The sequence below is a fragment of the Candidatus Accumulibacter sp. ACC003 genome (assembly GCF_907163085.1).
GTDB lineage: Bacteria > Pseudomonadota > Gammaproteobacteria > Burkholderiales > Rhodocyclaceae > Accumulibacter.
The window spans coordinates 228,484-284,804 of the sequence record NZ_CAJQTX010000002.1 but is presented as its reverse complement, the minus strand read 5'-3'; the positions used below and the strand labels follow the sequence as shown (position 1 = coordinate 284,804).

The 56,321-nt window shown below is 64.3% G+C and carries 53 protein-coding genes and 1 pseudogene (2 of these 54 only partly in view); 18 read left to right on the top strand and 36 right to left on the bottom strand.

Going from position 1 to position 56,321, the window contains the following annotated elements; genetic code table 11:
- The 5 genes in view from nadD to QZ656_RS05000 are tightly spaced (at most 37 nt apart) and all read right to left on the bottom strand, a layout consistent with a single transcriptional unit that may run on beyond the window.
- Window positions 1–121 carry the start of a nicotinate-nucleotide adenylyltransferase gene (gene nadD / locus QZ656_RS05020; protein WP_291992355.1) on the bottom strand. It extends 554 nt beyond the left edge of the window, so only the first 121 of its 675 coding nucleotides appear in the window; the start codon lies at window positions 119–121; its stop codon lies off the left edge, out of view.
- Entirely contained in the window at window positions 114–887 is a 774-nt protein-coding gene (locus tag QZ656_RS05015; RefSeq protein ID WP_291992354.1) for a BPSS1780 family membrane protein, read from the bottom strand. The genes nadD and QZ656_RS05015 overlap by 8 nt, the downstream gene beginning before the upstream one ends.
- 17 nt (window positions 888–904) lie before the next feature.
- Window positions 905–1,642 carry a BPSS1780 family membrane protein gene (locus tag QZ656_RS05010; protein WP_291992353.1) on the bottom strand — a complete coding sequence of 246 codons (738 nt, stop codon included), beginning with the start codon at window positions 1,640–1,642 and terminating at the stop codon, window positions 905–907.
- 37 nt (window positions 1,643–1,679) lie between these two features.
- Window positions 1,680–1,874, bottom strand: coding sequence for a hypothetical protein (locus QZ656_RS05005; RefSeq protein ID WP_291992352.1), 195 nt, complete (start codon window positions 1,872–1,874; stop codon window positions 1,680–1,682).
- Window positions 1,871–2,080: a hypothetical protein gene (locus QZ656_RS05000; RefSeq protein ID WP_291992351.1), complete on the bottom strand. Its 210-nt coding sequence runs from the start codon at window positions 2,078–2,080 to the stop codon at window positions 1,871–1,873. The genes QZ656_RS05005 and QZ656_RS05000 overlap by 4 nt, the downstream gene beginning before the upstream one ends.
- 250 nt (window positions 2,081–2,330) lie before the next feature.
- On the opposite strand from QZ656_RS05000, the gene QZ656_RS04995 reads away from it, so the two are divergent.
- A complete protein-coding gene (locus QZ656_RS04995) occupies window positions 2,331–2,996 on the top strand; it encodes a PEP-CTERM sorting domain-containing protein (protein ID WP_291992350.1) in 666 nt (221 codons plus the stop codon).
- A 293-nt stretch (window positions 2,997–3,289) separates the two neighbouring features.
- Here QZ656_RS04995 and QZ656_RS04990 read toward each other — a convergent pair whose 3' ends face one another.
- The 8 genes and pseudogenes from QZ656_RS04990 to QZ656_RS04955 all read right to left on the bottom strand — a co-directional run bounded on the left by QZ656_RS04990 (window position 3,290) and on the right by QZ656_RS04955 (window position 9,435).
- Window positions 3,290–3,421 carry a hypothetical protein gene (locus QZ656_RS04990; RefSeq protein ID WP_291992349.1) on the bottom strand — a complete coding sequence of 44 codons (132 nt, stop codon included), beginning with the start codon at window positions 3,419–3,421 and terminating at the stop codon, window positions 3,290–3,292.
- 854 nt (window positions 3,422–4,275) lie between these two features.
- Window positions 4,276–4,590 (bottom strand): annotated as a pseudogene (locus QZ656_RS04985) (phosphotransferase); the annotation flags it as partial.
- A complete protein-coding gene (locus QZ656_RS04980) occupies window positions 4,581–4,823 on the bottom strand; it encodes a hypothetical protein (RefSeq protein WP_291992348.1) in 243 nt (80 codons plus the stop codon). The pseudogene QZ656_RS04985 and the gene QZ656_RS04980, both read right to left, overlap by 10 nt.
- Window positions 4,771–5,913, bottom strand: coding sequence for a DUF2235 domain-containing protein (locus QZ656_RS04975; protein ID WP_291992347.1), 1,143 nt, complete (start codon window positions 5,911–5,913; stop codon window positions 4,771–4,773). The genes QZ656_RS04980 and QZ656_RS04975 overlap by 53 nt, the downstream gene beginning before the upstream one ends.
- A 127-nt stretch (window positions 5,914–6,040) precedes the next feature.
- Entirely contained in the window at window positions 6,041–6,997 is a 957-nt protein-coding gene (locus QZ656_RS04970) for a hypothetical protein (protein WP_291992346.1), read from the bottom strand.
- Between the two features lie 156 nt (window positions 6,998–7,153).
- The gene (locus QZ656_RS04965) at window positions 7,154–7,774 is read right to left on the bottom strand and encodes a hypothetical protein (protein ID WP_291992345.1); all 621 of its coding nucleotides are present in this window, start codon (window positions 7,772–7,774) and stop codon (window positions 7,154–7,156) included.
- 292 nt (window positions 7,775–8,066) lie between these two features.
- The gene (locus tag QZ656_RS04960) at window positions 8,067–9,014 is read right to left on the bottom strand and encodes a homoserine kinase (RefSeq protein ID WP_291992344.1); all 948 of its coding nucleotides are present in this window, start codon (window positions 9,012–9,014) and stop codon (window positions 8,067–8,069) included.
- 76 nt (window positions 9,015–9,090) lie between these two features.
- The gene (locus tag QZ656_RS04955) at window positions 9,091–9,435 is read right to left on the bottom strand and encodes a DUF2782 domain-containing protein (RefSeq protein WP_291992343.1); all 345 of its coding nucleotides are present in this window, start codon (window positions 9,433–9,435) and stop codon (window positions 9,091–9,093) included.
- A 341-nt stretch (window positions 9,436–9,776) separates the two neighbouring features.
- Between QZ656_RS04955 and polA the strand changes: the two genes are divergently transcribed.
- From polA to QZ656_RS04910, 9 genes are all read left to right on the top strand, one after another.
- The gene (polA, locus tag QZ656_RS04950) at window positions 9,777–12,545 is read left to right on the top strand and encodes a DNA polymerase I (protein ID WP_291992342.1); all 2,769 of its coding nucleotides are present in this window, start codon (window positions 9,777–9,779) and stop codon (window positions 12,543–12,545) included.
- A gap of 64 nt (window positions 12,546–12,609) precedes the next feature.
- The gene (locus tag QZ656_RS04945; RefSeq protein ID WP_291992341.1) at window positions 12,610–14,007 is read left to right on the top strand and encodes a glutamate decarboxylase; all 1,398 of its coding nucleotides are present in this window, start codon (window positions 12,610–12,612) and stop codon (window positions 14,005–14,007) included.
- Between the two features lie 74 nt (window positions 14,008–14,081).
- Window positions 14,082–14,762 (top strand): glutathione S-transferase family protein, encoded by a 681-nt coding sequence (locus tag QZ656_RS04940; RefSeq protein ID WP_291992633.1) that lies wholly within the window; start codon window positions 14,082–14,084, stop codon window positions 14,760–14,762.
- 120 nt (window positions 14,763–14,882) lie between these two features.
- Window positions 14,883–15,467 carry a DUF2242 domain-containing protein gene (locus QZ656_RS04935; RefSeq protein ID WP_291992340.1) on the top strand — a complete coding sequence of 195 codons (585 nt, stop codon included), beginning with the start codon at window positions 14,883–14,885 and terminating at the stop codon, window positions 15,465–15,467.
- Between the two features lie 94 nt (window positions 15,468–15,561).
- A complete protein-coding gene (locus QZ656_RS04930; RefSeq protein WP_291992339.1) occupies window positions 15,562–16,686 on the top strand; it encodes an AI-2E family transporter in 1,125 nt (374 codons plus the stop codon).
- Between the two features lie 12 nt (window positions 16,687–16,698).
- A complete protein-coding gene (locus QZ656_RS04925; protein ID WP_291992338.1) occupies window positions 16,699–18,270 on the top strand; it encodes an efflux transporter outer membrane subunit in 1,572 nt (523 codons plus the stop codon).
- Complete coding sequence (locus tag QZ656_RS04920) at window positions 18,267–19,409, top strand: HlyD family secretion protein (RefSeq protein WP_291992337.1); 1,143 nt, start codon at window positions 18,267–18,269, stop codon at window positions 19,407–19,409. The genes QZ656_RS04925 and QZ656_RS04920 overlap by 4 nt, the downstream gene beginning before the upstream one ends.
- Before the next feature lie 10 nt (window positions 19,410–19,419).
- Window positions 19,420–20,448: a DUF2955 domain-containing protein gene (locus tag QZ656_RS04915; protein ID WP_291992336.1), complete on the top strand. Its 1,029-nt coding sequence runs from the start codon at window positions 19,420–19,422 to the stop codon at window positions 20,446–20,448.
- Between the two features lie 23 nt (window positions 20,449–20,471).
- Entirely contained in the window at window positions 20,472–20,909 is a 438-nt protein-coding gene (locus QZ656_RS04910) for an ion channel (protein WP_291992632.1), read from the top strand.
- A 147-nt stretch (window positions 20,910–21,056) separates the two neighbouring features.
- Here QZ656_RS04910 and accC read toward each other — a convergent pair whose 3' ends face one another.
- The 4 genes from accC to scpA form a co-directional block, all read right to left on the bottom strand.
- Window positions 21,057–23,045 (bottom strand): acetyl-CoA carboxylase biotin carboxylase subunit, encoded by a 1,989-nt coding sequence (gene accC, locus QZ656_RS04905; protein WP_291992335.1) that lies wholly within the window; start codon window positions 23,043–23,045, stop codon window positions 21,057–21,059.
- Window positions 23,046–23,064: 19 nt separating this feature from the next.
- The gene (locus QZ656_RS04900; protein ID WP_291992334.1) at window positions 23,065–24,597 is read right to left on the bottom strand and encodes an acyl-CoA carboxylase subunit beta; all 1,533 of its coding nucleotides are present in this window, start codon (window positions 24,595–24,597) and stop codon (window positions 23,065–23,067) included.
- A 75-nt stretch (window positions 24,598–24,672) separates the two neighbouring features.
- Window positions 24,673–25,674 carry a methylmalonyl Co-A mutase-associated GTPase MeaB gene (meaB, locus tag QZ656_RS04895; protein ID WP_291992631.1) on the bottom strand — a complete coding sequence of 334 codons (1,002 nt, stop codon included), beginning with the start codon at window positions 25,672–25,674 and terminating at the stop codon, window positions 24,673–24,675.
- 31 nt (window positions 25,675–25,705) lie between these two features.
- Complete coding sequence (scpA, locus tag QZ656_RS04890; protein ID WP_291992333.1) at window positions 25,706–27,877, bottom strand: methylmalonyl-CoA mutase; 2,172 nt, start codon at window positions 27,875–27,877, stop codon at window positions 25,706–25,708.
- A 200-nt stretch (window positions 27,878–28,077) separates the two neighbouring features.
- Here scpA and QZ656_RS04885 point away from each other — a divergent pair, with 200 nt between their 5' ends.
- Window positions 28,078–28,749: a GntR family transcriptional regulator gene (locus QZ656_RS04885; protein WP_291992332.1), complete on the top strand. Its 672-nt coding sequence runs from the start codon at window positions 28,078–28,080 to the stop codon at window positions 28,747–28,749.
- Complete coding sequence (locus tag QZ656_RS04880) at window positions 28,746–29,525, top strand: enoyl-CoA hydratase-related protein (RefSeq protein ID WP_291992331.1); 780 nt, start codon at window positions 28,746–28,748, stop codon at window positions 29,523–29,525. The genes QZ656_RS04885 and QZ656_RS04880 overlap by 4 nt, the downstream gene beginning before the upstream one ends.
- 9 nt (window positions 29,526–29,534) lie before the next feature.
- Here the strand turns inward: QZ656_RS04880 and QZ656_RS04875 are convergent, their stop codons facing one another.
- The 4 genes from QZ656_RS04875 to QZ656_RS04860 form a co-directional block, all read right to left on the bottom strand.
- Window positions 29,535–30,335 (bottom strand): sulfite exporter TauE/SafE family protein, encoded by an 801-nt coding sequence (locus QZ656_RS04875; RefSeq protein WP_291992330.1) that lies wholly within the window; start codon window positions 30,333–30,335, stop codon window positions 29,535–29,537.
- 126 nt (window positions 30,336–30,461) lie between these two features.
- The gene (rfbD, locus tag QZ656_RS04870) at window positions 30,462–31,358 is read right to left on the bottom strand and encodes a dTDP-4-dehydrorhamnose reductase (protein ID WP_291992329.1); all 897 of its coding nucleotides are present in this window, start codon (window positions 31,356–31,358) and stop codon (window positions 30,462–30,464) included.
- Window positions 31,355–32,422: a dTDP-glucose 4,6-dehydratase gene (gene rfbB, locus QZ656_RS04865; RefSeq protein WP_291992328.1), complete on the bottom strand. Its 1,068-nt coding sequence runs from the start codon at window positions 32,420–32,422 to the stop codon at window positions 31,355–31,357. Before rfbB ends, rfbD begins: the two co-directional genes overlap by 4 nt.
- An 84-nt stretch (window positions 32,423–32,506) precedes the next feature.
- Window positions 32,507–33,928, bottom strand: coding sequence for a mannose-1-phosphate guanylyltransferase/mannose-6-phosphate isomerase (locus QZ656_RS04860; RefSeq protein ID WP_291992327.1), 1,422 nt, complete (start codon window positions 33,926–33,928; stop codon window positions 32,507–32,509).
- Between the two features lie 222 nt (window positions 33,929–34,150).
- On the opposite strand from QZ656_RS04860, the gene waaC reads away from it, so the two are divergent.
- Together waaC and waaA are read left to right on the top strand one after the other, a co-directional pair.
- Window positions 34,151–35,104: a lipopolysaccharide heptosyltransferase I gene (waaC, locus tag QZ656_RS04855; protein WP_291992326.1), complete on the top strand. Its 954-nt coding sequence runs from the start codon at window positions 34,151–34,153 to the stop codon at window positions 35,102–35,104.
- Window positions 35,104–36,378, top strand: coding sequence for a lipid IV(A) 3-deoxy-D-manno-octulosonic acid transferase (gene waaA / locus QZ656_RS04850; RefSeq protein WP_291992325.1), 1,275 nt, complete (start codon window positions 35,104–35,106; stop codon window positions 36,376–36,378). Before waaC ends, waaA begins: the two co-directional genes overlap by 1 nt.
- Here waaA and QZ656_RS04845 read toward each other — a convergent pair.
- From QZ656_RS04845 to rpe, 13 genes are all read right to left on the bottom strand, one after another.
- Entirely contained in the window at window positions 36,353–37,660 is a 1,308-nt protein-coding gene (locus tag QZ656_RS04845; RefSeq protein WP_366522103.1) for a TolC family outer membrane protein, read from the bottom strand. The genes waaA and QZ656_RS04845 overlap by 26 nt on opposite strands.
- Before the next feature lie 51 nt (window positions 37,661–37,711).
- Complete coding sequence (locus tag QZ656_RS04840) at window positions 37,712–38,065, bottom strand: rhodanese-like domain-containing protein (protein WP_291992323.1); 354 nt, start codon at window positions 38,063–38,065, stop codon at window positions 37,712–37,714.
- Between the two features lie 15 nt (window positions 38,066–38,080).
- Complete coding sequence (locus QZ656_RS04835; RefSeq protein WP_291992630.1) at window positions 38,081–38,734, bottom strand: protein-L-isoaspartate O-methyltransferase; 654 nt, start codon at window positions 38,732–38,734, stop codon at window positions 38,081–38,083.
- A 258-nt stretch (window positions 38,735–38,992) separates the two neighbouring features.
- Window positions 38,993–39,259, bottom strand: a complete 267-nt coding sequence (gene rpsT, locus QZ656_RS04830) for a 30S ribosomal protein S20 (RefSeq protein WP_291992322.1) — start codon at window positions 39,257–39,259, stop codon at window positions 38,993–38,995.
- A gap of 180 nt (window positions 39,260–39,439) precedes the next feature.
- Complete coding sequence (locus tag QZ656_RS04825) at window positions 39,440–40,621, bottom strand: porin (RefSeq protein WP_291992321.1); 1,182 nt, start codon at window positions 40,619–40,621, stop codon at window positions 39,440–39,442.
- 362 nt (window positions 40,622–40,983) lie between these two features.
- Window positions 40,984–42,198: a porin gene (locus QZ656_RS04820; RefSeq protein WP_291992320.1), complete on the bottom strand. Its 1,215-nt coding sequence runs from the start codon at window positions 42,196–42,198 to the stop codon at window positions 40,984–40,986.
- Window positions 42,199–42,623: 425 nt separating this feature from the next.
- Window positions 42,624–43,412 (bottom strand): indole-3-glycerol phosphate synthase TrpC, encoded by a 789-nt coding sequence (gene trpC, locus QZ656_RS04815; protein ID WP_291992319.1) that lies wholly within the window; start codon window positions 43,410–43,412, stop codon window positions 42,624–42,626.
- Window positions 43,409–44,011: a Uma2 family endonuclease gene (locus QZ656_RS04810; protein WP_291992318.1), complete on the bottom strand. Its 603-nt coding sequence runs from the start codon at window positions 44,009–44,011 to the stop codon at window positions 43,409–43,411. The genes trpC and QZ656_RS04810 overlap by 4 nt, the downstream gene beginning before the upstream one ends.
- Before the next feature lie 27 nt (window positions 44,012–44,038).
- Window positions 44,039–45,064, bottom strand: a complete 1,026-nt coding sequence (gene trpD / locus QZ656_RS04805) for an anthranilate phosphoribosyltransferase (RefSeq protein ID WP_291992317.1) — start codon at window positions 45,062–45,064, stop codon at window positions 44,039–44,041.
- Window positions 45,061–45,633, bottom strand: coding sequence for an aminodeoxychorismate/anthranilate synthase component II (locus tag QZ656_RS04800; RefSeq protein ID WP_291992316.1), 573 nt, complete (start codon window positions 45,631–45,633; stop codon window positions 45,061–45,063). The genes trpD and QZ656_RS04800 overlap by 4 nt, the downstream gene beginning before the upstream one ends.
- A 246-nt stretch (window positions 45,634–45,879) precedes the next feature.
- The gene (gene trpE, locus QZ656_RS04795) at window positions 45,880–47,352 is read right to left on the bottom strand and encodes an anthranilate synthase component I (RefSeq protein ID WP_291992315.1); all 1,473 of its coding nucleotides are present in this window, start codon (window positions 47,350–47,352) and stop codon (window positions 45,880–45,882) included.
- Between the two features lie 156 nt (window positions 47,353–47,508).
- Entirely contained in the window at window positions 47,509–48,192 is a 684-nt protein-coding gene (locus tag QZ656_RS04790) for a phosphoglycolate phosphatase (RefSeq protein ID WP_291992314.1), read from the bottom strand.
- The gene (gene rpe, locus QZ656_RS04785) at window positions 48,192–48,881 is read right to left on the bottom strand and encodes a ribulose-phosphate 3-epimerase (RefSeq protein WP_291992313.1); all 690 of its coding nucleotides are present in this window, start codon (window positions 48,879–48,881) and stop codon (window positions 48,192–48,194) included. Before rpe ends, QZ656_RS04790 begins: the two co-directional genes overlap by 1 nt.
- A 168-nt stretch (window positions 48,882–49,049) precedes the next feature.
- Here rpe and apaG point away from each other — a divergent pair, with 168 nt between their 5' ends.
- Window positions 49,050–49,433 (top strand): Co2+/Mg2+ efflux protein ApaG, encoded by a 384-nt coding sequence (gene apaG, locus QZ656_RS04780; protein WP_291992629.1) that lies wholly within the window; start codon window positions 49,050–49,052, stop codon window positions 49,431–49,433.
- 26 nt (window positions 49,434–49,459) lie between these two features.
- Entirely contained in the window at window positions 49,460–50,053 is a 594-nt protein-coding gene (locus tag QZ656_RS04775; protein WP_291992312.1) for a class I SAM-dependent methyltransferase, read from the top strand.
- Here the strand turns inward: QZ656_RS04775 and argJ are convergent.
- Both argJ and secA read right to left on the bottom strand, forming a co-directional pair.
- Window positions 50,050–51,288 carry a bifunctional glutamate N-acetyltransferase/amino-acid acetyltransferase ArgJ gene (gene argJ, locus QZ656_RS04770; protein ID WP_291992311.1) on the bottom strand — a complete coding sequence of 413 codons (1,239 nt, stop codon included), beginning with the start codon at window positions 51,286–51,288 and terminating at the stop codon, window positions 50,050–50,052. The genes QZ656_RS04775 and argJ overlap by 4 nt on opposite strands.
- Before the next feature lie 115 nt (window positions 51,289–51,403).
- Entirely contained in the window at window positions 51,404–54,118 is a 2,715-nt protein-coding gene (gene secA, locus QZ656_RS04765; RefSeq protein WP_291992310.1) for a preprotein translocase subunit SecA, read from the bottom strand.
- Window positions 54,119–54,393: 275 nt separating this feature from the next.
- On the opposite strand from secA, the gene QZ656_RS04760 reads away from it, so the two are divergent.
- Window positions 54,394–54,993 (top strand): CBS domain-containing protein, encoded by a 600-nt coding sequence (locus QZ656_RS04760; protein ID WP_291992309.1) that lies wholly within the window; start codon window positions 54,394–54,396, stop codon window positions 54,991–54,993.
- A 597-nt stretch (window positions 54,994–55,590) separates the two neighbouring features.
- Window positions 55,591–56,321, top strand: the 5' portion of a protein-coding gene (locus tag QZ656_RS04755) for a cation diffusion facilitator family transporter (RefSeq protein ID WP_291992308.1). It continues 460 nt past the right edge of the window; only the first 731 of its 1,191 coding nucleotides appear in the window; it begins with the start codon at window positions 55,591–55,593; the stop codon falls past the right edge of the window.

Here is a 56,321-nt window from a genome sequence, read left to right as displayed (position 1 = left end):
GCACGCCGGCCAGGTCGAGCTGGTCGGCGGCCTCTTCGGCGAGACGCAAGTGACCGAAATGAACCGGATCGAAGGTGCCGCCAAAAATCCCCAGCGGCTTGTCGTGTAGCCGCTCAGGCATCGCCGCTGGTGCTCACGAAAACGTCCCGATAACTGACGTAGAAGCTGGCAAACAGTGTTGGCGCGAGAATCAGAATGAGCAGGATGGTCATCAGCACCGTCAGCAGCCCGGCGATGTTCGGCAGCAGCGCGGCGACGACTCCGAGCAGCAGCGGCACCAGCATCGCCGCGACCATCACCGCCAGCGAGTAGACCAGGAAGGCGCGCCAGTTGCGCAGGCAGGCGACGAAGCTGAAGAACAGCGCCTTGCCCGGCGACAGCGCGTGCCAGCCGACGAGCACCGGCGCATACCAGTAGGCCATCACCAGCGGGCACAGCAGCAGCAGCGCAATCTGCGTCGCCAGCAGCAGGTTGCCGCTGTTCAGCGCCGCCTCATCGGGTTTCTCGCCGGCCAGCATCATGCGCATCAGCGCGCCGTCGTCGGCCAGCGCCGAGATCGCCAGAATGCCGACCGTCGCCACCAGATAGATGGCGCCCAGCGAGAGCAGCGAGCGCAGGTTGTTTTCGAAACCCGAGAACAGCAGTTGCGGAGCGAGCGGGACGCCGCGATCGATGTTGCGGCAGGCGTTCATCAGGCTGACCGAGAACGCCGGGATGCACAGCGTCGTGGCGATCGTGCCGAGCACCGGGATGACGTTCACCAGCGCCATCAGCAGCCAGTAGCTGACGACCAAAAAGGTCAGCAGCAGGTGGTTCTTGCGGAACAGGCGGAAGCCGTCGTTGAGCCAGCGCCAGCCGTGCGCGGCGGGAAGAGTCAGTGCTTGCATGATTTGTCGTCGGGCGCTCAGGTGGCCAGGAAGATATCTTTGTAGGAAGCATACACGGAGCCGGCGAGTACCGGCCCAAGGACCAGAAACCCCAAGCCGACGGGCAGTGCGGCGAAAAAGCACAGCACCATGGTGAACAGACCGTAGACCGTGAACACCAGGACGTTCTTCAGGCAGGCGTTGAAGCTGGCCTTGAGCGCGTCGACCGGCTGCATGCCGTTGAAAACGACCAGCGCCGGCGCGAACCAGATGGCCATCAACAGCGGTACCGTCAGTAGCATCCCGAGCAGCATGGCCAGCAACAGGCTGCCGACGGCGATGCCGGCTGCGAGCGACTGGTTGAGCATCATGCCACCAGCGAGGCCGCCACCGGCCAGCAGCACGATGACCAGAAAGACTGCCAGCATGCCCAGCATGTACAGCACGCCGAGCGTCGCCAGCGCGCCGGTGCTGCGCTGGAAGCCGGCGAAAAGGTCGGCGATTGCCGGCGTCTGTTCGTCCGCAACCTTCTGACAGGCGATCAGCATGCCGCCGGCAAGAACCGGGGTGAGCACGTGCGCCGCCAGTTGCCCCACCAGTGGCACGATCGCCAGCCCCAGATAGATGACGATCAGAATGACCATCATCGCTATCCAGGTGCCGGGATGGGCGATGAACATGGCCCAGCCCTGCGTGAGCCAGTTCCAGGCGCTGCCGGCGTCGACGCGGCGGCTGCCGCCGGTGAACCGCGGCGCCGGTATCGGGAACGCTTGCATGACGATCCTCGTATCGAAGAGGTTGATAAATCAGATGCTAGCGGCCCGCCGCTGACGAGGCAAGGAACGCGTGCGCTGCGCCGGACGCCAGCGCTGCCAGGATTCGCGCCGGGCTGCCACGGCAGTCGTCGGCGCTGCTCCGGCGGCTCACTAGGATACGCTTGATCGGCTTGCGGATTTCGTCACGTGCTGCAAAATCGTCTTCTTCCGCCAGATCACGGTGTTCGGTCATCGTCGCCAGGGGCAGGTGCTGCCGTTGGCGATGTGCGCCCGCATGATCGCTCGGTAGGCGTCGGGGTGGTGCTCGGCGATCAGCTCGCCGGGTCGCTGCGCCTGCTGATGGGGACTTTGTCGCGCTGCAAGCGGGCGAACATGCCGCCGATGGCGGTACCGTGCGCAGAGGCGAAGGGGGCCGGTCTCGACTTTTGCCAAAGGCACGGGAAAAGACCTGCTAGCCCGCGAACAACACTACTTTTCCCCCAGTGTCAAGCGGAAGTGTCGGAATTCTTTACACCAAGGCTCCTGGCCGGGCAGGGACCACTAGGAGCGGAAGTTCCTAACCATCTGTTTCTTAGCCAATAAACGTCGAAATTTTGCTAAGTGGCACAAGTTCTGCTTTGGGATCTGCGTAGCACCATTCCGACCTTTCAGGCCGGCCACTATTTTCCTCAAGAAAGGGGTTGCACACATGAAGACCAGAACCTCACTGCTGGCAGTGGCGGCCACTATCGCCAGCCTCACTGTGGTCGCTAGCGGAGCCAACGCCTATGTACTGACTTTCGATGGTGATATTTGCGATGGCGGCTCTGCTTGCACCCAAGGGCGCCCGGTCGACCAAACTTACGGTGACGTCGTCGGCCAGCTTGACGTCCAGTACAACAACAATACCGGGATCGGCGCCAACTGGGGTATGCCCAGCGGTAGGATGCTTTGGTTTAACTCTAATTACGGTAACCTGACAAATGTCATCTACGGGGCGACCGTTGCTGCGGGTGCAGCGGGTGTCTTCCTGAAGCCACTTGCAGGATATCAAGTGACGCTGAATGGTTTCGACGGGGGTGGGTATTTCCAGAACTACACGACCGTCGTCACGATTGAGGACGGAAATAACGCGCCACTCTATAACGCTACCCTGACATTCCCACAGTCGGGGCATGTGTCTATCTCCGGGCCCTATACGTCAAGTTCCGGTATTTACATCTATTTTGGCCCCGACTCCTACGACACCGCGATCGACAACATCGATTTCACGGTCACCAAAGTCGATCCCGGTGCGGTTCCCGAGCCCGCCAGTCTTGCCCTTCTCGGTCTTGGCCTGGCCGGCCTCGGATTCGGACGCCGCAAGAAAGCGTAGTGTCGCAATTACGGCCACAGACCCCGCTTCGGCGGGGTCTTGTTTTTTCCGGATCCCGCACGACGGGGTCATACGCGCGGCGCGGTTTGTTCAAAGGGATGAGATTCGGGGACAGACCACGGTTCGGAGATTCGGGCGAGATTCGGGGACAGATCACGGTTTAGAACCGAGTTTTGGACGTCCTTAATGCGATCCTGGCTCCGGAAAACCGTGGTGCGTCCGCTGTTTCCGCCTGTTCCCCGCCTCCCCTGTGTTCGGCCATCCTGAACGCGTGCCAAATCACAGGCGCCGATCTACGCGGCAGGTTTGCTGGCGCGGGCCGGTGACTTGCGCTCGGATTTCTTCTTCAGGCCCAGCGAGGCGACCTGGTCGGAATTGGGCCCGAATTGGGCGATGACCTGGTCTTTGACGCCGATAATGCGCACAGCTTGATCCGTGCCGGCAATCTCTCCTGCCGAATCGGCCACTGGATGAGCAGGGAGGCGGCCGCAGGCATCGGGGAAGCATCGTGACGCCTCGTTGAAGCATCGTGACGCATCAGGGAAGCATCGTGACGCCTCGTTGAAGCATCGTGACGCATCCGGGGAGCATCCCGACACCTCATGGAAGCATCCCGACGCATCCGGGGAGCATCCCGACACCTCGTGGAAGTATCCCGACACCTCGTGGAAGTATCCCAACGCATCCGGGAAGCATCCCGACGCCGCGGGGAAGCTCCGATCCTTGAAAAGCATACAAAGGGGTCAGGTCTTGACTTTTGCCCAAGGCACGGCGGACAAAGACCTGACCGCGTCGTTCACCGTTTTGGTCGATTGTCGAAACGTCCAACGACGCGGTTTGGTCAAAGGGGTCGTGCGGCAGGGCACTTGGGCGCGGAGTGAAGGCAAGCGCGACGCCCAGAACCTCACCAACATTAGAATGTTCATGGCACGAGCGCAAAGAACACGCCTCGATCGCCCAGTTCGAACTCATGGCACTGCAATCCTGCCGCAGCAGCGGCCGTCGTCGTCGGACGCCTTGTCGTGAACGCGCGATTCCTCGCGCAGCTTCCGGCGAGCAGGTGGCACTGGCTTTCGCCGGCTCGGGCGCCAGGCATTCGAACGGCGCGAGTCGAGGCCTGGACGCCGTCAGGCGAGCCGTCGATCGTCGGCGGCGATTGCTTCATCGCGGCGATGAAAACTTCGCTGCGCGACGGTGATCGCTGGCTGTTTTCGATAAACGTGCAGATCGCCGCCAGCGAAGCCTGGATCGGATCGATCTGCCGCTGCATGCGCGTCGATCACGCTTCAATCTTTCTGGTCCATTCTTCATCCTTGCCGAGCCAGTGCTGATATTTTTTGATCCGGCGCTCGTACTTCCGTAGCCATCGGTGCATCGCCCGCATGGAGCGATCAATGCGCGATATGGATCGTTCCATCGTCGCCATCGATTCGTCGAGCGCGCCGCCGGGCGGCGCGCTCCAGTCATTGGCCGTGACCGCGAGGTCGAACAGCAGGTCGTCGACGCTGGCGAAATGGAAGTTGAGGACGCCGCTGAGGCGGTCGCCGGCAAACAGTGCGTTGTCGTGAAGGCGGTCAGCGTGAATCACGCCGTGCTCGGAGTCACGACGATCCTGTCGAGTTTGCCGGTGATGCGTTGCTCTTCGCGGCTGTTGCCTACGCGCTTCTTGATCGTCATCACCGGATCAACCAGGCTCTCGTCGAGCGGAGCGGTCGCCAGTGGCAGGATTCCCGGCAGCGGCGGCGGTGCGCCAGGTGGCGATGTTCCTGGCGCGTCATGGCAGGTTTGCCGGTTGATAAGGCCGGGCGGCTTCGCCGGGTTCCGCAACGACTTTGCCGGCGCCGCGACGCGCGGCAATCGATGGGTCCGCGGGCGTCCCTGGTGGAAAACTCCTCGCCCCGAGCGAGACGCCGGGAAGTGTCCACGGCCTGTGCTGCCAGGGCTGGTGGGCGGTGCCGGCCGGGTTCGGCGCAATCGGCCACGCTGGCGCGCTGGCCAGCAGAACGCCAGTCGCCTGCAGGCGGTCGAGCATCCACTGCAAGGCGCCATCCGACAGGCCACTCTCGTGATTGGCCACCGGGTAACCGCCGCCAACGTCGGCGTGAGCACCCGGGAAAAGCACCTGCGTCACATTGTCTGCCTGATCCCACAGCGTCGGCGTGAAGTCATTGCGGCGCTCGTCGAGCGAAACCGCGTGAAAACCGTGGCCTACTTTCTCGCTCAGCCTGGTATCGGCAAACTGGAAGGTGTCCACGTGCTTGCCACCCGCATAGGTCGGAATGCCCAGCGCGCCGACAGTATCCCATACGGCGACGGCCGCCAGGCGGTCGACCGGCACGCGGTCCGTCGGCGCGAGCCTGTCGCGCGAAAGGAAGGCCGGCAGATCGGCAGCGATTTCCGCTAGCCCGTGCAGACTCGACGGTTTGATGGTCGTCTTGCGGTAGCCATACCACGCCTCGGCACCCAGCCGGTAGGCTTGCTCCTTGTCTTCGGTCAGCTTTCTCGTCAGCAGCCCCTGCGATACGATCAGCCCCGCCAGCGCGCGCGCCGTGTAGGCACCCCGACTGAAGCCGGTAATGAAAATGTTCGCTCCCGGTTCGTAGTTCCGCGAAATGAACGTATAGCCTCGGACGACACGCGAAATGATGCCTGCGCCGAAAGCTCCTCCCATCAACTTCTTGATCGGATTGCGGGAATCGCCGACGCCGTGAATGTATTTGGCGACCTGCTCGATCGCGCCGCCGGTCAGGACCTTTTCCTGCTCGTCGGCCTGCCGCAAGGAGTCGCTCGACAGCGTTCCGGCCAGGCACAGGAACAGCTTGTAGACGTTCGTGGGGTCGGCGGTATGGTCGGCGTCGGCATCCTGGTCGGGGTTGTTCCACGTCCCGTCGGCACAAAAGACAATGTTCTTTGCCATCTCGAATTCCTTTCCGTGGTGGAACTGGATCTGTAGCAGAACAGTGAATTGCTGCGCTGCTCGCGAGTGACGCCATCTGGTTTTCCGGGCCGCGTCCGTGGCGTCGTCTTGCGGCGCGGCGCCGGCCCTACAATGCGCCCTTGCTCTGCAGCGCCTTGATCATCAGCGCTGTTCCGCACTGCCGCGAGCGGGCGTCCGGATTGAACTCGTGGTCGCCAACGAACTTGCCCTTGGTATACAGGTTCGAGAAACTCCACAGGTAGGGCGATGGCACCCCGAGAGGGCGGTAGCCGAAGCCGTTGTATTTCTCGAACAGGTAGAGCTGGCGCGGTAGAGTCCAGTCGCTCTCGTGGTTGTAGCCCTTGAGAATCAGCGCGTCGCGGGCGCTCTCACGCCAGCTGAAGGGTGGCATGCCGGTCGCCGGACGGCCTTTTGGCACGTGCACGGTGCGCGCGGTCAGGACGTCGCCGTTGTGCAGGTGGGTGGCGAAATCAAAGCCGCATTCCATGCCGTGCAAAATGCCGATGAAGAACCAGGGAATGCCCAGGGGAGTAGCGACGTCGCGGTAGACGTCCCTGAACTTGAGCAGCCGCGAGACGTAAAAGTCGACGTTGCCAGCGAACTCCGTGCGCATCTGGCAACGGTCGAAGAAGTCCTGGTATTCGGCACGCAGGTCGTCGAATACCTTGCTGTCGAGCGGCTTGGGCGTCGCGTCAGCGGCCGACACGGGCGCGGCGCGCGCCGGCGGTGCGGCGTCGAATTCCGCCACCGGCAGGGTCTCGACGGCGTGCATGGCCGCCTGCTCGTGCTGTAGACGCTGCATTGAGCTCTGGATGTCGGACAGGAAGGAGTCGAACGGGCCGACGCGCGCCGCGGCGACCACCGTCTCCAGTTCGTCGGTGGCATTCGCCACGATCTGCGCGGCTTCGAGCAGCGCGGCATGGTCCAGGTCCTGAAGTGACTCCGACAAGCTCTTGAGGACCTCGTTGATCACCGCTTTCTCGGCGGCGTCGGTGGTATTGCCTCGACGCGTGACGAGCACGTTCATGGCGCTCACGATCTCAGCCTTGCTTGATGTGTTCATGGCCTCTCCTTTTCTCAAAAAACCACGGCGAAAGCACTGTGCGACGGGCTGCCAGCGTGGCAGGAAATGCGCGCCACCTGGCGGTTTCGAGGCAAGGTCGCACTGTTCCGGTGGCGGGAAGTAACCGGCAAGATGCTCCTTTCTGCTTGCTCCAGACTACCTGGCCGACGTCGCCATTGCGCCGGATCGCAGGATCGAGAAGATGCGTCGAGCGGCGTCGGCGTCAGCCTTGAGCGTTGCGCTCTGCTGCACCAGGACGGTGAGCGGGATTTTGCCCGGTAGGGCATTGGCCGCGGCTACGGTGAGCTTCCAGGCGGTTTGCAGCTTGCCCAGCAGTCCGCTCACGTTATGGCTGAGGGCATCGACAGCGCCGAGTGCCGCTTCGCTGCTGTGGCCATTACTCAGTGCGGACAGCAGGTCGGCGTAGCGCTCGATGATCGTCAGAGCCGCACGCAGTTGCGCCGTCGCTGGCGGATCATCGAGGTCGGAGAAGTACGCGGCATCGTGCAGGCAGAAGCCGCGGATGATGCCGGGTTTGCCAGCCGCCCCTTGCCAGCTGATCTGGTCCCTGGGGCAGTCGTCAGCGCCGACCTGGCTCTCGCCCTTGGCGCGGCGGCTGGCGATTTGCTGCCCCTGCGTCCGTTCGGCCATCGCCAGGTCGTCGAGCAGCGCTTGGCCGACCGCGTTGACCGCCCCGAAGGCTTGCGAGAAGTACTTGATCTGGTCCACCGCCGCGGTTGTTGCGCAGGCCGCCAGGCACGAGGCCTGCAGCGGCATGAATCGCCACGTCGCTGGGCGCGGGGCGATCGACCCTCCACCTTGGCAACCGTTCATTTGCGCACCTCATCCAGCCGACGAAGAATGTGTCTAGTTATAGTGCACCGGCCTTGGTAAAGCCAGCGCTTGGCGATCGACATCGTCAGGTCCTCGCCCACCGTCGTGATTGTCGGCCAGCAGAGCCGAAGGAAAGTCCGTCAAGATTCGACGAGGTCGCTTTGGGCGGCGGTCACGGGTCGGCAAACACGGCGGCGGTAATGGCCGCCAGGACGCGCGCGGCCCGGGTTGGCGATCATGATCGCCAGGGGCAGTCACTGCCGCTGGCGATGCGCGCCCGCAGGATCGTTCGGTAGGCGTCGGGATCGCGCTCGGTGATCAGTTCGCCGGCGCGCGGCAGATGCCGATCGTGCAGGCGTGATAGCCAGAAACGCAGCGCCGCGGCGCGCAGCAGCGTCGGCCAGGCGGCGTGTTCGGCGGCGAGCAGCGGTCGCTGCGCGTGATAGGCGTCAAGCAGCGCTGCGCAGCGGCGGTCGTCGAGTGTGCCGTCGGGCCGCGCGCACCAGTCGTTGACGGTGACCGCGAGGTCGAACAACAGGTCGTCGACACCGGCGAAATAGAAGTCGAGGACGCCGCTGAGGCGGTCGCCGGTGAACAGGGCGTTGTCGCGGAAGAGGTCGGCGTGGATGACGCCGCGTGGCAGGTCGCCGGGCCGCTGCGCCTGCTGATGGGCGACTTCGTCGCGCAGCAGGCGGCCGTCGGCGTCGTCGAGCAAGGGCGCGATCTCGCTCGCGACGGTGGCGCACCAGTGGCTGTCGCGTTGATGCGGCAGTGCTTCGGGCCACGAGCCGGCGACACGGTGCAGGCGCGCGAGCATGTCGCCGATGGCCGTGCATTGGGCGACGTTCGGCGATTTCTCGGAGCGGCCGGCGAGTCGGCTGACGATCACCGCCGGCTTGCCGCCGAGAGCGCTGACGTACCGCCTGGAGCGGTCGGCGACCGGCGCCGGGCACGGCAGGCCGTGCTGCGCGAGATGCGCCAGCAGCTGGACGTAGCGCGGGACCTGCGCCGCCGGCACCTGTTCGAAGACGGTCAGCACGTAGTCGCCGTGCGTCGTGCTCAGAAAGAAGTTGGAATTCTGCACGCCTTCGCTGATCCCGGTCAGCGATTGCAGCGTTCCCAGGGAATACGACTCGAGCCAGGCGGCGACCTGCGCGGCGCTCAGCTGGGTGAATACCGACATGAGCCTCGGACCGGATGTGCCAGGCGGCGACAGGCGAGCAGCACGCCGCCCTCGGCGCCGTCAGCGATTCAGTGACTCAGAACGTTCCGATCACCCACATCGGCACGCTCAGCGTCGGCGTGCCCATCTCGACGCGGCTGAAGTTGCCTTCGCCTTCGCGGTCGATCAGCGTGTAGGGAACGCCGTGCTCGGGAGTCACGACGATCTTGTAGAGCTTGCCGTTGATGCGGTGCTCTTCTATGGTGTCGCCTTCGCGCTTCTTGATCGTCACGACGGGTTCGGCAAGGCTCTCGTCGAGAGGAGCCATTTCGGGTGGCGGTGGCGGGATGGCCGGCAGCGGTTGCAGATCGGTTGGCTGCTGCGCCAGTGCCGGTGCGGCGGCGAGGGCCAGGGCGATCAGGATGGCGTGGATGCTGCGCATGACGAGATTTCCGGATGGTTGATCAAACGATGAGCATCATCGTTCAAAGTCGATTTTAGTTCAAGGATACTGAATCAGGCGCCGCTGGCCGCGCCGGCGGCCCTAGCATCAGCCACCACCTGCCGGCGTGCCAGCGCGCTGGGCGGCTCTCGGTGGCCTCGCCGAAGTCTGCCATAATGCCCGCTAAACGCTGGCGCCCGATGCTCCGGAACGATCGGCAAGATCTCGCGCAGTGCGTCCATCGCCAGCGCTTTCGTCGCTCGCGGCGGGGCCTTGTTTTCCCTTGGCCGATGTCATTTTTCGATCTCTTTCACTGCCACCAACACTTTCGCTGCCCACTGATGCCCACCCTGCTACTGGTCGACGGATCGTCCTACCTCTACCGCGCTTTCCACGCCATGCCCGACCTGCGGACGACGCGCAGCGAGCCGACCGGCGCGCTGCACGGCGTGCTGAACATGCTGCGCCGACTCGAAAGCGACTACCAGAGCTCCGACGTCGCCTACAAGGCCTGCGTCTTCGACGCCAAGGGCAAGACCTTCCGCGACGACTGGTATCCGCAATACAAGGCCAATCGGCCGCCGATGCCCGACGACATGGTGTCGCAGATCGAGCCCCTGCACGCCGCCATCGCGGCGCTCGGCTGGCCGCTGCTGAGCGTCGAAGGCGTCGAAGCCGACGATGTCATCGGCACGCTGGTGCAGCAGGCGACGGCGCAGGGCGTTGCGGTGGTGGTGTCGACCGGCGACAAGGATCTGGCGCAGCTGGTCGGTCCGCAGGTGCAACTGGTCAACACCATGAGCAACGAGGTACTCGACGAAGCCGGCGTGCTGGCCAAATTCGGCGTGCCGGCGGCGCGTATCGTCGACTACCTGGCGCTCGTCGGCGATACCGTCGACAACGTGCCGGGTGTCGACAAGGTCGGTGCCAAGACCGCCGTCAAGTGGCTCAGCCAGTATGGCTCGCTCGACGGCGTTATTGCCGCTGCCGCTGACATCGGCGGCGTCGTTGGCCAGAACCTGCGCCGCGCGCTCGACTTCCTGCCGCTGGCGCGGCGCCTGGTGACCGTTCGCTGCGACCTCGAGTTACCGCTTTCTCTGGCCGAGCTGGCGCCACGCGCGCCTGACCGCGAGCGACTCGGTGAACTGTTCGCACACTACGAAATGCGCTCGTGGCTGCGGGAAGTCCAGGCCGCGCCGGCCGCGGCGGGCTCGCTCGACGAGCCGCCGCAGAGCGACGAGCCCGACGCCCTGGCCAGCGCGCCGCTCGAACTGCTGGCCGACGGCGCGCACCGTGCGGCTTACGAGACGATCCTTGACGAGGAGGCCCTGGTGCGTTGGCTGGCGAAGATCGACGCCAGCGCGCTGACCGCCCTGGACACCGAAACGACCAGCCTCGATCCCTTCGCGGCGCGCATCGTCGGCCTCTCGCTGGCCGTCGCCGAAGGCGAAGCGGCGTACCTGCCGCTCGCCCATCAACATCCCGGCGGGCCGCAGCAGTTGCCCTGCGAGGCAACGCTGGCGCGCCTGCAGCCGTGGCTGGAATCGACGCTGCACGCCAAGATCGGCCAGAACCTCAAATACGATCAGCACGTCCTGGCCAACCACGGCATCGCGCTGGCTGGCGTTGCGCACGACACGCTGCTGCAGTCCTACGTTCTCGAGTCTGGCAAGGACGGCGCCCGCGGTCACGATCTCGGTCGCCTGGCGATGCGCCATCTCGGACTGGCGACGATCCCCTACGAAGCGCTGTGTGGCAAGGGCGCCAAGCAGATCAGCTTCGCGCAGGTGGCGATCGAGCAGGCCGCCGAATACGCCGCCGAAGACGCCGACCTGTGCCTGCGTCTGCACGCCAGGCTCTATCCGCAGATCGCCGCCGACGCCGGCCTGACGCGGGTCTACGAAACGATCGAAATGCCGGTGCGCGACATCCTTTTCCGCATGGAGCGCAACGGTGTGCTCATCGATGCGCAGCTACTGAGCCGGCAAAGCAATGAAATCGGCAAGCGCCTGCTCGAACTCGAGGCGCAGGCGTACGCCGCGGCCGGGCAGCCGTTCAACGTCAACTCGCCGAAGCAGCTGGCCGAAATCCTCTTCGGCACGCTCGGCCTGCCGGTCAAGAAAAAAACGCCGTCGGGAGGACCGTCAACCGACGAAGAGGTGCTCTCGGAGTTGGCTCTCGACTACCCGCTGCCGAAGATCCTGCTCGAATCGCGGCAGCTCGCCAAGCTCAAGGGTACCTATACCGACAAGTTGCCGAAGATGGTCAACGCCCAGACCGGCCGCGTGCACACCAGCTACGCGCAGGCGGTGGCGGTCACCGGTCGGCTGTCGTCGAGCGACCCCAACCTGCAGAACATCCCGGTCAGGACGCCTGAAGGGCGGCGTATCCGCGCCGCTTTCATCGCCCCGGCGGGTAGCACCATCGTTTCGGCCGACTATTCGCAGATCGAACTGCGGATCATGGCGCACCTTTCGGAGGACCCGCGTCTGCTCGAAGCTTTTGCCCAGGGCGAGGACGTGCATCGGGCGACGGCGGCCGAAATCTTCGGCGTCAGCGTCGCTGACGTCGGCCCGGATCAGCGACGCGTCGCCAAGGTCATCAACTTCGGTCTGATCTACGGCATGAGCGCTTTCGGTCTCGCGCGTCAGCTCGACCTCGAACGCAGCGCTGCGCAAGCGTACAGCGAGCGCTATTTCGCGCGTTATCCCGGCGTCGCCGATTACATGGCCAGGACGCGCGAGATGGCCAGGACGCAGGGCTATGTCGACACCGTTTTCGGTCGTCGCCTGTGGCTTCCGGAAATCCGCTCGAGCCAGGCGGCGCGTCGCCAGGGCGCCGAGCGCGCGGCGATCAACGCGCCGATGCAGGGTTCGGCGGCCGACCTGATCAAGTCGGCGATGATCGCCGTGCAGGGCTGGCTCGACGCCGAGCGCCTGCAGACGCGCTTGCTGCTGCAGGTGCATGACGAGCTGATCCTCGAAGTTCCCGACGACGAACTCGAGCAGCTGCGCGCCGAGTTGCCGCGACTGATGAGCGAAGTGGCGACGTTGCGTGTGCCGCTGCTGGTCGACGTCGGCATCGGCAACAACTGGGACGAGGCGCACTGACGCTGGCGCGAGCGCTGGCGGTCGGACCCCATTTTCTTCTTTAGCCACGGAAAGGCACGAAAGCATGCCCCTACACGAGAAAGAAACCGTCCGGGAAAAACTGGATGACGAGGTGTACGCGTCGGCCGACCTGTCGGTCAGCATGCCGAAGTATCGGTTTCCCGATCTGGAGCACGATCCACGCCACGCCTACGCGGTCGTCCATGACGAGCTGATGCTCGACGGCAATGCGCGTCAGAATCTGGCGACCTTCTGCCAGACCTGGGCCGAGCCCGAAGTCCACCAGCTGATGGACGAGTGCATGGACAAGAACATGGTCGACAAGGACGAGTATCCGCAGACCGCCGAAATCGAGGCGCGCTGCGTGCACATGCTCGCCGACCTGTGGAACTCGCCGGCGGCGGCGAATACCATTGGTTGCTCGACGACCGGCTCGAGCGAAGCGGCGATGCTCGGCGGCATGGCCATGAAGCGGCGCTGGGAAGCCCGGCGAAAAGCCGCCGGAAAGCCAATCGACAAGCCCAACCTGATTACCGGTCCGGTGCAGATCTGCTGGCACAAGTTCGCCCGCTACTGGGACATCGAACTGCGCGAGATCCCGCTCGAAGGCGAGCGCTTGCTGATGACGCCCGCCGAGGTTGTCAAACGTTGCGACGAAAACACGATCGGCGTTGTGCCGACGCTGGGGGTGACTTTCACCTGCCAGTACGAGCCGGTGCAGGCGGTCGCCGACGCGCTCGACGAGTTGCAGAAAGAGCAGGGGCTGGATATCGCTATCCACGTAGACGGCGCCAGCGGTGGTTTTCTCGCACCTTTCTGCGCACCCGATCTGGTCTGGGATTTCCGTATCCCGCGCGTCAAGTCGATTAACACCTCGGGCCACAAATTCGGTCTGTCGCCGCTCGGTGTCGGCTGGATCATCTGGCGGGAAGCCGTCGACCTGCCCGAGGAAATGATTTTCTGGGTCAATTACCTGGGTGGCAACATGCGCGACATCGCCCTGAACTTCTCGCGGCCGGGCGGGCAGGTGGTCTGCCAGTATTACAACTTTCTGCGTCTCGGCAAGGAGGGTTACCGCAAGATCCACAGCGCCTGCTACGAGACCGCCGCCTACCTGGCGAGCAGGATCGCCAGGCTCGGGCCTTTCGAGATCATCTACGGCGGCGAGGTCGGCACGGGTATCCCGGCCTTATGCTGGAAGATGAAGGAGGGTATCGATCCGGGCTTCAGCCTCTACGACCTGGCCGACCGCCTGCGCAGCCGCGGCTGGCAGGTGCCCGCGTACGCGCTGCCGGCGAATCGTCAGGAGCTGGTGATCCAGCGTATCCTCGTCCGCCACGGCGTCAGTCGTGACCTGGCGACGCTGCTGGTCGAGGACATCGAGCGCGCGCTGGACCACTTCGCGAGGCACCAGCCGCCGACGCCGATGAGCGCCGAGGAAGCCGCCGGCTTCCATCACTGAGAAAAATGCGGATCGCAAGCCGTTTTGCGCAGGCTTGCCGTCCGTCGTGTTCATGAAAGGATCCTGGCATGTCGATGCAACTGCATATCGGTAACAAGAACTACTCGTCGTGGTCGATGCGCCCCTGGGTACTGCTGACGCAGGCGGGAATTCGCTTCGAAGAGGTGATGCTCCGCTTCGACGCCTTCACGCCCGAGTCGAAGTTCAAGGCCACTCTCGCCCATTTCAGTCCGGCCGGCCGCGTGCCGGTGCTGGTCGACGAGGGTTTTGCCGTCTGGGACACGCTGGCAATCGCCGAGTACCTGGCCGAGAAGTTTCCGGACCGGCAGCTGTGGCCCGTCGACGCGCAAGCGCGGGCGCGTGCGCGCAGCGTCTGCGCCGAGATGCACGCCGGCTTCGCCGCCTTGCGCAGCCATTTCCCGATGAACATCGAAGCGTCCCTGCCCGAAGTCGGGCAGCGCGTGCTGCGTGAGCAAGCGCCGGTGCGTGCCGATGTCGATCGCCTGCTGCAAATGTGGAGCGACTTGCTGGCGGCGCACGGCGGACCGATGCTGTTCGGCGAGTTCGGGATCGCCGACGCCTATTTCGCGCCGGTCGTCAAGCGCCTGGTGAGCTACGCGGTGCCGGTGCCGCCGCTGATCGCCGCGTATATCGAGCGTGTGCAGGCGCTACCCGGCGTGGTCGCCTGGAGCGAGGGCGCGCTCGCCGAGAACGACTTCCTGGACTTCGAAGAGCCGTATCGAACGCGTGCCTGATACGCTGAGACGGTGTCGCCGTGCCAGGCGTCACGATTGCGACCGCGCAGCGCTGCCGAATAGGGCCCTTTCTGCGCGCCAGCCAAGGGGAGGGCGGCGATGCCTACTGGCGACGAATCCTTGACGGAAAATAGGTGGCGCCGGCGCGCCGAGCGCCTGCTGCCGTCTGCTGTTCGCCAGGCGCTGGCCGGATTCCTGTTGCTCGGCGTGCTGGCCGCGTGCACGAGTTCGCCCGACCGCGTTGCCGTCTACCAGAGGGAAGGCTTCGAGGCCAACGAGACCTTCTCGCGCCTGTTCGACGCCAGCGTCGAGGCGACCTGCGAGGCGGCGCGGCGCGCACTACTCAGCCAGGGTTACCGGCCGACTACCGAAAAGAACGACTTCATCAGCGCCAGCAAGAGCTTCCAGCCCGAGGGCGAGGTGCACGTGCAGATCGTCTTCAACGTCGTTTGTGCGCCGGTGGGTACGGGCGGCAAGCTGGCGACTGCTTACGTGAGCGCGGTCCAGGACCGCTACGCGCTGAAAAAGAACCCGAACTCGGCGAGCTTCGGCGTCGCGGCGATCGGCTCCTTGTCGATTCCGCTGACGGCGTCCGGCGACTCGCTGGTCAAGGTGGCCAGCGAAACGATTCCCGCCGGACCTTTCTACGATCGTTTCTTCGCGCTGATGCAGCGCAACCTGCCGGCGCCGGCCGGCGAGCAGTAGGGCGCGGCCGGCGCGACAGGCGCTGGCCGCAGCGTTACTATGATCATCGCCGCTGTCGCAAATTGTCATGACCGTCTGGGAAGGGAGTCGCTTGATGAATACGCCATACAAGCCCGATCGCCAACTCGAGAAGCGCTTGTCCGACAAGCTTCTCGACGTCTTGATCAGGGCCGGCCTGGTGGTTGCCCTGGTGATGTTGTGCTACCGGATCTTTTCGCCCTTTCTGGGCTTGATGATGTGGGCGCTGATTCTGGCGATCACGCTCTATCCGCTGCATCAAAAGCTGGCCGGCAGCCTTGGTGGCAAGCAGGGGCGCGCGGCGACGCTGCTGGTCCTGGCGGGAATCGCCTTGGTCGTCGTGCCGACCGCCTTGCTGGCGAGTTCAATGGGCGATTCGATTCATCAACTGCTGGCCAGCGTCAAAGGCAATACTTTCGCCATCCCGGCGCCCCCCGAAAAAGTGGCCGATTGGCCGCTGGTCGGCGAGAAGCTTGCGGCCGTCTGGTCGATGGCGCACGCCGACCTGCCGGCGCTGCTTCAGAAGCTGCAACCGAAGATTGGTAGTCTGGCCAAAGAAGCCCTGGGCGTCGTCGCCGGCATCGCCGGCGGCATGCTGCTGTTCCTGTTCTCGTTCATCATTGCCGGCGTGATCATGGCCTTCGGCGAGTCGGGCGAGCGCGGTGCGCGGGCGATATTTGATCGCCTGGCTGGCCAGGCGCGCGGTGAAGAGTTCAACAAGCTGTCGACGGCAACGGTGCGTGCGGTCGCCATGGGCGTCATCGGCGTGGCCTGCATCCAGGCGATCATCGTCGGCCTGGCCTTGCTGGTCGCCGGCATACCGTGGGCGGGCGTGTTGTCGCTGATCATGTTGCTGCTCGGCATTGCGCAGGTTCCAGCGCTGTTGGTGACCTTGCCGGCGATCGCCTACATGTGGACCATCGGCGATTACGGAACGGTTGCCGCGGCGAGTTACAGCGTCCTGCTGATCGTTGCCGGTTCGGCCGACAACGTGCTGAAGCCCCTGATGCTCGGTCGCGGTGTCGATGCGCCGATGCCCGTGGTCTTGCTCGGGGCGCTGGGCGGCATGGCCAGCAGCGGCATCCTCGGGATGTTCGTCGGTGCCACCTTGCTGGCCCTGGGTTACCAGATCTTCATGGGCTGGGTGGACGCACGCGACGACGTGGAAGCGCTAGAGGATGATTCGCAGCCGCTCGCCTGAGGGCCGCTGCGGGTGCCGCTGAGTCGAACACGCGCGCGCCTCCTGGCCGTCAACGCGGCTTTCGTACTCAGCGCCTGCAGCACGCTGGGACCTGACTTCAAGCCGCCGCTGCTGCCTTCCTGGCTGGCCGACTGGTCCGGTGGATCGCTGAAATCGCTGGCCAAGCTGCCCGCCGAGCGGCAAGGGAGTTCCTCGGCGCTCAGTCCGGAATGGTGGCGCAGTCTCGACGATCCGGTGCTCGATGCGCTGATCGACGAAGCGCTGCGCAGCAATCCCAATGTGCGCATTGCCGGGCTGCGGATTATCGAGGCGCGCGCCAATCTCGGCATCGCCGGCAGCACGCTCTACCCGCAGCTGCAGCAGATCAGCGGCGAGGCGCTGCGCGTCGGACAGCGGCAGGATGGTGGGCCGAACAGCGCTTTCAGCAGCTATGGGCTGGGCTTCGGTATCGGCTGGGAGATCGACTTCTGGGGCAAGTTTCGGCGCAGTATCGAGGCTGCCGATGCCAGCTATTTTGCCAGCCTGGCGCAGTACGACGATGTGCAGGTGTTGATGGCGGCGCAGGTGGCGACCCTCTATGCGTCGATTCGCACCCTCGAGGTACGTTTGCAGATCGCCGGCGAGAACGCCGCCTTGCAGGCGCGTAGCCTGCAAATCACCGAGCGGCGCTTCAAGAGCGGCAATGACGCCGAGCTTGACGTGCAGCAGGCCAAGAGCCAGTACCTGAGTACGCTGGCGAGCATCCCACTGCTTGAGAGCGGCTTGCGGCAGGCGCAGAACGCGCTTGGCACGCTGCTCGTCCGCGCACCGGGGCCGCTGCCCGAAATGGCCGCCGGTCGGGGCCGTATTCCGAACGCGCAGCTCGCGCTGATTGCCGACCTGCCCGCCGATCTGCTGCGCCGCCGCCCGGACGTGCGGGCGGCCGAGATGCAACTGGCGGCGCAGTCGGCGCTGATTGGCGTTAGTGAGGCCGAGCTCTATCCGGCGATCAGTCTGCTCGGTTCGCTGGGCGTCTCGGGGACTTCCCTGAGCGGCTCGAGAAACAGCTTCGACTGGGCCATCGGCCCCAGCCTGACGTGGAACGTTTTCGACCATGGCCGCTTGAGCAATCAGGTGCTGGTCCAGGATGCCCGCTTCCAGCAGCTCTTCGAGCGCTACCAGGAAACGGTACTGAGCGCTGCCCGTGAGGTTGACGACGCCGCCGTTGCTTTTGCCAAAGGCCGTGAGCAGACGCTGTTGCTCGCCGAAGCGGTGACCGCGGCGCGGCGCTCGCTGGCGATTGCCAACATCCAGTACCGCGAAGGCCTGACCGGTTTCGAACGTGTGCTCGATTCGCAGCGCGCGCTGTTCAGCCAGCAGGAGCGCGAGGTCAGCGCGCTCGGTGATGTCGCCAAGAGCCTGATCGCGCTCTACAAGGCGATGGGTGGTGGCTGGCAGGCCGGACGCAGCCGTCCCCTGCTCGATGACGCGACGCGCGAGACGATGGGCGAGCGCAGCGACTGGCAGGAGATGTTGAGCACGCCCCTGCCGCCCGCTGCGCGTTCCTTGCCGGCCGGCGTACAAAACCTTGAGAGCGAGCAATGAGTGAACAAGCCCTAACACCCACCGAAACGCCAGCGCCCGTTGCGCCGCAGCCACCTCCCGAGAAGCCCGGCGCCGGCACGCGGATCGGCTCGCTGATCGTTATCGCGCTGATCGTCGCCAGTCTGCTCTGGTATTTTGCCGCCGATCGCCTGACGCCCTACACCTCGCAGGCGCGGGTGCAGGCTTTTGTCGTGCCGGTGGCGGCCGAGGTCGCGGGCAAGGTGCTGAGCGTGCATGTCAAGAACAACGATGACGTGCAAGCGGGCGAGCCGCTCTTCGACATCGATCCCAGCCAGTACCAGATCGCCGTGCAACGCGCGCGCTCGGACTATGAATCGGTGCGCCGCTCGGTCAATGCAGCGAGTGCGGCGGTCGAGGCGGCGCGCGCCTCGCTGCAGGCTGCGCAGGCCAATCACGTCAAGGCCGAGAAGGACGCGACGCGGCAGGAAACACTCTACGCCGAGGATCCCGGCGCGATTTCGGTGCGCCGCCTGGAGAGCGCGCAGGCGACGCGGGTGCAGGCGCGCAGTCAGGAAAAGGCGGCCGAGGCCGACCTGCGGCGGGCGCAGGAGTCAGCTGGCGAGAGCGATGAAAACAACTCGCAGTTGCTGAGCGCGAGTGCGGCGATCGAGAAGGCCGAGCTTGACTTGCTGCGCACCCGGGTGCTGGCGCCCGGCCGCGGTCTGGTCACCGATTTGCGTACCGAAGTCGGGCTGTTTGCGCAGGCTGGGGCGCCGGCAATGACCTTGATCTCGATCGACGATTTCTGGATCAATGCCGACCTCACCGAGAACAACCTCGGCCATGTCGACGCCGGCGACGAGGTCGCCATCGTGCTCGACGTGTCGCCTGGCGAAGTGTTCAAGGGCCGCGTGCGCAGTATCGGCAGCGGCGTCAGTTCGGGCAAGCAGGCCTCGCCCGGGACGCTGCCGACGATCGACAACAGCCGCGACTGGCTGCGCCAGGCGCAGCGCTTTCCGGTGGCGATCGAGTTCGACCCGGCCGAAGGCCAGCGTTTGCCGACCATACGGATCGGCGGCCAGGCCGAGGTGCTGGTCTATACCGGCGAGCATCCGCTGATGAATTTTCTCGGGGCGGGCTACATCCGGCTGCTGAGCCTGCTCTCGTATCTCTATTGAGCCGCGGCCGATGACGCGGCCCGACAAGGCGGTTCTGCGCCTGGCCAGCGGACTGTTTCTGGCGGTGCTGCTGGCCTATGGCCTGGCCTTGCCAATGCCATTCGTGGTCTGTCTGCTGGCGCTAATGATGCTCTGCAAGCCGGGGCCGCCGCTGCCGATGCTCAAGGGTTTCGTGGTCGCGCTGCTGCTCGGTTCCTTGATCGTCGGCGGTGTGCTGATGGTGCCGCTGTTGCAGCACTATGCGCTGAGTGGCGTCATGCTGACGGGCGCGGTGCTCTACGCGCTGTTCTACTTTGGCCTGCGCAGGGACAATCCGCTGACGATGATTCTGGTCGTCTCTTTCACCCTGGTGCCGGTCGCCGGCGTGGCGGCGCAGGCGTTGGTGACCGTGATCAGCGTCGCTCTGGTTGCCGGGGTGCTGGTCGGGCTGGTCGTCAATGGCCTTTCGCACGCTTTCTTTCCCGATCCTCCCGAACTCCCGGGAACGACCGCCAGGCCACCGCCAATCGGCCGCGAGGCGGCGAGCTGGATTGCCCTGCGGGCGACGCTGATCGTCGTGCCGGTTTTCGTCCTGGCGCTGAGCAATCCGTCCTTCTATCTGGCAGCGATCATGAAAACGGTCGCGCTGGCGCAGCAGGCGGGTTCTGCCCGAGCCCGGTCGGCGGGGCAGGAACTCGTCGGCTCGACGCTGATGGGCGCCTGGATGGCGCTGCTGGTCTGGTTCGGCTTGTCGCTGTGGCCCAACCTGTGGATGTTGATGCTGTGGATCACGGGCGCCGCCCTGTGGAGCGGCGCGCGTATTTTCGGGGTCAAGGCGAGTGCGTTTTCGCCCTCGTTCTGGAGCAATGCGCTGATGACCATGTTCATCGTGCTCGGGCCAGCGATCGAGGACAGCGCCAACGGCAAGGACGTCTGGCAAGCGTCGGCGAGTCGCATCGTCCTCTTCCTTGGCGTCTCTCTCTACGCCTGGGCAACGGTCTGGGCGCTCGAGCGCTGGCGCGCCTCGCGCTCGCAGGCGCTTTTCTTCAAGCGCGGCTGACTGGAGGATGTGACGTGACCTGGATGAATCTGGCAATCGGCTTGCCGACGATGTTGGCGTGCCTGGTGATGCAGGCAACGGTGACCTTCTGGAGCGTTCGCTACTATATGCGGCAGGCCGCCCGCCAGCTGTCGGCAAGTGGCCTGGTTGCCGGGGTCAGGCCGCTGCTGGTGGTGATGGTCATAATGATGGCCGGCAACCTGCTGCAGATGGCTCTCTGGGCAGGCCTGTTTATCGTGCTCGGCGAGTTCGACGCCTTTTATCCAGCGGTCTACCATTCGGCGGTCAATTACACGTCGCTGGGCTATGGCGACGTGGTGATGAGCGAGCCGTGGAAGTTACTGGGGGCCCTGGAGGCGGCCAACGGGGTATTGATGTTCGGCATCACCAGCGCGGCGCTGATGGCCGTCCTGCAGCATTTGATCAAGGTGCACCTCGTCGCCGGCGATGAGCAGCGGTGACGGCGTTCTGACAAAGCGGCGCGACGTCTGCCTGCTGGTGCTCGGCGAGTTACGCCAGGCATTCTTCGAATAGGGCGGCCACAAAACGCAAAAAGCCCGCCGGGAGGCGGGCTTCGACGCGTCGGCGAGGCGCTCGCTACGCCGGGATTACTCGAACTCGATGATCACCTGATCGACCGACAGGCTCTCGCCAGCCGTGGCGACGACTTTCTTGACCTTGCAATCGCGTTCGGCCTTGAGGACGTTCTCCATCTTCATCGCTTCGATGACGGCGAGTTTTTCGCCGGCACTGACCTGCTCGCCGGCCTTGACCGAGACTTCGCGCAGCAAGCCCGGCATCGGCGAGAGCAGGAACTTGGAGAGATCCGGTGGCACCTTCTTGGGCATCAGTGCCAGCATCCGCGCGGCATTGGCGGTCATCACCGTGGCCTTGACCTGTTTGCCGAAGTGGACGACGCGATAGAGCAGGCCAATGCGTTCGAGTTGCAGGCACAGCGGCTCGCCGTTGCAGCTGCCGTGGAAGACCAGTTCGCCAAACTTCCAGTCGGAAACGAGATCGTAGCGATCGTCGCCGTAGGTCACCGAGTAGCCGCCAGGGATCGGCGTGACGACTACCGCGTAATCCTTGCCTTCCATCTGGACGACCCACTCGCTGCCGACCTTGCGCTGGTGCCCCGGCATCTGGCCGCTGACCTTGACCGCACGGTCGATGTAGCGACGACGCCCGAAAGCGGCGACGGCGGCCAGCAGGCCCGGGTCCTCGTGGATGACGTCAGAGGCAACGAAACCGCTTGGATACTCGTCGGCCATGAACGAGGTGGTGAAGGTTCCCGAGAGAAAGCGCGTGTTTTGCATCAGCGCCGCCTGGAACGGGATGTTCGAACTGATGCCGCGAATGACGAAGGCGTTGAGCGCGTCGCGCATGCGCTCGACGGCTTGTTGGCGAGTTGCCCCGTGGCAAATCAGCTTGGCGATCATCGAGTCGTAATACATCGAGATCTCGCCGCCTTCGAAAACGCCGGTATCGACCCGGACCTGACCGTCGACGGTTTCCGGCGGACGATACTTGACCAGCCGGCCGATCGACGGCAGGAAGCCGCGGAAGGGGTCTTCGGCGTTGATCCGGCACTCGATCGCCCAGCCCTTGGCCTTGATGTCGTCCTGCACGAAGGGCAGCTTCTCGCCAGCCGCGACGCGGATCATCAACTCGACCAGGTCGACGCCGGTGATCATCTCGGTGACCGGGTGCTCGACCTGCAGGCGGGTGTTCATTTCCAGGAAGTAGAAAGACTTGTCCGAGCCGACGACGAATTCGACGGTACCGGCGCTCTGATACTTCACCGCTTTGGCCAGCGCCACCGCCTGCTCGCCCATCGCCTTGCGGATGCTGTCATCGATGAACGGCGACGGCGCTTCCTCGAGGACTTTCTGGTGCCGGCGCTGAATCGAGCATTCGCGTTCGAGCAGGTAGATGGTGTTGCCGAAGGAGTCGGCGATGAGCTGGATCTCGATGTGATGCGGTCCCTCGACGAATTTCTCGATGAACACGCGGTCGTCGCCGAAACTGTTGCGCGCTTCGTTGCGGCAGGCGTCAAAGCCTTCCGAGGCTTCCTTGTCGTCGTAGGCGACGCGCAGACCCTTGCCGCCACCACCGGCCGAGGCCTTGATCATCACCGGGTAACCGATCTTCTTGGCGATGCCGACGGCTGTGGCGGCGTCCTCGATGGCCGCGTTGTGACCGGGGATGGTGTTGACCCTGGCTTCTTCAGCGAGCTTCTTGGAGGCGATCTTGTCGCCCATGGCGGCTATCGAATGGTGCTTCGGGCCGATAAAAATGATGCCGTTTTCTTCGAGGCGACGCGAGAACTCCTCGTTTTCGGAGAGGAATCCGTAGCCCGGGTGCACGGCTTCGGCGCCGGTCTGTTTGCAGGCGTCGATGATCTTGTCGATCACCAGATACGATTCCTTGGACGCCGCCGGGCCGATACACACGCCCTCGTCGGCCATCAGCACGTGCATCGAATCCTTGTCGGCTTCGGAATAAACGGCCACCGTCGCGATGCCCATCTTCTTGGCGGTCTTCATCACGCGACAGGCGATTTCGCCTCGGTTGGCGATCAGTATTTTCTTGAACATCTCTATTTCTCCCCGTCGATCAAAGCGGAATGTTGCCGTGTTTGCGCCACGGGTTTTCCAGTTTCTTGTCTCGCAACATCGCCAGCGAGCGGCAGATTCGCTTGCGCGTCTCGTGTGGCATGATCACGTCGTCAATGAAGCCGCGTGCTCCGGCGACGAAGGGGTTGGCAAACTTGGCCTTGTATTCGGCTTCGCGCGCCGCCAGCTTGGCCGGGTCGTTCTTTTCCTCGCGGAAGATGATCTCGACCGCGCCCTTCGGGCCCATGACGGCGATTTCGGCCGACGGCCAGGCGAAGTTGACGTCGCCACGCAGGTGCTTCGAGGCCATCACGTCGTAGGCGCCACCGTAGGCCTTGCGGGTGATCACGGTGATCTTCGGGACCGTGCACTCGGCGTAGGCGTAGAGCAGCTTGGCGCCGTGCTTGATGATGCCGCCGTACTCCTGCGCGGTACCGGGCATGAAACCGGGCACATCGACGAAGGTCACCACCGGGATGTTGAAGGCATCGCAGTAGCGCACGAAGCGGGCGGCCTTGATCGAGCTCTTGATGTCCAGGCAGCCAGCGAGGACCAGCGGCTGGTTGGCGACGATACCCACGGTCGAGCCGTCCATGCGCGCGAATCCGATGACGATGTTCTTGGCGTACTCACGCTGCAGTTCGAAGAAGTCACCGTCGTCGGCGACCTTGATGATCAGTTCCTTGATGTTGTACGGCTTGTTGGTGTTGTCGGGCACCAGTGTGTCGAGCGAGAAGTCGAGACGCTCGGCGGAATCCTGCGACGGCAGGCGTGGCGGCTTTTCGCGGTTGTTCGACGGCAGGAAGCTGATGAAGCGACGCAGCATCATCAAGGCTTCGACATCGTTCTCGAAGGCCAGGTCGGCGACTCCGGACTTGCTGGTGTGGGTGACCGCACCGCCGAGTTCTTCGGCGGTGACGTCTTCGTGGGTCACCGTCTTGACCACTTCCGGGCCAGTGACGAACATGTACGACGAGTCCTTGACCATGAAGATGAAGTCGGTCATCGACGGGCTATAAACGGCGCCGCCGGCACACGGTCCCATGATCAGCGAGATCTGCGGCACGACGCCCGAGGCCAGGACGTTGCGCTGGAAGACGTCGGCGTAGCCGGCAAGCGACGCGACACCTTCCTGGATGCGCGCACCGCCCGAGTCGTTGAGGCCGATCACCGGCGCGCCGACCTTGATCGCATGATCCATCACCTTGCAGATCTTTTCAGCGTGCGCCTCGGAAAGCGAGCCGCCGAAGACCGTGAAGTCCTGCGAAAAAATGAACATCAGGCGGCCGTTGATCGTGCCGCAGCCGATCACCACGCCGTCGCCGGGGACCGACTGGTCGGCCATGCCGAAGTCGTGGCAGCGATGCTCCTTGAACATGTCCCATTCTTCGAACGAGCCACTGTCGAGCAGCAGCTCGATGCGCTCGCGGGCGGACAATTTACCCTTGCTGTGCTGGCTGTCGATACGCTTCTGGCCACCGCCCAGACGCGCCGCCGCACGCTTCTCTGCAAGCTGGCGAATGATGTCGTGCATAAGGTTTACTCCCTAACGGTCGGGTCAATCAGAACTACTCAAACAAGCCGGGCAATCCTGGCCCGACTCCTGCAATCAGTGTTTCAGAAACGCCAGCAGCCTGGCCGCGGCCGCGCCGGGCGTCGTCCGCCCTTCGGCGACATCGGCCGACAGTTCCGGCAGCGCGGCGCGCACCGCCGCATGGCTGCGGAAATCGCGGCGCAGGCCAGAGTCGATCAGGCTCCACATCCAGTCGACCGCCTGCCGGCGGCGCTTTTGCTCGAATTCGCCGCTGGTGCTCATGGTTTTCTGGTAGCGCTCGATTTCGGCCCAGAACTCGGCGATGCCGCGCTTGGCCAGCGCGCTGACGGTGAGCACCGGTGGCCGCCAGTTGGGGCTGGCGCTGCGCAGCATGGTCAGCGCCGCCTTCATCTGGCCGCGGGCAAAGGCCGCGGCGCGCTCGTCGATGTCGGCCTTGTTGAAGACCACCATGTCGGCGATCTCGACGATGCCCTTCTTGATTGCCTGCAGGTCATCGCCCTGGTTGGGCAGTTGCAACAGCACGAAGGCGTCGACCATGCCGGCGACGGTCGTTTCGGACTGACCGACGCCGACGGTCTCGACGATGATCACGTCAAAGCCGCCTGCCTCGCAAAGCAGCATCGCTTCGCGCGTCTTGTCGGCGACGCCGCCGAGCGATCCCGACGACGGGCTGGGACGGATGAAAGCCTCGTCGCGCTGGCAGAGCAACTCCATGCGCGTCTTGTCGCCGAGGATCGAGCCACCGGAAACCGACGATGAGGGGTCGACGGCAAGCACCGCCACGCGCTTGCCAGCGTCGATCAGATGGATGCCGAGTGACTCGATGAAAGTTGACTTGCCGGCGCCTGGCGCGCCGGAAATGCCGACCCGGATGGTCTGCCCGGTGTGCGGCAGCAAGGCCGTAAGCACCTGCCGAGCGCGCCGCTGGTGATCGCTGCGCGTCGACTCGACGAGGGTGATGGCTTTGGCCAGCGGCCGTCGCCGACCGGCGAGAACGCCGTCGACGAGGTGCTGGTCTGCTGGAGCCATGGCTGGGGCGGTTGATTTGTGGGTCATATCCATGCTTGACAGCTGGTCTTCGGCTTGCTCAGGCGCTGGCGGCGCGCGCTTTGCGGATTTCGGCCAGGACGGTCATCGCCGAGTCCTCGATGCGCGTTCCCGGCCCGAAAATGGCCTTGGCGCCCGACTTGAAGAGGAAGTCGTAGTCCTGCGCCGGGATGACGCCGCCGGCGAAGACGATGATGTCGTCGGCGCCCTGATCCTTGAGCGCCTTGACCAGCGCCGGCAGCAAGGTTTTGTGTCCGGCGGCGAGCGACGAGACGCCAACTGCGTGCACGTCGTTTTCAATCGCCAGACGGGCAGCTTCTTCGGGGGTCTGGAAGAGCGGACCAACGTCAATGTCGAAACCGAGGTCGGCAAAAGCGGTGGCGACGACTTTGGCGCCACGGTCGTGGCCGTCCTGGCCGAGCTTGGCGACCATGATCCGCGGCCGACGGCCTTCGTCCTCATTGAACTTGTTGATCTCGGCTTTCAGCGTTTCCCAACTCGAGATGCCGTCAAGCACGGCGCCGTAGACGCCCGAGACGGTCTGTTGCGTGGCGCGGAAACGTCCGAAGATCTTCTCCATCGCGTCGGAGACTTCGCCGACCGAAGCGCGCAGGCGCATGGCCTTGACCGTCAGGTCGAGGAGGTTGCCTTCGCCGGTTTCGGCGCAACGCGTCAGCTCAGCCAAGGCGGCGTTGACCTGCTCGCTGTCGCGGGCGTCGCGCATCGTCTTGAGACGGGCAATCTGCGAATCGCGGACGGCGTTGTTGTCGATGTCGCGGATCTCGAGGTCGTCCTGCTTGGCCAGCTTGTATTTGTTCACACCAACGATCACGTCCTTGCCGGAATCGATGCGTGCCTGCTTGTCGGCCGCGCAGGCTTCGATCTTCATTTTTGCCCAGCCGGATTCGACGGCGTGCGTCATGCCGCCCATGCTGTCGACTTCCTCGATGATCTTCCAGGCCTCGTCGGCGAGGTCCTGCGTTAGTCGCTCCATCATGTACGAGCCAGCCCACGGGTCGATGACGTTGGTGATGTGCGTTTCTTCCTGGATCACCAGCTGCGTGTTGCGCGCGATGCGCGACGAGAATTCCGTCGGCAGGGCGATTGCCTCGTCGAGAGCATTGGTGTGCAGCGACTGCGTGCCACCAAAAACCGCGGCCATTGCTTCAATGGTCGTCCGCACGACGTTGTTGTAGGGGTCCTGCTCGGTCAGCGACCACCCCGAGGTCTGGCAGTGCGTGCGCAACATGCTCGACTTGGGACTCTTCGGCTCGAACTCCTGCATCGCTTTCCACCACAGCAGGCGGGCGGCGCGCAGCTTGGCGACTTCGAGATAGAAGTTCATGCCGATGGCGAAGAAGAACGACAGTCGGCCGGCAAAGGCATCGACGTCGAGGCCGGAAGCGATTGCCGTGCGCACGTAGTCGCGACCGTCGGCAATGGTGAATGCCAGTTCGAGCGCCTGCGTCGCACCGGCTTCCTGCATGTGATAACCCGAAATCGAGATCGAGTTGAACTTCGGCATGTGCTGCGCGGTGTAGCCAATGATGTCGGAGATGATCTTCATCGACGGTTTCGGCGGGTAAATGTAGGTGTTGCGGACCATGAACTCCTTGAGGATGTCGTTCTGGATGGTCCCCGAGAGTTTGTCCTGCGGCACGCCCTGCTCTTCGGCGGCAACGATGTAGCCGGCGAGAATCGGCAGCACGGCGCCGTTCATGGTCATCGACACCGAGACCTTCTCGAGCGGGATGCTGTCGAAGAGGATTTTCATGTCTTCGACCGAGTCGATCGCCACGCCAGCCTTGCCGACGTCGCCGGTGACGCGCGGATGGTCGGAGTCGTAGCCACGGTGGGTGGCCAGATCGAAGGCTACCGAGACGCCCTGACCGCCAGCGGCCAGCGCTTTGCGATAGAAAGCGTTCGAAGCTTCAGCGGTGGAGAAGCCGGCGTACTGACGAATGGTCCATGGCCGGCCGGTGTACATCGTCGCCTGCGGACCGCGGACGAAAGGAGCAAGGCCCGGCAGGGTATCGGTGTAGGGCAGCCCATCGAGGTCCTGGCGGGTGTACAGAGGCTTGACGACGACACCTTCGGGCGTCACCCAATTCAGGCTATCGAGTTCGGCACCGCGCAGAGCTTTGGCGGCGGCTTTTTTCCAGGCATCAAGGCTGGCTGAATCGGCTGGTGCGGGATTGTTCGCGTTGGACATGACGGAGCCTTTCACGGAATCTGTGGAATGAGTTGGGGTTGTCGTCAGGGACGACGCAAGGATTATACCGACCCAGAGCGGCGTAATCGCTCAAGGGCGCTTTAAAGCTTGACACTCCTGTCAACGAATAATACTGTATCCATAATTATGAACGCAAGGTCTCGCGGGGGGCCTTGAACGAATCAGCGAAGAAGAGATCGATGGATCCGAGTCAAATAGCCCAGACTGCCCTCTACCAGGAAGTCGCTGAAAGACTACGGCAGCGAATTTTTTCGCACGAGTTGCCGCCGGGAACGCGCATCGACGAGCAGGCCTTGACGGTTGATTACGGGATCAGCCGGACGCCGCTGCGCGAAGCGCTGAAGGTTCTGGCTGGCGAGGGGCTGGTGACCTTGCGGCCACGCCGCGGCTGCTTTGTCACCGAGGTCTCGGAGCAGGATCTCGACGACATCTTCCCCTTGATGGCGATGCTCGAAGCGCGCTGTGCGCTGGAAGCGACCAGGCGTGCGCAGCCCGAGGATCTTGCTCGACTGGACGCGATCCACGCCGAGCTCGAGCACTTTGCCGGCAGCAACGAGATCAAGCGTTTCTTCGAGGCGAACCAGGAGTTTCACTTCCAGATCCAGGAGCTGTCGGGGAATCGCCGGCTCCGACAGGTGATTCAGGATTTGCGCAAGGTGCTCAAGCTGACGCGCCTGTTTTCGCTGAGCATCGACGGCCGTCTGCGGCAGTCGCTCGCCGAGCACGCGGTCATTCTGGCGGCAATCAAGGCTGGCGACGCGCTGGCTGCGCAGACGGCGATGCACGATCATATTCTGTCGGGACGGCAGGCGCTGGCCAGGAGTCACGCGCATCAGGAGTCGCTGCCGTGAGCGGTCGCGTGTTTTGCCGCCGGGAAGCGACGATCGCCACCGTGACACTATCAAATCCCGAAAAACGCAACGCCATCGACCTGGCAATGTGGCAGAGCCTGGCGGCGATCATCGCCGATCTGTCGGCCGACGAGGGCTTGCGCTGCGTGCTCGTTCGCGGTGCGGGCGAGCAGGCTTTCGCCGCTGGCGGTGACCTCGAGGAATTCGTGAGCAAACGCGCCACCCTGGAGCAGGCGATGGCCTACCACGGCCAGGCGGGGGCGGCGCTGCAGGCGCTGTTCGACTGTCGTCACCCGACCATCGCGCTGGTGCAGGGGGCGTGTATCGGCGGCGGTCTGGAGGTCGCCGCGCAGTGTGACCTGCGCATCTGCAGCGAGTCGTCGCGCTTCGGTGCGCCGATCAACAGGCTCGGCTTCTCGATGTATCCCGCAGAAATGGCTGGCCTGCTGCGTCTTGCCGGCCCGGCAACGGTACTCGAGCTGCTGCTCGAAGGCCGCATCCTCGACTCGTCCGAAGCGCTGGCCAAGGGCCTAGTCAGTCGTGTTGTCGCCGACGATGCGGTGGTCGATGAGGCTTACGCCAGTGCTCGTCGAATTTGTGCCGGCGCGCCGCTGGTCGCTCGCTGGCACAAGCAGTGGGTGCGGCGGCTGCAGGACGAGCGGCCGCTGGAGCCGCAGGAGCTACGGGCCTCCTTCGCCTTTCTCGATACCGACGACTATCGTGAGGGGCTGGCGGCCTTCCTCGAAAAGCGGCAGCCGACTTTCCACGGCCGCTGAGCGCGCTCGCTAGGCGAACAGACCCCAGGCCATCTTCGCCGCCAGCACGATCAGGATGCCGGCAAAGAGACGTTTCAGAGTGGCCACCGGCAAGCGGTGTGCCAAGCGCGCGCCGAGCGGCGCAATCAGCATGCTCGACGGCACCAACCAGAGCAGCGCCGGCAGGTAGACGTAACCGAGACTCCCCGGCGGAAGCCCGGCGTGCCCCCAACCATTGAAGATGTAACCCAGCGAGCCGCCGACGGCGATCGGAAAGCCGACCGCGGCGGAAGTCGCGATGGCATTCTGCACGCGCACGTTGCACCAGGTCAGGAAGGGGACGGTGAGTGAGCCGCCGCCGATGGCGACCAGCGCCGAGAGCGCGCCGATGCCGGTGCCGACGCCAAACACGCCGAGCGCACCGGGCAATTCGCGCGCTGGTTTGGGCTTCAGGCCGAAGATCATCTGCGCGGCAACCAGGCAGACGAAAGCGGTGAAAAACAAGGCCAGCGGTTTCGACGGAATGCTGCCGGCGAACAGCGTGCCGACCAGCGTGCCGATGAGAATTCCCGGCGTGATCTGCACGACGACCGACCACAGCACGGCGCCGTGCTGGTGGTGCGCGCGCACGCTGGCCAGCGCCGTGAAGATGATCGCCGCCATTGACGTACCGAGCGCCAGATGCAGCACCTCCGCCGCGGGAAAACCGGCCTGCGCGGCGAACATCATGGTCAATGTCGGGACCATCACCAGGCCGCCGCCGATGCCGAGCATGCCGGCGAAAAAGCCGCCAAACAAACCCAGCGCGATATATGCCAGCCACCAGACCACGATTGACTCCCTTCAGGACCTGTGCATCAGACGTCAGATGATCCCACGATTCGCCGCGTCAACGAGCGCGCGCCGATCAATCTGCGTCCATGCATGGCGGGCGCAGCGATCAGCTGATTTTCCTGCTCAGTCGTCGAGAACCTCGGTCAGCATGCGGTCGACGCCGACTTGCCATTCCGGCAGTCGCAGGTCGAAGGCTGCCTGCAGCTTGCGCGTATCCAGGCGCGAGTTATGCGGGCGCGGCGCCGGCAGGGGATAGGCGCTGCTCGGCACGGCTTCGATTGCTGCCGCTGCGACGCGGATCGGCTGCCCGGTCTGGCGGGCGAAGTCGATGACGTGCCGGGCGTAGCCGTGCCAGCTGGTTTCGCCAGCGGCGACCAGATGGTAGAGGCCGGCTAGCCCGGCTTGTCGCCGGACGCGGCGAATGGCGTGCGCGGTGACGTCGGCCAGCAGCTCGGCGCTGGTCGGTGCGCCAATCTGATCGGCGATGACCTTGAGCTGCTCGCGTTCGCTCGCCAGGCGCAGCATCGTGCGGGCGAAGTTGTTGCCACGCGCCGCGTAGACCCAACTCGTCCGAAAGATCAAATGGCGTTCGCAGCCGGCAACGGCGTGCTCGCCGGCGAGCTTGCTCCGCCCATAAACGCTGAGCGGAGCCGTCGCGTCGTCCTCGTGCCACGGTCTATCACCGCTGCCGTCGAAAACGTAATCGGTCGAGTAGTGCACCAGCCAGGCGCCGAGGCGCGCGGCTTCCGCGGCGAGGACCCCGGGCGCCAGCGCGTTGAGCGTTGTCGCCAGTTCGGGTTCCGACTCGGCGCGGTCGACCGCGGTATGCGCGGCGGCGTTGACGATGACGTCCGGCGCGACCGCGCGAACGGTCGCGGCCAGGCCGGCGAGATCGCTGAAGTCGCCGCACAGCTGGCCGTCACCTTCGTGATCGAGAGCGACGATCTGCCCGAGCGGCGCCAGGCTGCGTTGCAACTCCCAGCCGACCTGTCCGCGTTTGCCGAAAATAAGGATCTTCATTCCTGGCGCTCGCCGTAGTTCTTCTCGACCCAGTCGCGATAGTTGCCTGACTGCACGTTGCTGACCCACTGCTGGTTGTTCAGATACCAGTGTACCGTCTTGCGGATGCCGGTGGCGAAGGTCTCGGCGGGCTTCCAGCCGAGTTCCCGCTCGATCTTGCGCGCGTCGATCGCGTAGCGGCGATCGTGCCCCGGGCGGTCGGCGACGGTGGTGATCTGTTCGCTGTAGGGCTTGCCGTCGGCGCGCGGGCGAAGCTCGTCGAGCAGGCTGCAAACGGTATGCACGATGTCCAGGTTGGGCTTTTCGTTCCAGCCGCCGACGTTATACGTCTCGCCCGGCCGCCCGGCCTCAAGGACGCGCCGGATGGCGCTGCAGTGATCGGTGACGTACAGCCAGTCGCGAATCTGCTGGCCATCGCCATAGACCGGCAAAGGCTTGCCAGCGAGCGCATTGACGATCATCAGCGGAATCAACTTCTCGGGGAAATGGTAGGGTCCGTAGTTGTTCGAACAGTTGGTCGTCAGCACCGGCAGGCCGTAGGTGTGATGATAGGCGCGGACCAGATGGTCGCTGGCGGCCTTGCTTGCCGAGTAAGGGCTGTTCGGTTCGTAGGCGTGCGTTTCACTGAAAGCCGGCTCGTCGTTGCGCAGCGAACCATACACTTCGTCGGTAGACACGTGCAGAAAGCGGAAGGCCTGCCTGGCTCCGTCAGCGAGCGATCCCCAGTAGGCGCGCGCCGCTTCGAGCAGGTGAAAGCTGCCGACGATGTTGGTCTGGATGAAGTCCTCCGGACCATGGATCGAGCGATCGACGTGCGACTCGGCGGCGAAGTTTACGATCGCGCGCGGCTGGTACTGCGCCAGCACGCGGCTGCTCAGCTGGCTGTCGCCGATGTCTCCGTGAATGAAGACGTGCCGCTGGTCGTTGGCCAGCGCTGCGAGATTCTCGCGATTGCCGGCATACGTCAGTTTGTCGAGGTTGATGACTGTTTCGTCGCTTTGAGCCAGCCAGTCGAGAACGAAGTTTGCTCCGATGAAGCCGGCGCCGCCGGTAACCAGGATCATGTGCAGCCCTTTCAAGTGTCGCGGTGGGTGGTCGTGCGGGCGAGGCGATTCAGCGCCTGCGCACGGGGCTCCAAACGTCATCGACTAGCGGCCGTAGCTGTCATCCAGTCGGACGATGTCATCCTCACCGAGGTAGCTGCCGGACTGCACCTCGACCATTTCCAGGTCGATCCGGCCCGGGTTTTCCAGGCGATGAACGACGCCGAGCGGGATGTACGTCGATTGGTTCTCGGAGAGCAGCAGCGACTCGTCGCCGCGCACGATCGCCGCGGTGCCCTTGACGACGATCCAGTGTTCGGCACGATGGTGATGCTTCTGCAGGCTCAGGCTGGCGCCGGCTTTGACCACGATGCGCTTGACCTGATAGCGGGGGCCGTGCGCGACGCCTTCGTAGCTACCCCAGGGGCGGTGCACGATGTGCCGGAATTCGGTCTCGTCGCGTCCCGAGCCTTTCAGTTTCTCGACCAGCTCCTTGACCTCCTGCGCCTTTGACTTGTCGGCGACCAGCACGGCGTCGGGAGTGGCGACGACGATCAGGTTGGTGACGCCGATGGTCGCCAGCAAGCGCCCTTCGGACAACAGGATCGAGTCGCGGGTGTCGATGCTGAGCACGTCGCCGCGCTGAGTATTGCCCTGGCCATCGGCGAGACCGAGACCGGCCAGCGCGTCCCAGGCGCCGATATCGTTCCAGCCGGCGTCGAGCGGGATGACGACGCCATGCTCGGTCTTTTCCATCACGGCATAGTCGATCGATTTCGATGGGCTGGCAACGAAAGCGGCGCGATCAAGGCGTACGAAGTCGAGGTCGCAGCGCTCGCTGCTCACCGCGGCGGTGACGCACTCGCGGATAGCCGGCGCAAAGCGGTCGAGTGCCTCCAGGTAGGTGTCGGCGCGGAACAGGAACATGCCGCTGTTCCAGAAATAGTCGCCAGAATCGAGATAGGCTTGCGCGGTCTCGGCGTCGGGCTTTTCGACAAAGCGATCGAGTGCGTAGCCACCGGCGACGGTGTCGCCGCGGCGGATGTAGCCGTAGCCCGTTTCCGGGCGGTCAGCGACGACGCCAAAGGTCACCAGAGCACCCTCGCTGGCGTGCGGAATCGCCTTTCTGACGGCGTCCTGAAAAGCCGCGACGTTGGTGATGACATGGTCAGAGGGCAGCACCAGGAGCAGGGGGGGCGCTTGCTGATCGCCTGGCGGCATGCTGTGCACGGCCGCTGCAGCGACCGCCGGAGCCGTGTTGCGTGCCGCCGGTTCGAGCAGGATATCGGCCTTCAAACCGATCTCGAGCAGCTGTTCGGCGACCAGGAAACGGTGGTTTTCGTTGGCTACGGCAATCGTCACGCCGAGTCCTGCGAGGCCTTCGAGGCGCCGCACGGTATTCTGCAGCAGCGAGAAATCATCGACCAGACGGAGGAATTGCTTCGGATAATGCGTTCGCGACAGCGGCCACAAACGCGTCCCCGAGCCTCCACAGAGGATTACGGGGCGAATGACAGGGGTGTTCATCGGTGCGGTCTCCAGTCGGCGCAGCCTCGCCGCGAGCGGATTCGGGAGGCGGCATTATAGCGCTGTGACTCGCTGCCAGTCTTGACCGCGAGCGGTGGCGGGCGCGGCGGGTGCAGACGTACCGAGAGCTCTTGCCGGCGCGCGAGACAGACGGCTGCTCGTGGCATCTCCTATAATGCGTACTTGCTGCCTCTCGTTCTGCTTCCCACCATTGGTCCACCGATGCGCATCCTATTGGTAAAAACCTCGTCGCTCGGTGACGTAGTGCACAATCTGCCGGTGGTCAGCGACCTGCGCCACAATTTTCCGGAAGCGAAAATCGACTGGTGCGTCGAGGAAGTCTTTGCCGATATCCCGCGTTTGCACCCGGGCGTAGACCAGGTCATCCCGGTGGCCGTTCGCCGCTGGCGCAAGCACCTCGGCCAACTCGGCAGCTGGCGCGAACTGCGCGACTTCCGGCGACGAATCGGCGAGCAGGACTACGATGTCGTGCTCGATACGCAGGGCTTGCTGAAGAGCGCGCTGATTGCCAGGCAAGCCCGCGGCCGGCGCTGCGGCTACGCCGCCGAGGTCGCCCGCGAACCGTTCGCTGCGCGTTTCTACGATGCGACCTTCGTCATTCCGCGCAATGTGCACGCCGTACAACGCAACCGTTGGCTCGCCGCTGCCGCTTTCGACTATCACCTCGGCCTGCCACTCGATTACGGCGTCGCTTCGCCAGAGCTGGACGTCGCGGCGTGCGCCGACGGCGCGTCGGTTGTCCTGTTGACGGCCACCAGTCGTGACGACAAGCTGTGGGACGAAGAGCGCTGGTGCGCGGTCGGCCAGGCGCTGCTCGAGCGTGGACTGACGCCGGTCCTGCCGGCGGGCAGTGCGTCTGAGCGCCAGCGCGCCGAGCGAATCGCGGCGACGCTGGCGCGCGCCGTCGTGCCGCCGCCGCTGAATTTGCGGCAGTTGGCAGCGCTGCTGGCGCGTGCCAGTCTGACGATCGGTGTCGATACCGGTCTGGTGCACCTGGCGGCAGCCTTGCGGGTGCCGGTCGTCGCCCTGTACGTGGCCACCGAGCCGTCGCTGACCGGCGTCTGCGGGACTGGTTTTGCGCGCAATCTCGGCTGCAGCGGCGCGCCTCCGTCGGTCGAGGAGGTGCTGGCGGTCGCCGCGCAGGCTCTGCGCTGATGGCTCGCCTGCTCTATTCGCTGCTCTTCTACCTGGCGATGCCGCTGGTTTGGCTACGGCTGCTCTGGCGGGCTCGCCGGCAGCCCGAGTATCTGCAGCATCTGGGTGAGCGGCACGGGTTCTACCGCCAGCGTCCAGCGCGCCCGCTGATCTGGCTGCACGCTGTCTCGGTCGGCGAGACCCGCGCCGCCGAGCCGCTGATTGACGCTCTGCTGCACGCCTACCCGGCGCACGGCCTGCTGTTGACGCAGATGACGCCGACCGGCCGAGCCAGTGCGCAGGCGCTGCTGGCGAGGTTTCCGGAGCGGCTGACGCAGGTCTACCTGCCCTACGATCTGCCGGCCGCCTGCGCGCGCTTCCTCGAGCACTTCCAGCCGCAGCTCGGGCTACTGATGGAAACCGAGCTATGGCCCAACCTGATCGACGCGGCCAGGCGACGTCGCTTGCCGCTGCTGCTGATAAACGCCCGGTTGTCGGTCCGTTCGCAGCGTGGCTACGCGCGCCTGGCGAGTCTGATGCAGCCGGCACTGGCGTCGCTGAGCGCGCTTGCTGCACAGACCGCTGGCGACGCCGAGCGCTTGCAGCAGCTCGGCGCACACCAGCCGGTGGTCTGCGGGAACCTGAAGTTCGATGTCGTGCCAGCGGCCGACATGCTGCAGTTGGGTGCCAGCTGGCGGCTGGCGCTCGGTCAGCGTCCGGTGTGGCTGCTGGCCAGCAGCCGTGAAGGAGAGGAAGCGCTGGTCCTCGAGGCTTTCGCGGCGCTGCGCATCCCGGACTTGTTGTTGCTCGTGGTGCCGCGGCACCCGCAACGATTTGCCGAGCTTGCCGGGCTTGTCGCCGGGCGTCGGCTGGCTTTTTGCCGAAGAAGTTCGGGTGTGCTGCCGAGCGCCGAGACGCAGGTCTGGCTGGGCGACAGCATGGGCGAAATGGCCGCGTACTATGCGCTGGCGAATGTGGCGCTGATCGGCGGCACGCTGCTGCCCTTCGGTGGCCAGAACCTGATAGAGGCGGCGGCCTGCGGCTGCCCGGTTCTGCTCGGACCGCACACTTTCAACTTTGCGCAAGCCAGCGAAGACGCCATCACGTGCGGCGCAGCGCAGCGGGTAGCCGACGCCGCCGAGGCCGCGGCAGTGGTCGGCGAACTACTCAGGGAGCCGCGACGACTGCTGGCGATGCGCGACGCGGCGACGCATTTCAGTCAGGCGCACCGCGGCGCGACGGCGCGCACGCTGGCGTTGATCGCGTCGATCATGGCGCCTCGAAAAGCGTGTTGATCCGCTCCAGGTCGGCTTCGCCGAGCGCGCCGACAGCCGCCTTCAGCTTGAGCTGCGCGAGCAGCGTATCGAAACGCGTCTTGGCGAGGTCTCGCCGGGTCACGTAGACCTGGTTTTCGGCGTTGAGGACGTCGATGTTGATGCGCACGCCGACTTCGTAACCGAGCCGGTTCGATTCCAGTGAGCTGAGGCCAGACACCAGCGCCGCTTCCAGCGCGCGCACGCCAGCCAGGCCGTTAACCACGCCGAGGTACGACTGGCGCGCGCCGAGCGCCGAGCTGCGCTTGGCGTTGTCCAGCGCCGCCTGTTCGGCGTCACGTTTGGCTACGGCTTCGCGAGTCTTCGAGTTGACGGCGCCGCCCTGAAAAATAGGGATGTTGAGCTGCACGCCGATCTGGTTCGTCGTGTTGTCGATCGAGCCGACGCCGAACTGGCCAGGGCCGTTGTTCTGGTTGTAGTTGGCAACCAGGTCGACCGTCGGGTAATGACCCGCCTTGTTGATCTCGATGGCCTTGGCGGCCGCCTCGGTGGCGGCTTGCTGGGCCTGCACGACAAAACTGTCGCGTTCGGCGGCATCGACCCACTGCTCCATATTTGCCGGTTGCGGGGGCTCCATGACCGCCTTCGGCTTCAGACGGTTCAGTTCGCCCGGGTCCTTGCCGATCAGCACGCGCAGCGCGTAACGTTTCACTTCAAGCTCGTTCTCGGCGGCGATTTCCTGCGCTGTCGCCAGGTCGAAGCGCGACTGTGATTCGTAGGTGTCGGTAATGGTCGACACGCCGACCTCGAAGTTCTTCTTGGCTTGCGCGAGTTGTTGCGCGATTGATGCCTTGTTGGCCTGCACGGCGCGCAGGTTTTCGATCCCGAAAAGTACGTCAAAGTAAGCCTGCGCGACGCGAACTATCAGGTCCTGCCCGGCCTGCGCCAGGTTCGCCTCGGTCTGCATCACGAGCAGCTTCGACTGGTCGTACTGGACGAAATTCTGCCAGCGAAACAGGGGTTGAGTGAGGTTAACGCCGTAGCTATTGCTGTTGTACTTGTTGCTGTACGAGTCTTTGAGCGTATCGACTCTGACCTTGTAGTCGGTGTTGTTCCAGAAGCTGTTGCCCGACAGTCCGACGGTTGGCAGCAAGCCGGCGAGCGCCTGCGGCTGTTTTTCGCGTCCTGCTTCGGCGGTCGCCCGCGCGGCGGCGTATTGCGCGTCGTAGACCAGCGCGTCGCGATAGACGTGCAGCAGGTCGGCGGCGGACGCGGGCAGTGCCGAGAACGCGGTGGCCAGCACGAGAGCAAATCGTCGAGTAGCGAATTTCACAGGCATGGCTCTAGCTCACTTTCAATATTTGCGCATCGCTGGATCAACGTCGCACGCCCAGGCGTCGACACCCCCTGCGAGATTGTAGATAGCCGCGAAGCCCTGGCGTTCGAGAAAACCGGCGACTTGTTGGCTGCGTACGCCGTGATGGCAGATCACCACGATATCGGCTTCAGGATCGAGATCATGGACTCGCGCCGGCAGCGTCTGCATGGGCAGCAGCAGCGAGTCGGCGAGGTGGCATAGCTCGTATTCCCAGGGTTCTCGTACGTCAAGCAGGAGCGGTCGCCGCGGCGACGCGTCTTCGGGGGTGTCCGGCGAGCGCGCGCTGGCCGTCAGCCACTGTGCCAACTCGATTGCCGAGAGCTGGTGCATGGCGTCGACCTGCGGTCAGAAGACGAAACGCTGGTGTTGCTGGGCAGAGCGGAGTGGCGCGATGAGCGTTTCGAAAACATTGATCGAATTGAACGCCTTCTCGCCGGTGCGGGTGACGATGCGGGCGTACATCACCGGTGCTTCGCCGACGAAGGCCGCAAGTCGTCCGCCGACCTTCAATTGCTGCAGGATTTGCTCGGGCAATTCGGGCAATGAGCCCGAGAGGACGATGACGTCGAAGGGACCCTGACTGGGCCAGCCCGCGGATGCGTCGCCGGTTTCGACGGCGACGTTGGCAACGTCTGCCTGCTGCAGGTTTCGTCTGGCGTTTTCGGCGAGTAGCGGATCGATCTCGACGCTATAGACAAATTCGGCCTTCGCCGCCAGAAGCGCTGCCATGAAGCCGCTACCGGCACCGACTTCAAGGACGATATCGGTATTCTTGATCGCCAGTTCCTGGAAGATACGCGCCTCGACCTTCGGTTGCAGCATCGTCTGACCGTTGCCAATCGGTAGTTCGATGTCGGCGAACGCCAGCGCACGGTGTGCGGCCGGCACAAAGTCTTCGCGCCTGACCGTGCCAAGAAGCCTGAGCACCTCGGGATCGAGAACCTGCCAGGGGCGGATCTGCTGCTCGATCATGTTGAAGCGCGCTTGTTCCATATCCATCGTCACCACGGGCATATCGTTCCTCATCAGCAAAGTACTATCAGCACGATCCGGCAATCCAGTTTCAGCGAGAAATTATACCCTTGTATATCCGCAGCGGGTCGCGCTGGATTGTCGTGCCGCAAGCAGCCGCCCTGGCCAGGGCGGCCATCGTCTGCTGGACGGCGGCGCTTCGGAAGCTCATGACAACGGGCAAAAAAACGGCGCCTCAAAGCGCCGTTGCAGCTATCGGACCAGAGGCCGATCTTACGGGCCGGTCTAGGCGGCGAGAACTTTGATCTGCGCCGAGAGGCGGCTCTTCTGGCGAGCGGCCTTGTTCTTGTGGATGATCTTCTTGTCGGCGATACGGTCGATCACCGCGACGGACTCCTGGAAAATGCTCTGAGCCGCAGCTTTGTCGCCGGCGATAATCGCTTTTTGCACGCGCTTGACGGCGGTGCGCAGCGTGGAGCGCAGGCCGGCGTTGTGGATGCGTTGCTTGACGCCTTGGCGAGCTCGCTTGCGAGCTTGTGCGCTATTGGCCATTGATGTTTGTTCCTATGAAAAGCTGCAGGTAGGTCGAAAGGCGAGCATCTTACAGAGTCTGCTGGCCTGGCGCAAGAGCGGCGGTTGCCGAGAGGTGACTTTGTGCTGCGGAGGCAGGCGCCGACGGGAAGAAAAAACGGGCGCGACGCGCCCGTTCCTCTTGCCCTGGGGAACGCGATATCAGAAACTGTGCATCAGGCCGGCGCCGATCACGTAGTTGCTCTGGCCTGCGGCACCAATGCCACTGTTTTCAAGGGTGCCGTTGTTTGCATACGAGGCAATGGGAACAATGATCGCCTGCCCGGGAATGGAATACTTGTCGTTGTTGAAGTAGCTGTACCCAGCGTACACCGCGGTGCGCTTCGAGAGCGGGTAGGTGTAATTCGTTCCGGCGCCCCAGCTGTCGCCGTCAGGCGCATTCTTGCGGTCGAGCGACAGCTTGCCGTAGCTCAGGGCGAGAGTGCCTGGGCCTACGGGTGCGGACACGCCAAGCGTCCACAGTTTGCTGTCTTCAAGCTGGTTACCATTGTTGGCCTTGAAACCGGTGTTGTTGTCGAGGGCCTGGTAGCTGGCAAAGGCTTTCACGACCTTGAAGTCGTAGGAGCCACCGAGGTACCATTCGTTGATGCTCTTGTCGCTACCCGACGCCTTGTATGGCGGTGGGTTAGCGTTGGGGAGGACAACGTTGGTGCGTGACTGGTAGACGGCGTCGAAGTTGATCGGGCCGTTGGCGTAGTTGACGCCGATGCCCGCTTTGCCGTTGTCGTAGACGCTGGTGTTGTTGTAGCCGCCCAGGTTGCTCTCGCCGAAGCCGTAGATGGCGCTGACGGTGAGGCCCGAGTAGTTGTTGCTGGTGTAGGTGACGGAGTTATTGAAGCGAGCCGGGCTGTTCGGCGTGATGGTCATTCCCGACAGGTAGCTCAGGCTGGATTGAATCGCCATGTCGGTCGCGTCGAGAGCGTCGTTGCGTGCTGCGGCGTTGAAACCTGGGGCGTACTGGCGACCGAGCGCGACGGTGCCGAGCTTGTCGCTGGCGAGGCCAACGAACTGCTGGCGGGCGTTGAGGCCACCGGTACCGATACCGTTGTTGGTATCGATGTCCAGCCCGTATTCAAGCGTGAAAACCGCTTTCAGGCCGTTACCGAGGGCTTCTTCGCCCTTGAAGCCGAGACGGTTGCCAGCGGCGATTCCCGAGGCGATACCGCTGAAGGTGTTGGTGCCGCCGCCCTGCGCCTTGCTGGCGCTGCCCGAGCTGTAGACATAACCGGCATCGACGACGCCGTAGATGGTGACGTTGCTCTGGGCAAGCGCGGTGCCCGACGCCAGGCTGGCAACGGCCAGTGCGATGAGTTTCTTTTGCATGGTGATCTCCTGTGGGTCGTACAGTCGTTAGGTCAAAAATCGGGTCAAATCTGCTTCGGCGAAGTGGCCTCGGTGAAGCGAAGCCCTGCTGCGAAGTTGTTGAGTGAAGTTTGCCAGCCAGCCAGGGGGTGGGCAAGCTTGGCGAGCGCTATTCGCTTGTCAATCGTCGGGATTGTTGGGTTTTTGCCACAGTCGCACAGGTGTGCTGTGCAACGCTGGGGCTCGCGACAAGGTGTTTGTAGAGCCGCGCGTGCAAAGGTCGCTGTCAGGGAATGGCGCGCATCGCGCGGGGTGGGCGGCAATGAGCCAAAAAAAACGGGCGCCGAAGCGCCCGTTTTCTGAAGCAGCTGACCGTCGTCAGATTAGAACGAGTGACGCAGGCCGGCCAGGAAGGTGTTGTTGTCTTCGTTGACCGCACCGATGCCGGAGACAACGGCGTTGGCGCTGCTGTTCTTGTCGTTGGCCATCCAGACGTAACCGGCGTACGCAGTGGTGCGCTTGGACAGTGCGGTTGTCCAGGCGACGCCAGCGCTCTGGCTCTTGTTGGTCAGGCCTCCGGTGCCAAACAGACCGCGGCTGCCCATGTCCCAATCAAGCTGTGCGTAGGTGAGCATGATGTTGCTGGCGGCCATGACCGGGATGTTGGCGCCGACCTGCCAGACGCTGTTGTCAAGATTGGCCAGGTTCTTGTCGTTCTGTTGTTGCCACGAACCCATGATCTTGACCATCTTGAAGTCATACGAACCGCCAACATAGTAGCTGTTGACGTCGGCGCCCGTGCCCATGACTGACCATGCACCGCTCGAACCACCCAATGGGTTGAGCGAGGCGTAGCCCGGAATCGACGCGTAGCTATAGGTCGATTGAGCGTTTTGCAGGCTCTGGTAAACCAGGTCGATGTTCAGGCCGCCATTGGCGTAGTTACCGCCGATACCGAACTGGCCGTTGTCGCTGGTGCCGGTGTTGTTGTAGCCACCACTGCTGTTTTCGCCGAAGCTGTAGATTGCCTTGGCGGTAAAGCCGCTCCAGTTGGGCGAGGTGTAGGCGATGGCGTTGTTCCAGCGCGCGTTGCTGCCGCCCTGGATGCTGTTGCCGGCCTGGGCGCTGAGAAGCGAAACGGGCGAGAAGGTGGCGCCGGCAAAGGCGTCATTGTTGATTTGCGCTTGGTAGCCAGGGGCGTACTGACGACCGAGCGAGGCGGTACCGAGTTTGTCGCTGGAGAGGCCGACGAACTGCTGGCGGGCATTGAGGTTGCCGGTGCTGCCGACGCCGGTATTGTTGTCGATGGCCAGCGAGTACTCAAGCGTGAAAACGGCTTTCAGGCCGTTGCCCAATGCTTCTTCGCCTTTGAAACCGAGGCGCGAACCGCTCAGCATTCCCGACTGAATGCCGCTGAAGGTGTTGGTGCCGTTGATGCCAACGCCAGGGCTACCAGCGACGCCGCGGGTGTTGCCGGGATCGCCTGAGCTGTAGACGTAGGCGGCGTCAGCAATGCCGTAGATGGTGACGTTGGTCTGAGCCAGAGCAGCGCCCGAGGCCAGGCCGGCAACTGCCAGCGCGATGATTTTCTTTTGCATGGTGAATCTCCTCTAGGTTTGCGATCAATGAATCCAACTGGTGCTTCATTAAACTGGGCCTCTCGGTACGGCGAGAAGTTGGAGCGATTGTGGCAAGCGCCGAGCGGCGCGGCAAGTTCCTCGAGTGTTTTAATGGCTTGTTAGAAGGAGAGTGTTGGGTTTTTGCAACAAGCCTGCCGTTTTCTTGTGCTGACGGCTTCGGCGCGGGTTTTGTGTGCGCGTTTTCGGGTTTTATCGAAGGCAGGCTGGAACCGGTGGCGGGCATGCGGGAGTTGGCGCTCACCGATGGCCGCTTTCGACAAGTCGCCAAAGCCGCCGCCCTTCAGCCGGGTCCGCTGTCAGGGTCTCTGGGCGGCGATCGCTCGGTAGCCGGCAGCAAGGGCGGCATTGCGCAGGTCTCGGCAAACCTCCGCAGTCGAGAGAGCTCAGGAAAACATTGCCGCCAGGGCTTCGCCAGGTTCGCTGGCGCGCATGAAGGCTTCGCCGACGAGGAAGGCGTTGACGCCGTGGTCGCGCATCAGGGCGACGTCGCTGCTGCTGAGAATGCCACTTTCGGTGACCACGACGCGGCCTTCCGGGATCGACGAAAGGAGATCGAGCGTCATCTGCAGACTGACTTCGAAGCTGCGCAGGTTGCGATTGTTGATGCCGATCAGTGGCGTGCCGAGTTGTAGCGCGAGCTCGAGTTCGTGGCCGTTGTGTACCTCGACGAGGACGGCCATGCCGAGTGCCCTGGCGATGTCCTCGAAATCGCGCATGGCGGAAAGGTCGAGCGCGGCAGCGATCAGGAGGATCGCGTCGGCGCCCATCGCGCGCGCTTCGTAGATCTGGTACGCATCGACCATGAAGTCCTTGCGCAATACCGGTAGAGCGCAGGCCGAACGTGCCGCCCGCAGATACGCCGGGGTGCCCTGGAAGAACGGGCCGTCGGTCAGCACCGACAGGCACGCTGCGCCGTGCTGCTGGTAGCTGGCGGCGATCTCGGCCGGGCGGAAGTCGGCCCGCAGAACCCCCCTGGACGGGCTGGCTTTCTTGATTTCGGCGATCACCGCCGGCTGAGCGGCGGCGATCCTGGCACGTATCGTGCCGACGAAGTCACGTGCCGGGGGCTGGCTCTCGGCGCGCGCACGCAGCGTCGGCAAAGGCGTGGCGGCCTGCGCCATGGCGACCTCGTCACGCTTGACGGCAAGAATTCGCTTGAGGATGTCGCTCATCGCGGCGCCGCTGCAGCGCTTGCTGCTGCGTCTGCTACTTCGTCGGTGTCTTCGAGCAGTTCGTCAACCGGCAGCTGCAGCGCCAGCGAAGCGAACTCGACGCAGTCGCCCGGCGCATGCTCGTGGAGAACCCAGTGATTGTCGGCGTCACGGCGAAAAACCTCGACGCGCCGCGCCGCAATGTCGATCAGCGCGTACTCTTGCAGGCTTGCCAGCTTGCGATAAGCGGCAAACTTGCCGCCACGGTCGAAGGCGGCGGTGTTTTCCGATAGCACTTCGGCAAGCAGCAGCGGGTGACTGACGTAGTTCGGCGTCAGGCGGTCGCGCGGGTCGCAGGTGACCAGTACGTCGGGGTAGAAGAAACAGTCGGCCGCTTCGACCCGCGCCTTGACCGACTCGATGAAGACGCGACACGGGCTGCCCTTGAGTGCTCGGCGTAAGCTGGCATAGAGGTTGCCGGTGGCGACATTGTGCGACTGGCGGACGCCGACCATCGCGAAGACCTCGCCGGCAAGGTACTCGTGACGTTCGGCCTGGGTTTCCTCCCAGGCAAGGTAGGCGGCAGCGTCGAAGGGCTTTTCAGCTTGCGGGATGGCCATAGATTGTCTCTCTGGTGTGGCGACCGGTTAGCTCGAAAAGCCGTTGGTAAAAGCGATCAGCTCGTCGAGTCGGGTCAGTGCGGCGCCCGAGGCGATGGCCTCGAAGGCGCGGTCGACGCCGTCGGCGAGCGTCTTGGTGAGACCGCTGACGTAGATGCTCGCGCCGGCGTTGAGCGCGACGATGTCGCGCGGGGCGCCGCCCTTGTTGCGCAGCGTCGCCAGCAGCATCGCTTTCGATTCTTCGACGTTGGCGACGCGCAACACCCTGGGGTCGTGCACCGGCAGGTTGAACTGCTCGGGGTGGATGAGGTATTCGTCGATGCGGCCATTCTTCAGTTCACCGACCAGCGTTTCGCCGGAGATCGAGATTTCGTCGAGACCTTCGCGGCCGAAAACGGTCAGCGCGTGCGAACTGCCGAGTCGCTGCAGAACGCGTACCTGGATGCCGACCAGGTCGGGATGGAAGACGCCGAGCACCTGGTTGGCTGCCCCGGCCGGATTGGTCAGCGGGCCGAGGATGTTGAACAGCGTGCGGATACCGAGTTCGCGGCGTACCGGCGCGGCGTGTTTCATCGCGCTGTGGTGATTGGGAGCGAACATGAAGCCGATACCGACTTCGTCGACGCTCTGTCCGACCTGCTCGGGAGTCAGGTTGATATTCACCCCGAGTGCCTCGAGAACGTCGGCGCTGCCCGACTGCGACGACACCGAGCGGCCACCGTGCTTGGCGACGCGGGCGCCGGCCGCGGCGGCGACGAACATCGCCGCCGTCGAGATGTTGAAAGTCTGCGCGCCGTCACCACCGGTGCCGCAGGTGTCGACCAGGCGGCCACGGTCGCTGACTTTCACCTTGGTTGACAGCTCGCGCATCACCTCGGCCGCGGCGGCGATTTCGCCTATCGTTTCCTTCTTGACGCGCAGGCCGGTGACGATCGCGGCGATCATCACCGGCGTCACTTCGCCGCCCATGATCTGGCGCATCAGGGAGACCATTTCGTCGTGAAAGATTTCGCGGTGTTCGATGACCCGCGCCAGGGCGTCTTGCGGCTTCATTGGCCGTGCTCCTCGAGAAAGTTCCGCAACAGATCGTGGCCGCGCTCGGTGAGGATAGCTTCCGGGTGGAACTGGACTCCCTCGACCGCCAGGCTACGGTGACGCAAGGCCATGATCTCGCCGTCGTCGGTCCAGGCGGTGATCTCCAGGCAGTCCGGCAAGGACTCGCGCTCGATGGCCAGCGAATGATAGCGCGTGCAGGTGAGTGGATTGGGCAGGCCGCGGAAGACTCCCCGTTCGCCGTGATGGACGGCCGATACCTTGCCGTGCATCAGTTTGCGGGCGTGCACGACGCGGCCGCCGAAGGCCTCGCCGATCGCCTGGTGGCCGAGGCAGACGCCAAGCAGAGGAATCTTGCCGGCGAACTCGCGAATCGCCGCCAGCGAGATGCCGGCTTGTCCAGGCGCGCAGGGGCCGGGCGAAATCACCAGCAAGGCCGGGTCGAGGCGGGCGATCTCGGCAATCGAGATGGCGTCGTTGCGAACGACCCTGACCTCCTGCCCCAATTCGCCGAAGTACTGGACGAGGTTGTAGGTGAAGGAGTCGTAGTTATCGATCATCAGCAGCATTTGCGGCCTATCGTGTTGAATGTGTTGATTGCGTTGAAAGCGGCTCGCCCTGCGCCTGCTCGATACCCGCAACCGGTTGGCTCGTCCATCGTGAGCGCTGCTGCCGGCACCGGCAGGGGTCTGATTATCGCGCTTGCGTTCGGTCAGCTCAAGTTCGCGCGCGATTGCTGCGAGGATCCTGGCGACAAGCCGCCTCGGCAGCGAAGCCGGCGGCGGACGACTCCCGGTCGGCCGCACGCCGACGCGCTACAGGCGCGTGTCGAGCCCGTGTTCGGCGAGTTCGGCAGCGCGCAGAACGGCCTGAGCCTTGCTCTGTGTTTCCTGCCATTCCGACGCCGGGTCGGAGTCCGCGACGATGCCGGCGCCGGCCTGGACGTGCAACTGGCCGTCCTTGACGATCGCCGTACGGATGGCGATCGCCAGGTCCATGTCGCCGTTGAAGCCGAGGTGACCGACCGCGCCGGCGTAGATGCCGCGCTTGACGGGTTCGAGCTCGTCGATGATTTCCATCGCTCTGACCTTGGCTGCGCCGGAGACCGTGCCGGCCGGAAAAGTGGCCTTGAGGACGTCGAAAGCGCTCAGTTCAGGCCGCAATTTGGCTTCGACGTTCGAGACGATGTGCATGACGTGCGAGTAGCGTTCGACGATCATGTTCTCGGTCAGCTTGATGCTGCCGACGCGCGCCACGCGACCGATGTCGTTGCGGCCGAGGTCGAGCAGTTGCACGTGTTCGGCGCGCTCCTTTTCGTCGGCCAGCAATTCTTCGGCAAGCGCCTGGTCTTCGTCGAAGGAGACGCCGCGCCGGCGGGTGCCGGCGATCGGTCGGACAGTCACCGCATCGCCTTCGAGACGAACGAGAATTTCCGGCGACGCGCCGACGACGTGGAAGTCCTCGAAGTCGAAGTAGAACATGTAGGGCGACGGATTGAGCGAGCGCAGCGAGCGGTACAAGGCCATCGGACTGGCCGCCAGTGGCTTGCTCATGCGTTGCGAAAGGACGACCTGCATGATGTCGCCCTCGGTGATGTAGCGCTTGGCCTTGAGCACCGCCTGTTTGTACTGCGTTTCACCAAACAGAGATGTCGCCGGCTGCGACGGTTGTGGTTTTTCCAATGGAATGTGCACCGGCTGACGAAGCCTGGCGAGCAGTTCCCTGAGCCTGGCCTGCGCCTTCTGGTAGGCACCGGGAACGCCTGGCTCGGCATAAACGACCAGCGTCAGCTTGCCCGAGAGGTTGTCGACGACGGCGATCTCTTCGGAAAGGAGCAGCACGATGTCGGGAATCCCGAGGTCGTCGATTTTCTGCGAGCGCGTCAGCCGCGTTTCGATGTAGCGCACGGTGTCGTAGCCGAAGCAACCGACGAGGCCGCCGCAGAAGCGCGGCAGTCCGGTCGTTGGCGCGGCGCGGAAGCGCTGCATGTACTTGGCGATGAAGTCCAGCGGGTTGGTGTCGTCTTCGCGTTCGGCGATGCGATTGCCATTGAGCACCAGCACCTGGTGCGCGTTGACGACGATCCGCGTCGGGCTGGCCAGGCCGATGATCGAGTAACGGCCGAAGCGCTCGCCACCCTGTACCGATTCCAACAGGTAGGTATAGGGAGCGTTGGCCAGTTTCAGGTAGATCGACAGCGGGGTGTCGAGATCGGCGAAGGTTTCGAGCGTCACCGGGATGCGGTTGTAGCCTTCGGCGGCGAGCCGATTGAAATACGCTGCAGTCATGGGAACTCCACGGGAGAACAAGGCGGTAAGGTGTGTGCATCGGCGCGATGCACACCGCGGGGCATGGCGGCGACGATGTCGCCTAGTGGCGGCGGGTGCGCCAGGGCCAGGCCTCCGCCCGCCAGGCGGGCAGCAGCAGGTAAGGGTGGAGAGCGTTCATTCGGGAGCTATGCGGACAACGGCGTCGGCGAGGGTCGGGACTATAGCATCGCAAGCGAGATCGCGGACATCGCGGCCCTCGTTGTAGCCGTAGGGGACCAGGAAGACGTGGCAAGAGGCAGCGCGGGCGGCGTGGAAGTCGTGCACCGAATCGCCGATCATCAGCACCTTGGCGGGCGAAGCGCCGAGTCGGCCGCTGGCCCAGATCAGCGGCATCGGGTCGGGCTTCGGGCGCGGCAGGACGTCGCCGCTGACCACCACCTTGAAGAACGGCGCCAGACCGACGTGTTCGAGGAGCGGCACGGCGAAGGCCTCGGCCTTGTTGGTGATCACGCCGAGCGGCAAGCCGAGCGCCCGGAATCCTTCGAGGCCTTCGCGGACGCCCGGGAAGAGCGCCGCGTGCCGGCCGTTCTCGCGCGCGTAGTGTTGCTTGAAGCTGGCGAATGCTGCCGCCGGCGGCGGCGCCGGGTCGTCGGCGGCGACCATCGTCCCGGCGAGGACGCGCTTGACCAGATTGGCGATGCCGCGGCCGACGTAACTGCGCACCGCGTCCACCGGCACTTCGTCGCGGCCGAGGTCGCGCAGCATGGCGTTGGCCGCGGCATGCAGGTCGAGAACGGTGTCGAGCAGCGTCCCGTCGAGGTCGAAGAGGACGGCACGCACGGCGAGTGTTTGCGACATCAGACTTCCTTCAGGCGGGCGCGCAGGGCGCCGATGACCGTGTCGTAGCGGTTGGCATCGCCATCGTTGCCGGCGCTGAAGACCGCCGAGCCGGCAACGAAGGCATCAGCGCCGGCACGGGCGATCTCGGCGATGTTGTCGGCCTTGACGCCACCGTCGACTTCAAGGCGGATTCGCCGTCCGCTGTCGCGCTGGTAGGCGTCGATGCGGGCGCGCGCCGCCTGCAGCTTGGTGAGCGTCGAAGCGATGAACTGCTGCCCGCCAAAACCGGGGTTGACGCTCATGAGCAGGATGATGTCCAGCTTGTCCATGACGTGATCGAGATAGTGCAGGGGCGTCGCCGGGTTGAAGACCAGGCCGGCCTGGCAGCCGTTTTCATGGATCAGCGCCAGCGTGCGGTCGATATGTTCCGAGGCTTCGGGGTGAAAGGTGATGATGTTGGCACCGGCCCGGGCGAAGTCGGGGACGATCCGGTCTACGGGTCTGACCATCAGATGGACGTCGATCGGCGCCTGCGTCAGCGGCCGGATGGCCTGGCAAACCAGCGGCCCGATGGTCAGGTTCGGCACGTAATGGTTGTCCATCACATCGAAATGAATCCAGTCGGCGCCGGCCGCAATGACGTTCACCACCTCCTCGCCAAGCCTGGCAAAATCGGCAGAGAGAATGCTCGGAGCGATGACGTACATGACAGGAACCCCTATGGAAAGCGGGTTTCATTCTACCGCGAAAGCGCTTTTCCCGGCTGCTGGCGAGCGCGCTCGTCGCCATCGCGACGGCACGGCCGGCGAACGGGCTTGTCAGTGCGCGTTGTTTAGTGTGCAATGCCGCTTCTGATCGTACCGAAACCGAGCAAAATGGCCGAGAGCAAGAAATACCAGATCGCCGTCAGCGCGATCCCGCAATACATCGCCGAGCAGTCGGACCCGGCCAAGGACAGTTATGTCTTTGCCTACACCATTACCATCGAAAACGTCGGGACCGTGCCGGCGCAGTTGATTTCGCGGCACTGGATCATTACCGACGCCACTGGCGAGGTCCAGGAGGTGCGCGGCCTCGGCGTCGTCGGCCGACAGCCCTTGCTCGAGCCGGGCGAGAAGTTCGAGTACAGCAGCGGCTGCCAGCTTGATACGCCGGTCGGCACGATGCGCGGCAGCTACCAGATGACGGCCGTCGACGGCAGGCAGTTCGAAGCGGAAATCCCGGAGTTTTCGCTGGCCATTCCGCGCGTCCTGCACTGATCGCGAACGGCTCCTGACCGACCGTCTTGAGCCTCAAACACAGCTACACGTTGATCGCGCCGTTTTACGACGCGGCGCTGGCCGCGGCTACGCGTGCGCCGCGGGCAAAGAGCCTGGCGGCGCTGCCAGAGACGGCGGCGCGGGTGCTGTTGATCGGCGTCGGCACCGGTCTTGATCTGCCGCTGCTACCGTCGCAGCACCGCTACACCGGCATCGACCTGACCAACGCCATGCTGCGCCGCGCCGGGCCGCGTGCCGCGTCGCTCGATTGGTGTTGCGTGCAGGGCGACGCGCAGCGCTTGCCATTTGCCGACGGTAGTTTTGAGCACCTGGTCCTGCACCTGATCCTCGCCGTCGTGCCCGATCCGGTTGCCTGTCTGCGCGAGACGGCGCGCGTCCTGGCGCCCGGTGGCCGCGTCCTGATCTTCGACAAGTTTCTGCAGCCAGGGCAGCGAGCGCTGTTGCGGCGATTGTTCAATCCGCTCGTCCGCCGTGTCGCCACGCGCCTCGATGTCGTTTTTGAAGAGCTGCTTGAGCAAACACCGCAGCTGCGCCTCGAGTGCGACGAGCCGGTACTCGCCGGCGGCTGGTTCAGGTTGATTCGCTTGCGGCGTGCTTAGCTGCGGTAATCGGCGTTGATCCTGACATAGTCGTACGACAGGTCGCAGGTGTAGACCGTCGCCCGCGCGTCGCCGCGGCCGAGCGCAATGCGCACCGAAATCTCGTCCGCGCGCATGATCCGTGCGCCGTCTTCTTCGCGATACGAGGCCGCTCGCCCGCCTTTTTCGGCGACCAGGACCTCGCCGTCGGCGCTGCCCAGCCAGACGCTGAGGCGATCGACGTCGAGGTCGTCGACGTCGGCGTAGCCGATTGCTGCCAGGATGCGGCCGAGGTTGGGGTCGGAAGCGAAGAACGCGGTCTTGACCAGCGGCGAGTGCGCGACGGCGTAGCCGACGCGTTTGCACTCCGAGCGTTCGCGGCCACCTTCGACGGCGATGGTGATGAACTTGGTCGCGCCTTCACCGTCGCGAACGATCGCCTGCGCCAGTTCCATCGCGACAGCGATCACCGCCTCGCGCAGCGCCGCGTAGCCGGGCGCCGCGGCGTCGGAAAACTCGACGCCGGCCTGGCCGCTGGCAATCAGGATGAAGGAATCGTTGGTCGACGTGTCGCCGTCGACGGTGATGCCATTGAACGATTCGTCGGCGGCTTCACGCAGCAACTGCTGCAGCAAGGGCGTGGCGATGCCCGCGTCGGTGGCGATGAAGCCGAGCATGGTCGCCATGTTCGGCCGGATCATTCCGGCACCCTTGCTGATGCCGGTGACGGTGACGCGGTGGCCGGCTATGTCGAAGCGTCGCGACGCCGCCTTGGCGACGGTGTCGGTGGTCATGATCGCGTGCGCGGCGGCGTGCCAGTTGTCGGCGCGTAGATCGGCGACGCAGAGCGGCAGGCCGGCGATCAGGCGGTCGACGGGCAGGGGTTCGAGGATCACGCCGGTCGAGAACGGTAGCACCTGCCGGTCTTCAACGCCCAGCAAGCGGGCCAGGGCGGCGCAGGTCTCGGTCGCCGCCTGCCAGCCCTGTTCGCCGGTGCCGGCGTTGGCGACGCCGGTATTGATCACCAGCGCCCGCAGGTCGCTGCCGAGCTGCAGGTGACGGCGGCAGACCTGCACCGGTGCGGCGCAGAAACGGTTGGCGGTAAACACGCCGGCGACGCGGCTGCCGGGGGCCAGCGCCAGCACGCTCAGGTCGCGCCGGTCGAGCTTGCGGATGGCCGCCTCGGCAACGCCGAGGCGGACGCCGGCTACCGGCAACAGGTCGGCGGCGGCGGGGGTGCGGTAATTGACGGGCATGGCGGACTCGCGAACGAAGACTGGCAAGAAGATGGCAAGGCAGGGTGTTCGGTGGACCTTGGCTGGCCAGGACAGTAGCGCCCAATATCCTGGGCGGCAGCCTGGCCGGCGACGCCTATGTCAACTTGCCGTGACAGACTTTGTACTTCTTGCCGGAGCCGCAGGGGCAGGGGTCGTTGCGGCCGACCTTGGGACCGGCGGGCAGGGGGTTTTGAGCGGCCGCCGCGGCTTCCTCGTCGCCCAGTCCGAGCGCCTCCTCGTAGTTGGCGTGCTGGTAGCGTACGTTCTGTACGTCGGCGTGCGGCGCGCTTTCCTCGACGTCCTGCGCGCGCACCTGCACGGTCATCAGCAGGCGCGTGACGTCGGCGCGGACGCTGTCGAGCAGCCGTTCGAACAGTTCGAAAGCCTCGCGCTTGTATTCCTGCTTGGGGTTCTTCTGCGCATAGCCACGCAGGTGTATTCCCTGCCGCAGGTGGTCGAGCGCCGCCAGGTGCTCGCGCCAGTGCGTATCCATGCTCTGCAGCATGACGTTGCGCTCGAACGGGTGAAAGACCTCGGCGCCGACCAGATCGACCTTTTCCTGGTAGGTGGTGGCGGCGGCGTCGACAATCCGCGCCAGCATCTCCTCGTCGCGCAGATTCGCTTCGTTGGTCGCCCACTCGACGATCGGCAGTGCCAGCCGCAGGTCGCTGGCCAGGACGTTTTCCAGCCCGGGCAGGTCCCACTGTTCCTCGACGCTGTCGGCCGGAACGTGCAGCCGGAAGGTGTCGAGCAACACCGCCTCGCGCATCGGCGTCACCGTTTCGGAGATGTCGTCGCTCTCGAGCAACTCGTTACGCTGGGCGTAGATGACCTTCCGCTGGTCGTTGGAAACGTCGTCGTATTCAAGTAGTTGCTTGCGAATGTCGAAGTTGCGTGCTTCGACCTTGCGCTGCGCCGATTCGAGCGAACGCGAGACCAGCGGATGCTCGATCGGCTCGCCGTCGGGCATCTTCAGGCGCTCCATGATCGCTTTAAGGCGCTCGCCGGCAAAGATGCGCAGCAGCGAATCGTCGAGTGCCAGGTAGAAGCGCGACGAGCCCGGGTCGCCCTGGCGGCCCGAGCGGCCACGCAGCTGGTTGTCGATGCGCCGCGACTCGTGTCGCTCGGAACCGATGATATGCAGGCCGCCAGACGCCACGACCTGGTCGTGCAGCAGCTGCCACTGCGAACGAATCTCGTCGATCTGCGCATCGCGTTCGGCGGCGGGCAGCTCTTCGTTGTCGCGTATGTCGGAGATCTGCTTCTCGATACTGCCACCGAGAACGATGTCGGTACCGCGGCCGGCCATGTTGGTGGCAATGGTGATGATTCCCGGGCGGCCGGCCTGAATGACGATTTCCGCTTCGCGGGCGTGCTGCTTGGCGTTGAGCACCTGGTGCGGCAGCTTTTCGTGATCGAGCAACGCCGACAGCAGCTCCGAGTTCTCGATCGACGTCGTGCCGACCAGCACCGGCTGGCCGCGCTCCCGGCAGCTACGGATGTCGGCGATGATCGCCTCGTGCTTCTCTTTGGCGGTACGGAAAACCTGGTCGTTGTTGTCGGTCCGCCGCATCGGCTTGTTCGGCGGGATGACGACCGTTTCGAGGCCATAGATCTGCTGGAATTCGTAGGCCTCGGTGTCGGCCGTGCCGGTCATTCCCGACAGCTTGCCGTACATCCGGAAATAGTTCTGGAAGGTGATCGAGGCCAGCGTCTGGTTCTCGTTCTGAATCCGCACCCCTTCCTTGGCTTCGACCGCCTGGTGCAGGCCGTCGGACCAGCGACGACCCGACATCAGGCGCCCGGTGAACTCGTCGACGATGATCACCTCACCGTTCTGCACCACATACTGCTGATCCTTGAGAAACAGATTGTGCGCGCGCAGCGCGGCGTAAAGGTGGTGGATCATCAGGATGTTGCTGGCATCGTAGAGACTGCCGCCGTCGGGCAACAGGCCGGCGCTCGCCAGCATCTCTTCGGCGTGCTCGTGACCGGCCTCGGTCATCAGGATCTGGTGACCTTTCTCGTCGACCCAGTAGTCGCCTGGGCCGTTTTCTTCCTGGCAGCGCTCGAGCAGTGGCGCGACCTTGTTCATCCGCACGTAGAGGTCGGTGTGGTCCTCGGCCTGCCCGGAGATGATCAGTGGCGTGCGCGCCTCGTCGATGAGGATCGAGTCGACCTCGTCGACGATCGCGAAGCTCAGCTTGCGCTGCACGCGTTCGTCGGTCGAGTAGACCATGTTGTCGCGCAGGTAGTCGAAACCGAACTCGTTGTTGGTGCCGTAGGTAATGTCGGCGCCGTAGGCCGCTTGCTTGTCTTCATGCGCCATTTGCGACAGGTTGACACCGACCGACAGACCGAGAAAGCGGTGCAGCCGCCCCATCCAGTCGGAGTCGCGCTTGGCCAGGTAGTCGTTGACCGTCACGATATGTACGCCCTTGCCGGCCAGTGCGTTGAGGTAGGCGGCCAGCGTGGCGACCAGTGTCTTGCCTTCGCCGGTACGCATCTCGGCAATTTTCCCGTCGTGCAGGACCATGCCGCCAATCAGCTGCACGTCGAAGTGGCGCATGCCCAGGGCGCGCTTGCCAGCCTCGCGAACGACCGCAAAAGCTTCCGGAAGCAGCTCGTCGAGACTTTCGCCATTGGCGACGCGGGTCTTGAATTCGACCGTCTTGCCGCGCAGCTCGTCGTCGGACAGGGCAGCGATTCCCTCTTCGAGCGCGTTGATCTTGCGGACGACCCGCGAATACTGCTTGATCAGCCGATCATTGCGGCTGCCGAAAATCTTCTTGAGTAGGCCGGGAATCATTCTGGTACCGCTAGGGGAAATTAGTATGGGGACTCTGGTCAGGCAGCAGCGGCAGCGACTGTTCGCCGTCTTCAGCCGAGAGCTCATCAGCTCGGGCCGCCGAACAGGCAGGATGAAAAGAGCAAGCCCATCATCCGGCGCTGGGCATGGATACTACCTTCAAGACTCGATCGACGCAATTCTGGCGTCGCCAGCGGGCGCTTCGTTGGCGCTTGTCAGAGAGGAAAGTCGGTGCTTTAATCCCTTTACCGTCCGCGACCGTGAGGAGTGAGGAAATGCCAGACCATTCGTTCAAGTCTCTGCCCTGGACCCGGCTCCGGAGGGGCGTCCCGTGTTACCTCCCGAAGCCGCTCTTGCCGGCGTCGCTCGACGCCAGTTCGCCAGCCTTGCAGGCGATGACCGATTTTCGCCAGTTGGCTCCGGTGACCATATCGCGCGACGCGTCGCTCGACGAGGCCAATCGCGTGATGACGCTCTGCAAGATGCACTATTTGCTGGTCGGCGATGCGCAGCGGCAGTTGCTCGGGATCGTCACCGAGGCCGGCACCCGAGGCCACCGGCCGCTCGCTGCAGCGCATGCGATGGGCGTTCGCCCGGGCGAGTTGGTCGTCGGCGACGTGATGATCAACAAGCACGACGACGCCGAGGTGATGCATCTCAAGGACGTGGCCGGCGCCAAAGTCGGGAACGTGCTGGCCACGCTAAAGGCTCTGGGAACGCCGCACTGCCTGGTGGTCGAGCACGACGAAGACGACAACCACATCCTCTGCGGGGTCTTCCTGCTGGCGCAGATTGAACGCCAGCTGGGACTCGAGCCGCAGGCCGAGGCCATCGCGCATACCTTCTCGCAAGTGGTAAGTTCGCTGGGGCACTGAGCCGCAACGCCGCTGTCGGGCGCGCCAGCGAGTCGGCGGCCAGCGCCTGGTCGATCGCCGGCGGTTTCTTTTCGGGGCACAGGCGGCCGTAGAAAAGGCCTACCGATTGATCGCGGTTCAGCACGAAATCGATTTCCGCAGGACGCGGAGGGCGCGATTGGAGTCGGTCGAGGTGATCCAGACGCGGCCTTCGCCGGCGCAGGCGAGGCCGTCCGGGTAGGTGCCGTGACCAGTAGTGAGCGTTTCGCGGTTCGACAGGCCGTCGGCGGCGATGCTAAAGCGCGAAAGGCGACGCGCGAAGGTTTTATTGACCTATAGCCATTGATCGTCAGGGCACGGCACGGCCTCGTTGGTGTAGCCCGGGTCGTCGGCAACGTCGCTGCGGCACGCTCGGTGGGCGTCCCTCGTGGTGTTGGCGTGCGTCGACCTGCGGGCGTTCTTTAAGGCTGCTTTAAGCCGAAGGCCGCAGGCTACGCCGCCGACCGGCACTGGCCAGCGGCGGCGCTCCTTATGGGAAAGCCAGCCTATCGACGCGCCGCTTTGCCCGCCAGTGGCGATAGAATATGACGAACCCCTCTTTGCAAAGCGACCCAGAACATGACTACCCGTAAGGACGCGCCGGAAATCGCCTTCGATGACCCCGGACGGCATGCTCTGACGCAGCGCTGTACGTGGGTCAGCGTGCTGGTGAACGTCTTTCTGACCGCGGCTCAGGTGGTTGCCGGAATCGTCGCCAACTCGCAGGCGCTGGTCGCCGACGGCATGCATTCGCTATCCGATCTGGTGTGCGACTTCCTGGTCCTTTTTGCGGCGCATCACAGCAAGGATCCCGCTGACGAAAGCCATCCCTATGGGCATGCGCGCATCGAGACCGCGGCGTCGTTTGCCCTCGGGGCGATTCTGGCGCTGACCGGCACCGCCATTATCTGGAGCGCTGGCGTCAAGCTGCAGCATTTGGACAACCTGCCGCCGGTGGCGCCGTTGGCGCTATGGACGGCGATGCTGGCGCTGGTCGCCAAGGAGGGGCTGTTCCGCTACATGTTGCGTATCGGCGAACGCCTGCGCTCGCCGATGCTGATCGCCAACGCCTGGCACGCCCGCTCTGACGCCGCGTCGTCGCTGGTCGTCGCGATCGGGATCGGCGGCAATCTGATGGGCTTCGCCTTCGCCGATTCGCTGGCCGCGGTGATCGTCGGTTTCATGATCGTCCGCATGGGCGTGGTGTTCTCGTGGGAGGCGCTGCAGGAGCTGATCGACACCGGGCTGTCGGTCGAGGAAGTCGGCAGTATCCGGCAGGTGATCATCGATACCGCCGGCGTCGGTAGCCT

Excerpts from the sequence above, each read along its gene's own strand:
- argJ (WP_291992311.1), bottom strand. The coding sequence starts at position 51,288 with ATGCCCGTCAATTACCGCACCCCCGCCGCCGCCGACCTGTTGCCGGTA.
- QZ656_RS04955 (WP_291992343.1), bottom strand. The coding sequence starts at position 9,435 with ATGCGCAGCATCCACGCCATCCTGATCGCCCTGGCCCTCGCCGCCGCA.
- rpsT (WP_291992322.1), bottom strand. The coding sequence starts at position 39,259 with ATGGCCAATAGCGCACAAGCTCGCAAGCGAGCTCGCCAAGGCGTCAAG.
- QZ656_RS04760 (WP_291992309.1), top strand. The coding sequence starts at position 54,394 with ATGCCAGACCATTCGTTCAAGTCTCTGCCCTGGACCCGGCTCCGGAGG.
- QZ656_RS05015 (WP_291992354.1), bottom strand. The coding sequence starts at position 887 with ATGCAAGCACTGACTCTTCCCGCCGCGCACGGCTGGCGCTGGCTCAAC.
- QZ656_RS04860 (WP_291992327.1), bottom strand. The coding sequence starts at position 33,928 with ATGAACACCCCTGTCATTCGCCCCGTAATCCTCTGTGGAGGCTCGGGG.
- QZ656_RS05005 (WP_291992352.1), bottom strand. The coding sequence starts at position 1,874 with ATGACCGAACACCGTGATCTGGCGGAAGAAGACGATTTTGCAGCACGT.
- QZ656_RS04965 (WP_291992345.1), bottom strand. The coding sequence starts at position 7,774 with ATGCCGCTGCAGGCCTCGTGCCTGGCGGCCTGCGCAACAACCGCGGCG.
- QZ656_RS04885 (WP_291992332.1), top strand. The coding sequence starts at position 28,078 with ATGGATCCGAGTCAAATAGCCCAGACTGCCCTCTACCAGGAAGTCGCT.
- QZ656_RS04975 (WP_291992347.1), bottom strand. The coding sequence starts at position 5,913 with ATGGCAAAGAACATTGTCTTTTGTGCCGACGGGACGTGGAACAACCCC.
- QZ656_RS04945 (WP_291992341.1), top strand. The coding sequence starts at position 12,610 with ATGCCCCTACACGAGAAAGAAACCGTCCGGGAAAAACTGGATGACGAG.
- apaG (WP_291992629.1), top strand. The coding sequence starts at position 49,050 with ATGGCCGAGAGCAAGAAATACCAGATCGCCGTCAGCGCGATCCCGCAA.
- rfbD (WP_291992329.1), bottom strand. The coding sequence starts at position 31,358 with ATGAAGATCCTTATTTTCGGCAAACGCGGACAGGTCGGCTGGGAGTTG.
- trpD (WP_291992317.1), bottom strand. The coding sequence starts at position 45,064 with ATGAAGCCGCAAGACGCCCTGGCGCGGGTCATCGAACACCGCGAAATC.
- QZ656_RS04900 (WP_291992334.1), bottom strand. The coding sequence starts at position 24,597 with ATGCACGACATCATTCGCCAGCTTGCAGAGAAGCGTGCGGCGGCGCGT.
- trpE (WP_291992315.1), bottom strand. The coding sequence starts at position 47,352 with ATGACTGCAGCGTATTTCAATCGGCTCGCCGCCGAAGGCTACAACCGC.
- QZ656_RS04800 (WP_291992316.1), bottom strand. The coding sequence starts at position 45,633 with ATGCTGCTGATGATCGATAACTACGACTCCTTCACCTACAACCTCGTC.
- waaA (WP_291992325.1), top strand. The coding sequence starts at position 35,104 with ATGGCTCGCCTGCTCTATTCGCTGCTCTTCTACCTGGCGATGCCGCTG.
- QZ656_RS04940 (WP_291992633.1), top strand. The coding sequence starts at position 14,082 with ATGCAACTGCATATCGGTAACAAGAACTACTCGTCGTGGTCGATGCGC.
- QZ656_RS04825 (WP_291992321.1), bottom strand. The coding sequence starts at position 40,621 with ATGCAAAAGAAACTCATCGCACTGGCCGTTGCCAGCCTGGCGTCGGGC.
- waaC (WP_291992326.1), top strand. The coding sequence starts at position 34,151 with ATGCGCATCCTATTGGTAAAAACCTCGTCGCTCGGTGACGTAGTGCAC.
- rfbB (WP_291992328.1), bottom strand. The coding sequence starts at position 32,422 with ATGATCCTGGTTACCGGCGGCGCCGGCTTCATCGGAGCAAACTTCGTT.
- QZ656_RS04835 (WP_291992630.1), bottom strand. The coding sequence starts at position 38,734 with ATGGATATGGAACAAGCGCGCTTCAACATGATCGAGCAGCAGATCCGC.
- rpe (WP_291992313.1), bottom strand. The coding sequence starts at position 48,881 with ATGTACGTCATCGCTCCGAGCATTCTCTCTGCCGATTTTGCCAGGCTT.
- secA (WP_291992310.1), bottom strand. The coding sequence starts at position 54,118 with ATGATTCCCGGCCTACTCAAGAAGATTTTCGGCAGCCGCAATGATCGG.
- scpA (WP_291992333.1), bottom strand. The coding sequence starts at position 27,877 with ATGTCCAACGCGAACAATCCCGCACCAGCCGATTCAGCCAGCCTTGAT.
- QZ656_RS04840 (WP_291992323.1), bottom strand. The coding sequence starts at position 38,065 with ATGCACCAGCTCTCGGCAATCGAGTTGGCACAGTGGCTGACGGCCAGC.
- QZ656_RS04820 (WP_291992320.1), bottom strand. The coding sequence starts at position 42,198 with ATGCAAAAGAAAATCATCGCGCTGGCAGTTGCCGGCCTGGCCTCGGGC.
- QZ656_RS04810 (WP_291992318.1), bottom strand. The coding sequence starts at position 44,011 with ATGGCCATCCCGCAAGCTGAAAAGCCCTTCGACGCTGCCGCCTACCTT.
- QZ656_RS04930 (WP_291992339.1), top strand. The coding sequence starts at position 15,562 with ATGAATACGCCATACAAGCCCGATCGCCAACTCGAGAAGCGCTTGTCC.
- polA (WP_291992342.1), top strand. The coding sequence starts at position 9,777 with ATGCCCACCCTGCTACTGGTCGACGGATCGTCCTACCTCTACCGCGCT.
- meaB (WP_291992631.1), bottom strand. The coding sequence starts at position 25,674 with ATGACCCACAAATCAACCGCCCCAGCCATGGCTCCAGCAGACCAGCAC.
- trpC (WP_291992319.1), bottom strand. The coding sequence starts at position 43,412 with ATGAGCGACATCCTCAAGCGAATTCTTGCCGTCAAGCGTGACGAGGTC.
- QZ656_RS04920 (WP_291992337.1), top strand. The coding sequence starts at position 18,267 with ATGAGTGAACAAGCCCTAACACCCACCGAAACGCCAGCGCCCGTTGCG.
- QZ656_RS04790 (WP_291992314.1), bottom strand. The coding sequence starts at position 48,192 with ATGTCGCAAACACTCGCCGTGCGTGCCGTCCTCTTCGACCTCGACGGG.
- QZ656_RS04995 (WP_291992350.1), top strand. The coding sequence starts at position 2,331 with ATGAAGACCAGAACCTCACTGCTGGCAGTGGCGGCCACTATCGCCAGC.
- QZ656_RS05010 (WP_291992353.1), bottom strand. The coding sequence starts at position 1,642 with ATGCAAGCGTTCCCGATACCGGCGCCGCGGTTCACCGGCGGCAGCCGC.
- QZ656_RS04915 (WP_291992336.1), top strand. The coding sequence starts at position 19,420 with ATGACGCGGCCCGACAAGGCGGTTCTGCGCCTGGCCAGCGGACTGTTT.
- QZ656_RS04910 (WP_291992632.1), top strand. The coding sequence starts at position 20,472 with ATGAATCTGGCAATCGGCTTGCCGACGATGTTGGCGTGCCTGGTGATG.
- QZ656_RS04960 (WP_291992344.1), bottom strand. The coding sequence starts at position 9,014 with ATGTCGGTATTCACCCAGCTGAGCGCCGCGCAGGTCGCCGCCTGGCTC.
- accC (WP_291992335.1), bottom strand. The coding sequence starts at position 23,045 with ATGTTCAAGAAAATACTGATCGCCAACCGAGGCGAAATCGCCTGTCGC.
- QZ656_RS04970 (WP_291992346.1), bottom strand. The coding sequence starts at position 6,997 with ATGAACACATCAAGCAAGGCTGAGATCGTGAGCGCCATGAACGTGCTC.